The 57,671-nt window shown below is 52.9% G+C and carries 48 protein-coding genes and 1 pseudogene (1 of these 49 running past the window's edge); 44 read left to right on the forward strand and 5 right to left on the reverse strand.

Features of this window, described 5'->3' with window-relative positions; translation table 11 throughout:
• The 4 genes from ACFSX3_RS28800 to ACFSX3_RS28815 form a co-directional block, all read left to right on the forward strand.
• Positions 1-195: zinc ribbon domain-containing protein (locus tag ACFSX3_RS28800; RefSeq protein WP_379313585.1), on the forward strand; the 195-nt coding region annotated here is incomplete at its 5' end.
• 143 nt (positions 196-338) lie between these two features.
• The gene (locus tag ACFSX3_RS28805) at positions 339-1,928 is read left to right on the forward strand and encodes a peptide ABC transporter substrate-binding protein (RefSeq protein WP_379313588.1); all 1,590 of its coding nucleotides are present in this window, start codon (positions 339-341) and stop codon (positions 1,926-1,928) included.
• A gap of 200 nt (positions 1,929-2,128) precedes the next feature.
• Entirely contained in the window at positions 2,129-2,899 is a 771-nt protein-coding gene (locus ACFSX3_RS28810) for a flavodoxin family protein (RefSeq protein WP_209990368.1), read from the forward strand.
• Between the two features lie 156 nt (positions 2,900-3,055).
• On the forward strand, positions 3,056-3,877 hold the full coding sequence (locus ACFSX3_RS28815; protein WP_379313590.1) for an RCC1 domain-containing protein: 822 nt from the start codon (positions 3,056-3,058) through the stop codon (positions 3,875-3,877).
• Positions 3,878-3,932: 55 nt separating this feature from the next.
• Here ACFSX3_RS28815 and ACFSX3_RS28820 read toward each other — a convergent pair whose 3' ends face one another.
• Entirely contained in the window at positions 3,933-4,916 is a 984-nt protein-coding gene (locus ACFSX3_RS28820) for an SHOCT domain-containing protein (RefSeq protein ID WP_379313592.1), read from the reverse strand.
• A 231-nt stretch (positions 4,917-5,147) separates the two neighbouring features.
• On the opposite strand from ACFSX3_RS28820, the gene ACFSX3_RS28825 reads away from it, so the two are divergent.
• The 26 genes from ACFSX3_RS28825 to ACFSX3_RS28950 all read left to right on the forward strand — a co-directional run bounded on the left by ACFSX3_RS28825 (position 5,148) and on the right by ACFSX3_RS28950 (position 39,054).
• On the forward strand, positions 5,148-7,808 hold the full coding sequence (locus ACFSX3_RS28825; protein WP_379256605.1) for a DUF4118 domain-containing protein: 2,661 nt from the start codon (positions 5,148-5,150) through the stop codon (positions 7,806-7,808).
• The gene (locus ACFSX3_RS28830; protein WP_209990377.1) at positions 7,801-8,517 is read left to right on the forward strand and encodes a response regulator; all 717 of its coding nucleotides are present in this window, start codon (positions 7,801-7,803) and stop codon (positions 8,515-8,517) included. Before ACFSX3_RS28825 ends, ACFSX3_RS28830 begins: the two co-directional genes overlap by 8 nt.
• Positions 8,518-8,745: 228 nt before the next feature.
• A complete protein-coding gene (locus ACFSX3_RS28835) occupies positions 8,746-9,072 on the forward strand; it encodes a hypothetical protein (protein WP_209990379.1) in 327 nt (108 codons plus the stop codon).
• A 230-nt stretch (positions 9,073-9,302) separates the two neighbouring features.
• On the forward strand, positions 9,303-9,380 hold the full coding sequence (gene kdpF / locus ACFSX3_RS28840; protein WP_173127715.1) for a K(+)-transporting ATPase subunit F: 78 nt from the start codon (positions 9,303-9,305) through the stop codon (positions 9,378-9,380).
• Positions 9,381-9,399: 19 nt separating this feature from the next.
• The gene (gene kdpA, locus ACFSX3_RS28845) at positions 9,400-11,076 is read left to right on the forward strand and encodes a potassium-transporting ATPase subunit KdpA (RefSeq protein WP_209990383.1); all 1,677 of its coding nucleotides are present in this window, start codon (positions 9,400-9,402) and stop codon (positions 11,074-11,076) included.
• Between the two features lie 18 nt (positions 11,077-11,094).
• A complete protein-coding gene (gene kdpB / locus ACFSX3_RS28850) occupies positions 11,095-13,128 on the forward strand; it encodes a potassium-transporting ATPase subunit KdpB (RefSeq protein WP_209990388.1) in 2,034 nt (677 codons plus the stop codon).
• A gap of 16 nt (positions 13,129-13,144) precedes the next feature.
• A complete protein-coding gene (kdpC, locus tag ACFSX3_RS28855) occupies positions 13,145-13,774 on the forward strand; it encodes a potassium-transporting ATPase subunit KdpC (RefSeq protein WP_209990391.1) in 630 nt (209 codons plus the stop codon).
• A complete protein-coding gene (locus ACFSX3_RS28860; RefSeq protein WP_209990394.1) occupies positions 13,761-16,082 on the forward strand; it encodes a universal stress protein in 2,322 nt (773 codons plus the stop codon). The genes kdpC and ACFSX3_RS28860 overlap by 14 nt, the downstream gene beginning before the upstream one ends.
• Before the next feature lie 170 nt (positions 16,083-16,252).
• Positions 16,253-17,194, forward strand: coding sequence for a ketopantoate reductase family protein (locus ACFSX3_RS28865; RefSeq protein ID WP_209990397.1), 942 nt, complete (start codon positions 16,253-16,255; stop codon positions 17,192-17,194).
• Between the two features lie 433 nt (positions 17,195-17,627).
• Complete coding sequence (locus ACFSX3_RS28870; RefSeq protein ID WP_209990400.1) at positions 17,628-18,113, forward strand: nitroreductase family protein; 486 nt, start codon at positions 17,628-17,630, stop codon at positions 18,111-18,113.
• A 44-nt stretch (positions 18,114-18,157) separates the two neighbouring features.
• The gene (locus ACFSX3_RS28875) at positions 18,158-19,903 is read left to right on the forward strand and encodes an ABC transporter ATP-binding protein (RefSeq protein WP_209990403.1); all 1,746 of its coding nucleotides are present in this window, start codon (positions 18,158-18,160) and stop codon (positions 19,901-19,903) included.
• Complete coding sequence (locus ACFSX3_RS28880) at positions 19,887-21,728, forward strand: ABC transporter ATP-binding protein (RefSeq protein ID WP_209990406.1); 1,842 nt, start codon at positions 19,887-19,889, stop codon at positions 21,726-21,728. The genes ACFSX3_RS28875 and ACFSX3_RS28880 overlap by 17 nt, the downstream gene beginning before the upstream one ends.
• A 710-nt stretch (positions 21,729-22,438) precedes the next feature.
• The gene (locus tag ACFSX3_RS28885) at positions 22,439-23,119 is read left to right on the forward strand and encodes a response regulator transcription factor (protein ID WP_209990409.1); all 681 of its coding nucleotides are present in this window, start codon (positions 22,439-22,441) and stop codon (positions 23,117-23,119) included.
• Positions 23,116-24,870 (forward strand): sensor histidine kinase, encoded by a 1,755-nt coding sequence (locus ACFSX3_RS28890; RefSeq protein WP_209990412.1) that lies wholly within the window; start codon positions 23,116-23,118, stop codon positions 24,868-24,870. Before ACFSX3_RS28885 ends, ACFSX3_RS28890 begins: the two co-directional genes overlap by 4 nt.
• A 40-nt stretch (positions 24,871-24,910) precedes the next feature.
• Complete coding sequence (gene pssA, locus ACFSX3_RS28895; RefSeq protein WP_209990414.1) at positions 24,911-25,435, forward strand: CDP-diacylglycerol--serine O-phosphatidyltransferase; 525 nt, start codon at positions 24,911-24,913, stop codon at positions 25,433-25,435.
• A gap of 6 nt (positions 25,436-25,441) precedes the next feature.
• A complete protein-coding gene (locus ACFSX3_RS28900; RefSeq protein WP_209990417.1) occupies positions 25,442-25,936 on the forward strand; it encodes a DedA family protein in 495 nt (164 codons plus the stop codon).
• Between the two features lie 125 nt (positions 25,937-26,061).
• Positions 26,062-29,181, forward strand: coding sequence for a GNAT family N-acetyltransferase (locus tag ACFSX3_RS28905; RefSeq protein WP_209990420.1), 3,120 nt, complete (start codon positions 26,062-26,064; stop codon positions 29,179-29,181).
• Between the two features lie 20 nt (positions 29,182-29,201).
• On the forward strand, positions 29,202-30,074 hold the full coding sequence (locus tag ACFSX3_RS28910; RefSeq protein WP_209990425.1) for an amidohydrolase family protein: 873 nt from the start codon (positions 29,202-29,204) through the stop codon (positions 30,072-30,074).
• A 495-nt stretch (positions 30,075-30,569) separates the two neighbouring features.
• On the forward strand, positions 30,570-31,697 hold the full coding sequence (locus ACFSX3_RS28915; protein ID WP_209990427.1) for an NAD(P)/FAD-dependent oxidoreductase: 1,128 nt from the start codon (positions 30,570-30,572) through the stop codon (positions 31,695-31,697).
• Positions 31,698-31,837: 140 nt separating this feature from the next.
• A complete protein-coding gene (locus ACFSX3_RS28920) occupies positions 31,838-33,457 on the forward strand; it encodes an ABC transporter substrate-binding protein (RefSeq protein ID WP_209990430.1) in 1,620 nt (539 codons plus the stop codon).
• Entirely contained in the window at positions 33,454-34,443 is a 990-nt protein-coding gene (locus ACFSX3_RS28925) for an ABC transporter permease (RefSeq protein WP_379313595.1), read from the forward strand. The genes ACFSX3_RS28920 and ACFSX3_RS28925 overlap by 4 nt, the downstream gene beginning before the upstream one ends.
• Complete coding sequence (locus ACFSX3_RS28930; protein WP_209990433.1) at positions 34,440-35,309, forward strand: ABC transporter permease; 870 nt, start codon at positions 34,440-34,442, stop codon at positions 35,307-35,309. Before ACFSX3_RS28925 ends, ACFSX3_RS28930 begins: the two co-directional genes overlap by 4 nt.
• Positions 35,306-36,070 carry an ABC transporter ATP-binding protein gene (locus tag ACFSX3_RS28935; protein ID WP_209990436.1) on the forward strand — a complete coding sequence of 255 codons (765 nt, stop codon included), beginning with the start codon at positions 35,306-35,308 and terminating at the stop codon, positions 36,068-36,070. Before ACFSX3_RS28930 ends, ACFSX3_RS28935 begins: the two co-directional genes overlap by 4 nt.
• Positions 36,061-36,813, forward strand: coding sequence for an ABC transporter ATP-binding protein (locus ACFSX3_RS28940; protein ID WP_209990440.1), 753 nt, complete (start codon positions 36,061-36,063; stop codon positions 36,811-36,813). The genes ACFSX3_RS28935 and ACFSX3_RS28940 overlap by 10 nt, the downstream gene beginning before the upstream one ends.
• A gap of 25 nt (positions 36,814-36,838) precedes the next feature.
• Positions 36,839-37,903 carry a pyridoxal-phosphate-dependent aminotransferase family protein gene (locus ACFSX3_RS28945; RefSeq protein ID WP_209990443.1) on the forward strand — a complete coding sequence of 355 codons (1,065 nt, stop codon included), beginning with the start codon at positions 36,839-36,841 and terminating at the stop codon, positions 37,901-37,903.
• A complete protein-coding gene (locus ACFSX3_RS28950) occupies positions 37,900-39,054 on the forward strand; it encodes an amidohydrolase family protein (protein ID WP_209990446.1) in 1,155 nt (384 codons plus the stop codon). The genes ACFSX3_RS28945 and ACFSX3_RS28950 overlap by 4 nt, the downstream gene beginning before the upstream one ends.
• A gap of 215 nt (positions 39,055-39,269) precedes the next feature.
• On the opposite strand, the gene ACFSX3_RS28955 is transcribed toward ACFSX3_RS28950, so the two are convergent.
• The gene (locus ACFSX3_RS28955; protein ID WP_209990448.1) at positions 39,270-40,202 is read right to left on the reverse strand and encodes a hypothetical protein; all 933 of its coding nucleotides are present in this window, start codon (positions 40,200-40,202) and stop codon (positions 39,270-39,272) included.
• A 377-nt stretch (positions 40,203-40,579) separates the two neighbouring features.
• On the opposite strand from ACFSX3_RS28955, the gene ACFSX3_RS28960 reads away from it, so the two are divergent.
• Positions 40,580-41,431: an HAD family hydrolase gene (locus tag ACFSX3_RS28960; RefSeq protein WP_209990450.1), complete on the forward strand. Its 852-nt coding sequence runs from the start codon at positions 40,580-40,582 to the stop codon at positions 41,429-41,431.
• Positions 41,432-41,731: 300 nt separating this feature from the next.
• Positions 41,732-43,213 (forward strand): Lsa family ABC-F type ribosomal protection protein, encoded by a 1,482-nt coding sequence (locus ACFSX3_RS28965; protein WP_209990452.1) that lies wholly within the window; start codon positions 41,732-41,734, stop codon positions 43,211-43,213.
• Positions 43,214-43,220: 7 nt separating this feature from the next.
• Here ACFSX3_RS28965 and ACFSX3_RS28970 read toward each other — a convergent pair whose 3' ends face one another.
• Entirely contained in the window at positions 43,221-44,138 is a 918-nt protein-coding gene (locus ACFSX3_RS28970) for an AraC family transcriptional regulator (RefSeq protein WP_209990455.1), read from the reverse strand.
• 179 nt (positions 44,139-44,317) lie between these two features.
• On the opposite strand from ACFSX3_RS28970, the gene ACFSX3_RS28975 reads away from it, so the two are divergent.
• From ACFSX3_RS28975 to ACFSX3_RS28985, 3 genes are all read left to right on the forward strand, one after another.
• Positions 44,318-45,298 carry an aldo/keto reductase gene (locus ACFSX3_RS28975; protein ID WP_209990458.1) on the forward strand — a complete coding sequence of 327 codons (981 nt, stop codon included), beginning with the start codon at positions 44,318-44,320 and terminating at the stop codon, positions 45,296-45,298.
• Between the two features lie 252 nt (positions 45,299-45,550).
• Positions 45,551-48,361, forward strand: a complete 2,811-nt coding sequence (locus ACFSX3_RS28980; RefSeq protein ID WP_209990462.1) for a glycoside hydrolase family 2 TIM barrel-domain containing protein — start codon at positions 45,551-45,553, stop codon at positions 48,359-48,361.
• Positions 48,362-48,541: 180 nt separating this feature from the next.
• The gene (locus ACFSX3_RS28985) at positions 48,542-48,862 is read left to right on the forward strand and encodes a MazG nucleotide pyrophosphohydrolase domain-containing protein (RefSeq protein WP_209990465.1); all 321 of its coding nucleotides are present in this window, start codon (positions 48,542-48,544) and stop codon (positions 48,860-48,862) included.
• Positions 48,863-48,930: 68 nt separating this feature from the next.
• Here ACFSX3_RS28985 and ACFSX3_RS28990 read toward each other — a convergent pair whose 3' ends face one another.
• Together ACFSX3_RS28990 and ACFSX3_RS28995 are read right to left on the reverse strand one after the other, a co-directional pair.
• The gene (locus tag ACFSX3_RS28990) at positions 48,931-49,353 is read right to left on the reverse strand and encodes a GNAT family N-acetyltransferase (RefSeq protein WP_379256601.1); all 423 of its coding nucleotides are present in this window, start codon (positions 49,351-49,353) and stop codon (positions 48,931-48,933) included.
• A gap of 52 nt (positions 49,354-49,405) precedes the next feature.
• The gene (locus ACFSX3_RS28995) at positions 49,406-50,299 is read right to left on the reverse strand and encodes a LysR family transcriptional regulator (protein ID WP_209990471.1); all 894 of its coding nucleotides are present in this window, start codon (positions 50,297-50,299) and stop codon (positions 49,406-49,408) included.
• Positions 50,300-50,458: 159 nt separating this feature from the next.
• Between ACFSX3_RS28995 and ACFSX3_RS29000 the strand changes: the two genes are divergently transcribed.
• The 9 genes and pseudogenes from ACFSX3_RS29000 to ACFSX3_RS29040 form a co-directional block, all read left to right on the forward strand.
• Positions 50,459-51,253: an SDR family oxidoreductase gene (locus ACFSX3_RS29000; protein WP_209990474.1), complete on the forward strand. Its 795-nt coding sequence runs from the start codon at positions 50,459-50,461 to the stop codon at positions 51,251-51,253.
• A 469-nt stretch (positions 51,254-51,722) separates the two neighbouring features.
• Positions 51,723-52,430 (forward strand): response regulator transcription factor, encoded by a 708-nt coding sequence (locus ACFSX3_RS29005; RefSeq protein ID WP_209990477.1) that lies wholly within the window; start codon positions 51,723-51,725, stop codon positions 52,428-52,430.
• Positions 52,408-53,832, forward strand: a complete 1,425-nt coding sequence (locus tag ACFSX3_RS29010) for a sensor histidine kinase (protein WP_209990480.1) — start codon at positions 52,408-52,410, stop codon at positions 53,830-53,832. Before ACFSX3_RS29005 ends, ACFSX3_RS29010 begins: the two co-directional genes overlap by 23 nt.
• Before the next feature lie 24 nt (positions 53,833-53,856).
• Positions 53,857-54,444, forward strand: a complete 588-nt coding sequence (locus ACFSX3_RS29015; RefSeq protein WP_209990483.1) for an AAA family ATPase — start codon at positions 53,857-53,859, stop codon at positions 54,442-54,444.
• Positions 54,445-54,573: 129 nt separating this feature from the next.
• Positions 54,574-55,644, forward strand: coding sequence for a hypothetical protein (locus ACFSX3_RS29020; RefSeq protein ID WP_209990486.1), 1,071 nt, complete (start codon positions 54,574-54,576; stop codon positions 55,642-55,644).
• A gap of 117 nt (positions 55,645-55,761) precedes the next feature.
• Positions 55,762-56,106, forward strand: a complete 345-nt coding sequence (locus ACFSX3_RS29025) for a YojF family protein (protein ID WP_209990489.1) — start codon at positions 55,762-55,764, stop codon at positions 56,104-56,106.
• Between the two features lie 23 nt (positions 56,107-56,129).
• Positions 56,130-56,843 carry a bacillithiol biosynthesis deacetylase BshB2 gene (bshB2, locus tag ACFSX3_RS29030; RefSeq protein WP_379256597.1) on the forward strand — a complete coding sequence of 238 codons (714 nt, stop codon included), beginning with the start codon at positions 56,130-56,132 and terminating at the stop codon, positions 56,841-56,843.
• A gap of 16 nt (positions 56,844-56,859) precedes the next feature.
• Positions 56,860-57,402, forward strand: a pseudogene (locus ACFSX3_RS29035) (GNAT family N-acetyltransferase).
• 56 nt (positions 57,403-57,458) lie between these two features.
• Positions 57,459-57,671, forward strand: partial view of a hypothetical protein gene (locus tag ACFSX3_RS29040; RefSeq protein WP_209990495.1) — the 5' portion only. 96 nt of this gene lie beyond the right edge of the window; only the first 213 of its 309 coding nucleotides appear in the window; its start codon is at positions 57,459-57,461; its stop codon lies beyond the right edge, outside the window.

A 57,671-nucleotide genomic window follows, 5' to 3' on the forward strand; every position in this document is an offset into this window, starting at 1 on the left:
GCACTTGCTGGAATCCAAGTGGTTGAAGTGAATCCGGCATACACCTCGCAAGCCTGTCCCTCTTGTGGAGAGCGGAACAAAGCAAAGGATCGAACGTATCAGTGCAACTGCGGTTATACAGCACATCGGGATCGGGTCGGTGCCATCAACATCATGCGTCAACCTGTGGCAGATGGTAACAGTCTGCCAGCCTAGGTAGCTATAAGCTCTGATCTAGGATGGGCGAATGAACTCGCCCTTAACTTAGCAGTAGGGCAAAGCGGAAACGTATGCGCCCGCTAACTAGCTAAGAATCCCACCCTTTTAAGGGTGTGGAGGTTCAAAAAGGGGAAACGTTGATGAAAAGGTTGCTTTATATCATTTTGGCAGTAGGTTTAATGATGAGTGTAACGCTCACGGGAGGGACGGGCAGTTCATCTGCTGCACAAGCAAATAAGATATTGCGTATCGGTATGGGAAGTCTTCCTGATCAGCTTGACCCGGCAGCAGCTGCGGATGACAGCACAGTGACGGTTGTCAAAGGGTTATTTGAAGGACTGGTGCGGTTGAATGCGGCTGGTCAGGCCGTTCCGGCAATTGCAAAATCATGGACCCTCTCGAAGGATGGCAGAACATATACCTTTGCACTCCGTGGAGATGCGAAATGGAGCAACGGGCAGCAGGTACTGGCCTCGGACTTCGAGTATGCCTGGAAGCGGGCGCTGGCTCCGGAAGCCAAGAATGTCTATGCTTTTAATATGTACATGATTAATAATGCGCAGAACTACAACGAGGGACTTCTGAAGGATACCTCCAAAATCGGCGTAAAGGCTCTGAATAACACCACACTTCAGGTCACATTAAAGGAGAAAACCTCCTATTTCATCCAACTGCTCGCAGAGAGTATCTATCTGCCGGTGTACGCTAAGACCGCGAAGGCCAACAACCAATGGGCAACCGACCTTAAGTCTATGGTAACTAATGGTCCCTTCAAGCTCAAGACATGGAAGAGTAATGAGATTTCTATAGTTAAAAATCCTGCTTATTATGCGGCCCAAGAAATTAAGCTGCCGGAGGTACGTCTGCTGCTGCCTGGGAATCCGACCGCCGCTTATATGAATAAGGAGGTTGACTGGGTTGGAGGCGGAGGGGAGGAATCGGTGGATTATACATCTTTAGATAGCGCATCTTCCCGCGACCTGCATGAAGGACCGTATGCTTCCACCTATTTTTATCAATTCAATCTGACGAAGCCGCCGTTTGACAATCTGAAGATCCGCCAGGCATTGGCGATGGCGATTGACCGCGAAGCCTTGCGTTACGGCAATCCGGCGTTTGGATTGGTGCCGCCAAGTATTCATGGGACCCAGTTGAATTTCCGCACAGAGATGTCGGACAAGATGTACTTTCATGAGGATGTGGCGGCGGCCAAGCAATTACTGAAGGAAGGCATGAGAGAAGCGGGACTCACCAAGTTCCCCAGCTTCACTATTATCGTGAATGAATATATCAACCATGACGTTATCGCAAGTAAAGTGATTAAGGACTGGCAAAAGAACTTAGGTATTGAAGCAAGTGTAGAAGTCCAAAGCTTCGAGGAACTGCTGGATAATCGTATACATCAGAACTATGCTATTGCAAGAGCGGGATGGAGCGCTGATTTCAATGATCCGGCCTCAATGCTGGAGCTATTCAGTTCACAGAATGTCTCCAATGATACGGGGTGGAGCAATGCAGGGTATGACCGTTATATGCAGCAAGCCCGGCAGGCGGCCAACCCCGGCACACGTATGCAGATTTATGCCACAGCCGAAAAGCTGCTTATGGATCAAATGGCGGTTATTCCGCTGTTTTACAGTGTGACTGATTACTTGAGTCATCCTAATATCAAAAATGTATATGTTGACTATGACGGGGCCATAGCTTTCACAAGAGGGTCGTGGCGGTGAAAAACGTATAGAATACAAGGATCAGGAGGCCATGAGCAGATTGCTGCTTGTGGCTTCTTTGCGTTGTCTTGAAGTCCTTCACCAATTGTTCAAGAACAGGCAGTATCCGAACTGAAAACTAAGAATATCTATGTTAGTATGAAATGAATGAATTATATTATATTCATTCATATTCAGTATTCTATTCTGGAGGGACAATCATGAAGAAGGTCATCGCAATTATCGGCAATCAGCAAAAGAACAATACGTACAGAGCGGTCCGTGAGTTTGAAGCGCAGCTCAGAACCTATGAGGAGATCGAGTTTGAGTATATTTTCCTCAAGGACTATAGGCTAGAGTTCTGCCGGGGCTGCAAGACCTGTTTCAGTAAGGGCGAAGAATATTGTCCGCTGAGGGACGACCGGGATGTGCTGGTGGAGAAAATGGAGGGCGCAGACGGTGTGATTATGGCGACCCCCAATTATGCATTCCATGTATCGGCAGCGATGAAGAATCTGCTGGACCGGCTGGCATATGTGTTCCACCGGCCGCAGTTCTTCGGCAAGACGTATGCAGCGATCGTCAATCAGGGAATTCATGGCGGCAATGCGATTGTCAAATATCTTAGCAGCATGGGAGAGAACTTCGGGTTCCAGGTTACCAAAGGGTGTGTGCTTAGTACGATGGAGCCAGTTACCACGGCAGCCGCGCAGAAGAATGCTGTGAGAATCCGCAAGTCTGCGGCCCGCTTCTACAAAGGACTGATGCGGCCGGCACCGCCGACTCCCACATTGTTCCGCTTGCTGATGTTCCGGCTGTCCCGGACCAGTATTCATCATATGCTGGATGAGCGGTCGAAAGATTACCGGCATTACCAGGCTAACGGCTGGTTTGAAGCGGCGTATTATTATCCGGTCTCTCTGGGTCCTGTCAGGAGCTTAGCAGGACATCTGTTTGACAGAATCGGTAAAAGAATGGCTAAACGCGCTTAATAATGAATGAAATTAAATATATTCATTCACGACCAGGAGGGTCAACATGAGAGAATGCCCTTCGCAAGGGCGTTGAAAAGTAACGAATATTTTGCAATACTAGCTATACCAATTATGAGAACCTTATACGAAAAAGAAACCAAAGGAGCAATGAATATGCCTACCGCTTCATTATCCGCCATCGCGGCGGGATACCGCCATTCAGTTCTGCTCCTGCCGGACGGAACCGTGCGGGCTTGCGGCGAAAATACATACGGGCAATGCGAGGTAAGCGGCTGGCGTGATATTGTTGCGGTTGCAGCAGGCAATGCTCATACAGGGAATTCGCATACAGTAGGCCTAAGGCCGGACGGAACGGTGATTGCGGCCGGCTGGAATAAGCATGATCAATGTAATGTGGGAGATTGGCACGATATCATTGCGATTGCAGCGGGCTGGCGCCGTACTGTCGGGTTGAAGGCAGACGGAACAATAGTTGCGGCGGGAAGAAACAACGAAGGTCAATGTGAGGTTAGCGGTTGGGCGGATATTGTTGCGGTTACCGCAGGAGACTGGCACACGGTTGGACTCAAGGCTGATGGTACGGCCATTACAGCGGGGAACAACCGCTATGGGCAGCGGAATGTGAATGGCTGGCAGGAGCTGACGATGATCGCGGCGGGTTATCTTCATACGGCCGGACTCAGAGCTGACGGCACAGTAGTAGCTGCAGGGCTGAACAAGCGTGGACAAGGTGAAGTAGGCGGCTGGTGCAACATTAAGTCCATTGCGGCAGGCAGTCATCATACGATTGGCCTTGCATGGGACGGCACGGTTATGGCTGCGGGCTGGAATGATTACGGGCAATGTGAAGTAAGCAACTGGCAGAATATCGTTGCGGTCGCAGCGGGCTGCACCCATACGCTAGGTCTTCAAGCGGATGGCGTGGTAGTTGCGGCAGGGAGCAATGCATACAGGCAATGTGATGTTGAAAAATAGCTATGAACGCTACCTAAAACAGGGCTCATAGCTATTCATGAACAATTACACGGAATCAGCCGTTCAACAATTCCGACTTTTTACGGTCAAATTCCTCTTGTGTGATCGCGCCCATATCCAGCAGCTGTTTGAATTTCAGCAGTTCATCAGCCACACTGAAGTTCTCTTTGCCCGCAGCAGATGAGGTTACCGGTTCTTGCTTCGAGTCAAAGCCCAAGTCAAAGAATTCTCCTTCGATTACGTTAATCTCTTCATCTTCTGCCGAACGCTTCACTTTCTCGTAATCCTGCTCGAACTGTGCCTCTGAGTAGTCGCTGCTGGCAGCCGATAGGGCCTCGCGCAGACGGTTACCCATTGGTTTCATCGAGAAATAAGTCATTCCGCCCGAGAGGAGCCCGCCGAGGACCGGTACGAACTTTGATGCACCTTGAGCGAAGGTTTTTTTAGTGATTTTGATTCCAATATAAGCTGAGATTTTCTTAAGAATCGGATAGTACATGGTTTGGGTCAAAGCTTGCTGCGGAAGCTTCTTCAATAGCTGCTGAGAGATTCTTGCCGTCAACATCCTCATCATGGAAGCTGAACCTGCAACTCCAAACATTACTCCCAAATACAAAGTTAGTTCCCGGGTAACATGCTCTGAATCTGCGGGGTCTTCTTCCCACAGGTCGGTGCGGCCATACAGATAAGCGAGTTCTTGAGACATTCGCAGCACTACGCCAAAAAACTGCAAAGTATCTGCCGGAATGGTCGCCGCCATGGCTAATCCGCCCGGAAGTCCAACGGCGGTGGAGGCTGCTGTGCTCAGAAGAGTTCTTTTTTCAATAAGTGTCTTCGCCATTTTGTCGATCACAGATAGGTTGATTCCGGCTTCAAGCGGCCCTTTATCCAGTATCGTGTGCATGTTTCCATAAGAATCATATTTGGCAAACTGCTGGGCGAGGAATTCACGCCGGTCTACCCGTACCCCGGGAATTTTGATGGCATTCGTCAAAATCACTTCCATTGTACCTTGTGTGCTGTGCTGTTCGTTTGTCATCTCAGATCTCCTTAGAATCGGTATGTAAGAATTAGGCCTCTGAGCATATATTCGGGAAGCATGTTGATTTACCCTCTATTGACTTACACTAATCTTAATGCAATCTTAATCCCACAGCAGAATCCGTAATACTATGCTGATTATGCACATGCTATACTGACGCTAGAGTGTATAATGGCTGGGAGAAATCCATGGAACAATGAGGTTCATAAGAGGAAAGGAAACATTCGGATGACAGGGCAGATTACGGCAGAGAAACGGCGGGGCCGGCTGAAAATATTCTTCGGATATGTACCGGGAGCAGGGAAGACCTGTGCAATGCTGGATGCCGCCCGTGCAGAGCAAAAGGAAGGGACTCAGGTAGTGGCCGGCTATATTGAGACCCATGACAGAGCAGAAACAGCAGATCGGCTTAGAGGATTGGATCTTCTTCCACTGATGGAAATATCTATTAACGGGGCAATCGTCCGGGAATTTGACCTTGACCAGGCGATCCGCAGGAGACCGGAGCTGATTCTGCTGGACGAACTGGCCCACATCAACGCTCCGGGAGTACGCCACAAAAGGCGGTATCAGGATGTGGAGGAGCTGCTGCGGGCTGGAATTAATGTGTACACTACCATCAATATTGAGCATATTGAAAGTGTGACCGATGTGGTAGCCTCCATTACAGGGATTCCTGTACCCGAGCGTATTCCGGATAGTGTGTTCGATCGTGCAGATCAGATTGAGTTCGTTGATATCGCACCCGGAGACTTCATAGAACGTCTGCAAAAAGGGCGGATCTGTCCCGATGAGCAGCTGCAACAGAAATACGGGGAGATCTATCAACCGCAGAAGCTGATTGCCCTGCGGGAAATCGCCTTGCGTTATACAGCGGATCAGTTAAACCGGATTGCTCTGCAGTTCGGGGAGGGAGCAGGCGCGGCTGGCTTTTATACCAAGGAACATATCCTGGTCTGTCTGTCGTCGGCAATGTCCAGCAAGAAGGTCATCCGTACAGCGGCCAGAATGGCCGAAGCCCTACATGGAGAGTTCACCGCACTCTATGTGGAGACCTCCAGGACGAAAGAATTGACACTGAGGAACAAGTCGGAGCTGAGGGAGAACCTGAGACTGGCCGAACAGCTGGGGGCCCAGATTGCGACAGTGTACGGTGAGGATGTTCCGGGACATATCGCCGAATATGCCAAAACCAGCCGGGTCTCCAAGATCGTCCTGGGTCGTTCACAGCATAAAAGCCGCTTACCGACCAGCTCTAATTTTGTCGATAAGCTGACGGCGGCCGCTCCAAATATTGATATCTATATCATCCCGGACCATGAGACTGCCGCGCACCCGAGAATTCCGCTGTATGCCAGACCTCCGCTGCTGTCACTGGCTGATACCGCCAAAACGCTGGGCATTCTGCTGGTCTGCACGCTGATCGGATTATGGTTCAAGGTTCTGGGCTTCAGCGAAGCGAACATCATCACCGTCTATATTCTGGGTGTTCTGCTGGACGCGATGGTTACGAAGGGACGGCTGTATAGCGCGGCGACTTCGATTTTGAGCGTGCTGGTGTTTAACTATTTTTTCACAGAGCCTTATTTCTCGCTGAAAGCCTATGATTCCGGTTACCCGGTGACGTTCGTCGTCATGCTTGCCGCCTCGTTCATCACCAGTACGCTGACGCTGCGGGTCAAGGAACAGGCGCGGGAATCGGCACAAAAGGCTTACCGGACGGAGGTGCTGCTGGAGACCAGCCGGAAGCTGCAGCAGGCCAAAGACACCCCGGCCATTATCAACGAGACGGCACTGCAAATGCTGAAGCTGCTGGACCGGAGCATTATCATCTATGAGGTTGAGGGAGATGAACTCTCGGAGCCGCTCGTCTATCCCAAGGCTGGAAGTGCTGTGGAGGCGGAGAGGGATACACTGGAAGCTGAACGCGAGGTTGCGGAGTGGGTGCTGCGGAATAATAAACGTGCCGGAGCCTCTACCGATACGTTCTCGATGGCCCGTTGTCTGTATCATGCGGTACGCAGCGGGGATGCCGTATTTGCCGTGGCAGGAATCGTGATGGAGCAGGAAGAACCGCTGGAGGTATTTGAGAAAAGCCTGATGATCGCCATGCTTGGCGAATGCGCGCTGGCCCTGGAGAAAGACAAGCTGAGTGAGCAGCAAAAAGAAAGCACGCTGCAAATTCGTCAGGAGCAGCTGCGTGCCAATCTGCTGCGCGGCATTTCGCATGATCTGCGCACGCCGCTTACCAGCATCTCCGGCAATGCAGGAATTCTGATCGGCAACTCGATGGTCCTTAGTGAGGACCAGAAGCAGGAGCTGTACAGCGATATCTATGATGATTCGATGTGGCTGATTAATCTGGTGGAGAATTTGCTGTCCATTACCCGGATCGACAATGGTGCGGTTCACCTGAACTTCCAGGCGGAGCTGCTGGAGGAAGTCATTGCGGAAGCGCTGCTGCATGTGAACCGCAACAAGGAGGATCATGTGATCCGGGTCCTGCTCGAAGATGAGCTGCTGATGGCCCGAATGGATTCACGGCTGATTATTCAGGTGATCATCAACCTGGTAGATAATGCGATTAAATACACCGGTTCCGGGTCACATATTACATTAACCGCCAGACAAGAGGCGGGCTTCGTTGTGGTAGAAGTCGCTGATGACGGACCGGGAATATCCGCCGAAGCCAAGGCCAAGGTGTTCGAGATGTTCTATACGGCGGACAATGTCCGGGGAGACGGCAGGCGCGGGCTGGGTCTGGGACTTGCGCTCTGCAAATCTATTATTCATGCCCATGGCGGGCATTTTGAAGTACAAGATCATGCTCCGCAGGGGACGGTATTCCGCTTCACCCTGCTGGCAGAGGAGGTGAACGTCCATGAATAAACCAATGATTCTGGTCGTCGAAGATGACAAGCCTATCCGTAAGCTGATTACCACAACACTGGAGACTCAGGGCTATAAATACCATACGGCGGAGACGGGGGAGGCTTCCATCCTGGAGGCGGTATCCAGTCAGCCGGATCTGATGATTCTGGATCTCGGTCTGCCCGATATGGACGGCGTTGATATTATTAAGAAGGTCCGGGCCTGGTCCAACCTTCCGATCATCGTGGTCAGCGCCCGCAGTGAGGACCGGGACAAGATCGAGGCGCTGGATGCCGGGGCGGATGATTATCTGACCAAGCCCTTCAGCGTGGAGGAGCTGCTCGCCCGACTGCGGGTCAGCCTGCGGCGAATCCGGGGGGACAGCGAGAAGCTGATGAAGGATTCGTCTGTCTTCACCAACGGGAATCTGCGGATCGACTATTCGGCGGGCTGTGTCTGGCTGGGCCAGGATGAGATCCATTTGACACCCATTGAGTATAAGCTGCTGGGTCTGCTGGCCAAGAATGTGGGCAAAGTTCTGACCCATAATTATATCCTGCATGAAATCTGGGGCAGCCCTACGTATGACATTCCGGCGCTCCGTGTATTCATGGCGACGCTCCGCAAGAAGATTGAGCGCAACCCTTCACAGCCTAAGGTGATCCAGACGCATATCGGTGTCGGTTACCGGATGCTCCAGATCGGGGACGACAGCAGGGTGATTTGAACAAGCAAGCGGAATCCCCATAGCGGTGAAAAGATAAAGGATTCGTAACCATGCCTGCACGGGCATGGTTTTTTGCCGTTCCTGCTGACAGAGAGCAACGGGGGTTACAGCACGCTGGCGATTTTTTTACGTAATCTTAATCCGCTGAAGCAAACCCTAATCCTGAACTAATGGCGGGAGTGGTACGCTAAGTCCTGAAGTGAACCACATTAGAGAGAAGGCATGGAGATGGATGTGTGGCTAAGAAATATCGGACTGATGACAGTGCTGACTGCGGTGCTTGTGCTGATCAAACGGAAATATGACCGGGTCTATCTGCTGCAGGGCTGCTCCTACGAGAATAGCCTGGTATACGCTGCTGCGGGTAAGTTTGCCGGGGGCGCAGAGGCCGGGGAGGTCAGGGAGATGCTGATCAACAGCTTCGAGTTCGATCCGAAGGAGGCAGAGCTGATTCTGGCCAGGGCGCTGCCGCACAGAATGGAGCCGGATGGAGGGTATGGCGCTTTTATCAAGGAGGTTAATCAGCTGCTGGGTGAAAACATTTACCGCTCTTAATTCAGTCTTAACGGGATCTTAATGCGCCGGAGGAAACCCTAACCCTGAACTTATGGCAGAAATGATACGCTAGACCGGAGTTACAAGAGAGAGATTACATTAGGATGAGGAGTGGCAAAGACGATGATGGATGTGTATATGACAGTGGTTATGGCAGCTCTGTTCACTTTGTTCTACGCGTTTGCACAATGGTGCGGCCGTGTGGTAGATGAACAAGGGGGGAATGAGTGATGGCGGTTGTGCTTGCAGCGACTGCGCTGCTGTTTCTTTACCTGGTCTATGCTTTGATTCATCCCGAGAAATTTTAAATATTAAGGAGGGTCATCCGTGGGGATTGTACAAATGCTAATAGTGATCTTAATACTCGTACTGCTGGTGAAGCCGGTGGGAACTTATCTATATCATGTCTTCTCGAATGAACCGAACCGGACAGACCGGATATTCGGCAGAGCGGAGAAGGGGATTTATCGTCTGATCGGGCTGAAGCAGCGGGGCGGGATGTCCTGGAAGAAGTATGCGGTCAGCTTCATTGTAACGAATATAACACTGGTCGTATTCAGCTATATTTTTCTGCGGTTACAGAAGGGGCTTCCGCTCAACCCGAACGGGATCGGCAACATGGAAGAGACGCTCACCTTCAATACGGTAATCAGCTTCATGACCAATACGAACCTCCAGCATTACAGCGGGGAGAGCGGGGTATCTTACTTCTCGCAGATGGCGGTAATGACGATGCTGATGTTCACCTCGGCAGCCAGCGGCTTCTCGGTTGCGGTTGCTTTTGTCAGAGGGATTACAGGACGCAGCACGGTGGGGAACTTCTTCGAAGACTTCGTCAAAGCGCATATTCGGATCTTCATTCCGCTTGCGCTGCTTGTAACAATGGCGCTTGTTGCGCTTCATGTGCCGCAGACTCTGAAACCGACACTTGAGGTGACCACGCTAGAAGGCCAGACACAGCAGATTGCCATTGGCCCTGTGGCCTCCCTGGAGTCCATCAAGCATATCGGCACGAACGGCGGCGGTTTCTTCGGAGCCAACTCGTCCCATCCTTTTGAGAACCCTAGTCCGCTAAGCAATGTGCTGGAGATTCTCTCCATGTGGCTGCTGCCGGCATCTCTGCCGTATATGTACGGGAAGTTCGCTAAGAACAAACGTCAGGGCTGGATGATTTTTGGAGCGATGATGACGTTGTTCGTGCTGCTGCTGGGATTGAATTATGCGGCTGAACGTGCGGGTAATCCGGCGATTAACGCGATGGGCATTGATACGTCACAAGGCAGTATGGAAGGAAAAGAAGTCCGGTTCGGGATTGCTCAGTCGGCGCTCTTCACAACTGTCACCACAGCGGCAACAACCGGCAGTGTGAACAATATGCATGACACGCTGACGCCGCTTGGCAGCATTACGCCGCTAACCCTGATGATGCTGAACAATGTATTCGGCGGCAAAGGTGTCGGGCTGATCAATATGCTGATGTATGCGATACTCGGTGTTTTCCTCTGCGGGCTAATGGTCGGACGAACGCCGGAATTCCTGGGCCGCAAGATTGAAGCAAGGGAAATGAAGCTGATCGCCATCGCTATTCTGATCCATCCGCTGATTATTCTGGTGCCGACGGCGGCCGCTTTTCTGACGGATCTCGGTAAGGGCGGTATTACCAACCCCGGATTCCACGGGATGACTCAGGTACTGTATGAATATGTATCCGCTGCTGCCAATAACGGCTCGGGCTTTGAGGGATTGGCGGATAATACGTCCTTCTGGAATATAACGACGGGTATGGTTATGCTGCTGGGCCGGTATGTCTCGATGATTGCGATGCTGGCGGTCGCAGGTTCTCTGCTGCGCAAGAAGCCGGTGCCGGAGACAATTGGAACGTTCCGCACAGATAACGGGCTGTTCACAGGCATTCTGATTGGTACGGTGCTGATCATTGGCGCACTGACCTTCCTGCCGGTGATTGTCCTCGGTCCGGTTGCAGAATATTTGACTCTACGGTAGGGAGAGGGAGAGAAGAGAATGAGTACTGTACAACGCAAAAAATTGCTGACCGGCCCCATCCTGCTGAGTGCTGCCAAGGACAGTCTGGTGAAGCTTAATCCGGTGACTCTAATGAAGAATCCGGTTATGTTCGTGGTTGAGGTGGGTACGGTCATCGTACTGCTTATGGTGCTGGCGCCGGGGTATTTCAACGCTGAGCATGCCATAGGGTTCAATATTGCCGTATTCTTCATTCTGCTGTTCACCGTGCTGTTCGCCAACTTCGCGGAAGCACTGGCTGAAGGCCGGGGCAAGGCCCAAGCCGATTCGCTGAAAAAAACAAAGCAGGACATCACCGCCCGCAAGCTGGCGGGTTCAGCCATCAAGGAGGTGCCCGCCTCGGAGCTGCGCAAAGGCGATGTGGTGGTCGTAAGCCAGGGAGAATTCATCCCCGGTGACGGTGAAGTGATCGAAGGGCTGGCTTCTGTCGATGAATCGGCCATTACGGGGGAGTCGGCACCGGTCATTAAGGAGGCCGGGGGGGACTTCGGCTCCGTGACCGGCGGTACCCGTGTAGTCAGCGACCAGATCAAGGTGCGGATTACCAGTGATCCGGGAGAGTCCTTCCTGGACCGGATGATCTCACTGGTCGAAGGGGCCAAACGTCAAAAGACACCAAATGAAATTGCCCTGAACACCCTGCTGATCAGCTTGACGATTATCTTCCTCATTGTCGTGGTAACCCTGCGTCCCATCGCTGATTATATCGGCGTTAAGCTGGAGATTCCGGTCATGATCGCGCTGCTCGTCTGCTTGATTCCGACTACCATTGGCGGGCTGCTGTCAGCGATCGGGATTGCCGGGATGGACCGGGTGACGCAGTTCAATGTCCTGGCGATGTCCGGTAAAGCGGTGGAAGCCGCCGGGGATATCAACACGATGATTCTGGATAAAACCGGGACGATCACCTTCGGCAACCGGATGGCGAGTGAATTCGTCACGGTAGGCGAAGCGTCAGGAACAGAGCTTGCCGCCTGGGCGGCGGTCAGCTCGCTGAAGGATGAGACTCCGGAGGGGCGTTCCGTCCTGGAGCTGGCGAAGAAGCTGGAACTCCGGTATGACAGCAGCCTTGCAGACGGAGGGGAGTTCATAGAGTTCAAGGCAGAGAGCCGCATGAGTGGTATTGATCTGCGGGATGGACGGTCGGTGCGAAAGGGAGCTGTAGACTCCGTGAAGAAATGGGTGCTGGCGCAGGGCGGTGAAGTCCCGTCCGATCTGGACAATAACTCGGATGCCATTGCCAGATTAGGCGGCACTCCGCTTGCCGTTGCAGTAGACAGCCGGATCTATGGGCTGATCTATCTGAAGGATACCGTCAAACCCGGGATGAAGGAGCGCTTCGACGAGCTGCGCAGTATGGGGATCAAGACGATCATGTGTACCGGGGATAACCCGCTGACCGCCGCCACGATTGCCCGGGAAGCCGGGGTCGATGATTTCATTGCCGAGAGTACGCCGGAGGACAAGATTGCGGTCATCCGCCGGGAGCAGAATGAGGGCAAGCTTGTAGCCATGACCGGTGACGGCACCAATGATGCCCCCGCCCTGGCCCAGGCCGATGTGGGGCTGGCGATGAACAGCGGGACAACCGCAGCCAAGGAAGCGGCCAACATGGTGGATCTCGATTCTGATCCGTCCAAGATTATTGAGGTAGTAGCGATCGGGAAGCAGCTGCTCATGACACGCGGAGCGCTGACTACCTTCAGCATCGCCAATGATATTGCCAAGTATTTCGCCATCATTCCGGCCATGTTCACACTGGCCATTCCCGAGATGGAGGCCCTGAATGTGATGGGGCTGGGGTCTCCCAGCTCGGCGATTATCTCGGCGCTGATCTTCAACGCCATTATCATTCCGCTATTGATTCCGCTCGCCATGCGCGGGGTATCGTACAAGCCGATGAGCTCAACCCGGCTGCTGGCGCGCAATATTGTCATCTACGGGCTTGGCGGTGTGGTTGTTCCATTCGCAGGCATCAAGCTGATTGACCTGATTGTCAGGATCTGGATCTAGAGGAGGCATAATTATCATGGCACAATCCATTCATGAGACCAACGTAGAACAGGCATCGCCATCACCAGCTGCCTACTTCTTCACTATCGTAAGATTAAGCATAGTATTCATTATTCTCTGCGGAATGATCTATCCGCTGGCGTCTACGGCGCTTGCCCAGGTGCTGATGCCTGCCCAGGCGAACGGAAGCCTGCTGAAGAATTCAGACGGGAAGGTTGTCGGTTCTGCGCTGATCGGGCAGAAATTCAGTGATCAGGCGTGGTTCCAGAGCCGTGTGTCCAGTATTGAATACAAGGCGGAAGCTTCGGGATCGAATAACTACGGGCCGTCGAATCCTGATATGCTGCAGCGTACTAAGGACTCGATTGCCCAGTGGAAGCTGGACAATCCCGGTATCCCCGCCAGCCAGCTGCCTGTTGATCTGGTTACGAACTCAGGCTCCGGCCTTGATCCGCATATTACACCGGCTGCGGCACTCGTACAGATTCCCAGAATCAGCCAGCTGACCGGTATTCCGGCAGACACCCTTCAGGCCCTGGTGACCAAGCAGACCGAAGGCCGTGATCTGGGACTCTTCGGGGAGAAACGGGTAAATGTGCTGAAGCTGAATCTGGCATTATCGGAACTCACCCGTGGCACCCTATAAACGCAAGTCCCCTGAGGAAATCTTATATTCCATCTATCAGCTCCAGCGGGGGCGGCTGAAGATTATTATCGGCTCGGTCAGCGGGTCAGGCAAAACCTATCACATGCTGGAGGAAGGCAAGCTGCTGAAGCAGCAGGGCATTGATGTGGTGATCAGTGCCGTATCCACTATGGGCCGGGCGGAAACCGTCCAGCAGCTTGGCGATCTGGAGCGGGTCCCCAGCATTCACTGGTGGAAGGACGGCAAGGAAGAGAAGGATCTGCCGCTTGAGGCTCTGGTGGAACGTAACCCCGAGGTGCTGCTGGTGGATGGTCTGGCGCACCGCAACCGTGAAGAGGCCTGCTTCCAGACACGGCTGGAGGACATCCGGTATCTGATGGATCAGGGTATCAGTGTAATCACTACTATCAATGTCTATGAGCTGGCCGGTGTGGGTGAGCAGATCTATGAGATGACCGGCATCCGTTCAGAGGAGACTGTTCCGCTGAATACCTTGGAATTGGCTGACGAGGTGCGGCTGATTGACGTCTCTCCGGAGACGATCCTGAAGCGGCTGGAGGAGGGCGTGCTTGGTGAGGGGGCGCATCCGGCACTATCCCTCAGGGGTAACCTTGGCGTGCTCCGTGAGGTATCGCTGCGGCTGATGGCGGAAGGGGTCAATGACTCCTTGGAAAAGCACCGCGAGGCCGAGGGACTGATCGGTCCCTCCGGCGCAACCGAGCGGATTCTGGTCTCGGCGCAGTATCATTGGAATGGCTCTCTGTATATAAGAAGGGGACAGCAGATCGCCAAACGGCTGAACGGTGATCTGATTATCGTGACCTTCCTCTTGCGCGGCCGTCCGCTGACCAAGGATCAGCAGGTATTCAAGCGCTCCATCCGCAAGCTGACCGAGCGGATTCACGCCCGGTTCGAGGAGCTGGAGCTGCTGCGTCTACGGATGCTCCCGTCCATGCTTGTGCGCTATGCCATTCAGAACAATGTTACCCGAATTGTGATGGGGCATTCACAGAAAAGCGGCTGGCAGGAGAAGTGGCAGGGCTCCATTGCCAGCCGCGTCCTGCGGCGGACGCGCAATATAGATGTGTTCCTGATGGCAGACCGCGCGGAGCAGGATGGCGAACGGATTCTGCCGGTCCGGCCAGCCCCGAAGGAGACTGCGGAACCGTTCCACCGTCTAACCACCCAGGAGCTGGAGAAGAAGATTGAGCATATCCGCCGGGGAACCTTCAAGGTATATATCGGCTCAGCCCCCGGAGTTGGCAAAACGTACAAAATGCTTCAGGAAGGCAATCTGCTCCGCAGCAGGGGAATTGATGTGGTTATCGGGCTGCTGGAGACCCACGGAAGGGAGGAAACCAGGCAGCAGGTAGGCGGATTAACGCTGATCCCCAGAGCGCGGATTCCGTATCAGTCTACGGAGCTTACCGAGATGGATACCGAAGCGATCATCGCCCGGCATCCCGAGGTGGTGCTGGTGGATGAGCTTGCCCATACGAATGTTCCCGGAAGTATCACGAGGAAACGGTATGAGGATGTCATCCGGCTGCTGGAGAACGGAATCTCTGTCATAACCACCGTCAATGTGCAGCATCTGGAGAGCCTGAACGATGCAGTGGAGCAGTTAACCGGTGTGCGGGTCCGCGAGACGGTGCCGGATGCGATTCTGCGGATGGCGAGCGAGGTGGAGCTGATTGACGTTACGCCGCAGATGCTGCAGCAGCGGATGCGGGAAGGGAATATCTACGCGCAGGAGAAAGTCAATCAGGCCCTGGAGTCCTTCTTCCGAATCGGCAATCTGATCGCGCTGCGGGAGCTGGCCCTGCGCGAGATTGCCGATGATGTCGATGAGCGCCTGGAGGCCTGGGAACGGGAGCCTGCCCTGCGCGGCCCTTGGAGCAGACGGGAAGTCATCTTCGTCTGCGTGGATACGGGCCCGCAGGCCGAGCGGCTCATCCGGCGCGGGTTCCGGATCGCCCACCGCCTCAAAGCCGAATGGCATGTGCATTACGTACACTGCTCCCGCATACAGACACCGGAAGAACAGAAGCGGCTGAATACGCTGAGGCACCTGACGGAGCGGCTGGGCGGTGTGATGGACATCACCGAGGCGGGAAGCCGCAAGCATCTGCATAAGCATCTGCTCCAGCGGATGAATGATCGGCAGACTACACAGCTGATCATCGGACAGTCACGCAGGCATTGGGCGTATAGCCTGTTCTCGATGAGCTTCGTTCAATATCTGCTGCGGCATGCCCGGCATATGGATATGCTGATCGTGGCCGTTCATACGCAGATAATGGAATGAGGCAGCTTAGCGTCGTAGGAGCGGTACGGGTAATGTACAATTTACACGGGTTTGTTCAGTAATTGACATCCTTGGCACCATTGGCAATTGCGCGATAGAGTCCCCGCTGCTAACCTAATGAACAGATGTTCATTTCAATACAACTGTTTGAAGCGGAGAGGGGATTCGAGATGCGAGTATTAGTGATGGGTGCGGGGGTAATAGGCAGTTATTTGGCCCATGTGTTGGTGCGGGGCGGGAATGAGGTCACAGTGCTGGCCAGAACGAAGCGGGCGGGCCAATTGCAGAAGGACGGACTGGTCCTCCGGCATTATTTTCAGCGTAAAACGACTGTGGATCAGGTGAAGGTAATATCCGGGCTACGGAGGGACGACGTCTATGATCTGATCTTCGTAGTGATGAAATACAATGACTTCCCGGCGGTGCTGCCGGCGCTGGCGGACAATGGAAGTAAGAATATTGTGCTTGTCGGCAATAACGGGGATACCCGCGGGATGCAGCAGTTCTTCAAGGAGAACAGCCGGATTCCGCAGAATATTGCGTTTGGCTTCCAGATTAACGGGGGGACCCGTGAGGAAGACGGGCGTGTTATCGTTGTAAGCGGTGGCGGCAAGATGGTGCTGGGCAGTCTGGAAGGTGAGATTCCGTTCAAGATGGAGCTTACAGCGGCCTTCCATAAGACGAAGTATAAGCTGGATTATTCGCAGGATATTAACGCCTGGCTCCTGAGTCACATGGTTTCAATTATCCCGGTGATGTCGGTCATTTATCTCTATGATTTTGATTTGGCAAAAGCAAGCAGAGACTCCGCTCGCTGGAAACAGGCAGTTGTCTTAATGGATGAAGGGTTCCGCGTGCTCTCCGCGCTGGGCTTACCCGTTAATCCCGCCTCTCTTGTTAACGGGGCGAAGAAGCACCCGGCACTGCTCGCCCACGGGTTGAGATTGATACAAAAGCTGCCATTCATGAAGCTGATCGATGGCTCCTTTAGCGAGATTGCAGCGCTCTATCAAGCCTTTGAACCTCTGATGCAGCAAGCCCGTCTGTCCACACCGGCGTGGGATGATTTCAAGCAGCAGACGATGAGGAAATATGCTTTGGAGCAGGGCTAGGATGAACGGATGCACAGAGAACAGATGAACTAATGAACATATGATCAGATCAGCTCCTCCAAAAGAACAGCTCAGGAAGCTCCGCTTAGGCGGAGTTTGCTGGGCTGTTTTTGCTAATTAAGTAAATCACTATGGTTTTCTTATGTGGATGCCAAAAACCACATACAATGAGCAGTTGCGAGGGCACCGGGGCCAATGTATGCTAAAAACCGCATATAATGGTCGGCGTGAAGTTGTGTGAGCATGCTGCCGCTCAAAAGGAGTAAATGAGCGGCAGCCATTGCAGCAACATTCCCATGAATTCGCCGGATGCAGCCATTAACACCATATACATAATGTTCCAATCTACTTATATAGTCTTGTAATTCACCGTGTTAAAGAGATATGCTTATTACCATGTGGATACCAATACAACAGAAGGAGTGGACTAACTATGACTATTATCGATACTATTCAAACGAGAAGAACGATCAAAGCCTTCCGGCCAGACCCGATTAAAAAGGAAGAGCTGAATACTTGGCTGGAGGCCGCCAGCTATGCTCCGAACCACCGGATGAATGAGCCGTGGGAGCTGCTGTTCATTGGGCCGCAGACGCGGACAGCGCTGAACCATAAGACTGATTTCGGCGGTGCTCCGGTGCTGATTGGAGTCTTATCCAAGTCTGCCGCTACCTCAATGGAGCGCGAAGAGAACATCATGGCTGTGTCCTGTTATATCCAGAATTTCATGCTGGCAGCTCATGAGGCAGGAGCAGGCGTGTTCTGGTCGTCACTCGGCGGTACAGCCAAGGGCCGTGAGGTGCTAGGCGTTCCTGAAGAACAGGATGTTATTGCAGTACTTGCCGTAGGGTATCCCTCGGAAGTGCCTGCTGCCAAGCAGAGAACGCCAATGACTGACAAAATCACATATTTACCCTAAAGGGACGAACGGATGCAACGACTGATGAGATGAAGGTGAACTGAATGTGGAAGCTAAGGGGCTTCATGAAGCCGTACGCGCTCTGGAGCGTGCTTGCCCCACTGTTAATGGTAGTTGAAGTAGTGATGGACCTGCTTCAGCCTGCACTTATGGCGAGCATTGTAGATAAAGGCCTGATGAAGAATGATTTATCGCATATCCTCTCCACAGGCGGCATTATGATTGGAATCGCTATCATCGGGATGATCGGCGGTGTGGGCTGTGCGATATGTGCAAGTATCGCTTCACAGAATTTCGGGAATGATCTACGCCTCAAGCTGTTTGAGCATATCCAGACCTTCTCGAACCGCAATCTGGACCGGCTGAAGACCGGCTCGCTGATCACCCGGCTGACAAACGATGTGGTGCAGCTTCAGACCTTCGTACAGATGATTCTGCGGAGCTTCGTGCGGTCGCCGCTGCTGCTGATCGGCAGTCTGGTCATGGCGGTCCGGATCAGCCCGTCCCTGGCGATGATCCTGCTGGCTGCGGTTCCGCTGCTGTTCATCCTGCTGTTTGTGCTGATCCGGCTTTCTTTTCCGTTATTTGCCCGGATGCAGGAGAAGCTGGATGGGGTGAGCAATGTGCTGCAGGAGAATCTCACCGGCATTCGCGTAATCAAAGCCTTCGTCCGTGGAGACCATGAGCAGAAGCGCTTCGATACCGCCAATACCGGCTATACGGATACCGGAATCCGGGCGATCCGCCTGATGGCGCTGAATATGCCGCTTATGATGCTGATTCTAAATGCCAGCATTATCGCCGTCCTCTGGTTCGGGGGCTTACAGAACTGGAACGGGGCGCTCCCTCTGGGTGAACTGATTGCCTTCATTAATTATGTTACCCAACTGCTCATGTCGATGATGATGCTGAGCATGATGCTTGCCTTCGTATCACGGGCCAAGGTGTCGGGGGACCGTGTGAATGAAGTGTTCGCCACCACAAGTGAAATTACCGAAGCGCCTGCGGCGGATCATGCAGCTATTACGCTCGGACGCATAGAATTCAGCAATGTCTCTTTCGCCTATAATCGTGCAGATGAGAATCTTGTGCTGGAGGATATCAGCTTTGCAGCCAGCCCCGGGGAGACGATCGCTATTCTGGGGGCAACCGGAGCAGGCAAGTCTACCCTGGTAAGCCTGATTCCAAGATTCTATGAGGTCTTGTCCGGTGCCGTTCTGATCGATGGAACAGACATTCGGGAGATTAGCCTGGAGCATCTGCGGAGCCGGATCGGCTTCGTCATGCAGCAGTCCCTGCTGTTCAGCGGCAGTATCCGGGATAATATCCGTTACGGACGGCCGGAAGCAACAGATGAAGAAGTGGAGCAGGCGGCTGTTGCCGCAGAAGCACATGGATTCATCACAGCGATGCCGCAAGACTATGATACACAGCTCGGACAACGCGGGGTGAACCTGTCAGGCGGACAAAAGCAGCGTCTGTCCATTGCACGCGCGCTGTTAATTAAGCCGGCCATTCTGATCCTGGATGACAGCACCAGCGCTCTGGATGCGGTTACCGAAGCGAGCATCCGCCTGCTGCTGAAGACGGAGCTTCAGAATTGTACTGTCGTTATGATTGCCCAGCGGGTGTCTTCTATTATAGATGCCGACCGGATCTTGATTCTGGAGAACGGCCGGATCGCCGCGCAGGGTACGCATACCGAGCTAATGGCAGGCAGCGAGATCTACCGGGATATCCGCCATTCCCAGCTGAAGGAAGAGGAGGAGCCCTATGTCCAGTCAACGTAAAAGGGAACAGGCTCCCGGCGGACCTGGAGCGTTAGGCGGAGGGCCTCCAGGCCGGGTTGGCGTTACACCCAAGGTACGCCCGAAGAACAGCAAGGCAACGATCCTACGCATTTGGTCCTATCTGAACCGTCAGCGGACCGGGCTGATTATGGTTTATGTATTCACGATTTTGAATGCTGTTCTTGCCCTAATCGGACCCTACCTGCTAGGAAAAGCCATTGATACCGCGATCCTCCCGCAGGATTACAGTCTCCTGATCCGGTTCTGTCTCCTCTTGGGCGGCATTTATCTGCTGGGCAGCGCCGTCTCTTGGGTGCAGGCTTATGTGATGACCTCCGTATCCCAGCGAACGGTATATGAGCTGCGGCGGGACCTGTTCGCCAAATACCAGGAGCTGCCGGTCAGCTTCTTCGATACCCATGCTAACGGTGAGCTGATGAGCCGTGCAACCAATGATATCGACAACGTCGCGAACTCGCTGAATCAGAGTGTAACCCAGCTCCTGAACAGTCTGATTACACTTAGCGGCTCCCTGGTCATTATGCTGATGCTGAATGTGCCGTTGACGGGAGTTGCTCTGGTAACGATTCCGCTGGTCGTGTTGGCGAGCCGCCGGATTACCGGCTTAAGCCGGATCTATTTCAAGGATCAGCAGCAGTATCTGGGTGAGCTGAACGGCTTCATTGAAGAAGCGGTGAGCGGCCAAAAGGTGATTAAGCAATACCGCAGAGAACAGGCGGAGGTCACCAGATTCCGTGGAATAAGCGGGGAGCTTAACAAAGCAAGTATTAAGGCGCAGATTGTATCCGGCCTGGTAGGACCAGTAATGAACCTGATTAACAATCTGAACTTTGCGCTGATTGCCGGAATTGGCGGCTGGATGGCCTATCGTGAGCTGCTTACTGTGGGGGTTATCGTTAGTATGCTGAATTATGCCAAGCAGTTCGGCCGGCCTATCTCCGACCTTGCGAACCAGTATAACCTGATCCAATCCGCAATCGCCGGAGCAGAGCGCGTATTTGAAGTGATGGATATGCCCTCCGAGTACAGCGGGGAGCAGCCGCAGGAGCTGGAGCGGATAGGCGGGGAAGTTATTTTCCGGGATGTGGTGTTCGGCTATAAGCCGGGCGAGCCTATTCTGAACGGTGTAAGCTTCACTGCGCAGCCGGGTGAGACCATCGCCCTGGTCGGGCCGACCGGAGCGGGGAAGACGACCATTGTCAACCTGCTGACGCGCTTCTATGAAGTGAGCGGCGGTGAAGTGCTGATCGACGGCAGGGATATCCGGGAGTTCAATAAAAACGGGCTGCGCCGCCAGCTCGGAATGGTGCTTCAGGACGCCCATGTCTTCTCGGGAACCATCCGTGAGAATATCCGGTTCGGCCGACTAGGGGCCACGGACCGTGAGGTGGAAGAGGCGGCCAATCTCGCCAATGTCAGCGGCTTCATTGCACGGATGCCTCAGGGGTACGACACGCTGCTGGGCACGGACGGAACTACCTTGAGTCACGGCCAGCGTCAGTTGTTGACCATCGCCCGCGCCATCCTGGCCGATCCGGCCATCCTCATTCTTGACGAGGCAACGAGCAGCGTGGATACCCGGACAGAGATGCATATCCAGCAGGCCATGCGGACACTGATGAAGGGCCGCACCAGCTTCGTGATCGCCCACCGGCTCAGCACCATTCAGGATGCTGACCAGATTCTGGTCATCCAAGGCGGCCAGATCGCCGAGCAGGGAAGCCACAGCCAGCTCCTTGCGCTGCAAGGGATATATTCCGAACTGTATAACAGCCAGTTCAAGCAAGCCTTTGAAGCCGGGTAACTGAGGCGCCGAATAATGTATCATATTAACGTAACAGCGATCCTCCGGTTATTCGAGAATCGCTGTTTTGCGTTTATGCTTGAGGGGATTCCTACACAGAATACAACAATGTGCATTATCCAGCACCGTGCTCATGGAATTCCTGCACTAATTACAACAATGCGTGTTCCTCAGCTGTGAATCTAACCGAATTCCTGCAATAAATACAACAATGTGCATGATCTGAGCTCAAACGAACGGAGTTCCTGCAAAAACTACAACATTTGTGTTCAGTGCGGTATTCAGTGCGGTATTCAGTGCGGTATTCAGTGAGGTTTTTAGTAGGGCGTTCGGTGAGGCAACTTTCTCTTTCAGATTTGTGCACAGTGGGACCACGTTCTCTTTCAGTATCAGTATGTTTTAGGTCCACTCACACCCAACACTCAAACAGCGGAGCGGGCGGAACGATTGTGGAAAAGCGGAGCGTTCGCCTTTGTGTCCGGATTTTCACCGATTAGGTAAAAATAATAAAAATCTGGACACAACAGCGATTGTAACAACGTTCCGTTTGCGTAGCGTTCACCCGAGCGCTAACTAATCGCCTACTCCAGCATGTGGTTTTCAGAACACACTTTCCACTTAATTATCAGCTAATTTCACACCAGGACACATAAAGGACATAACACTCGACTATGCTGAGAGGTATAAACGGGTTGAAAGCAGGGAGTATATTGAAGAAAAAGCTACTGCTTGTCGAAGACGAGCTGCGTATCCGTGAGCTGGTGTCGGATTACTTCATACAGGACGGCTGGGAGGTGCGCGAAGCCGCTAATGGGCAGGACGCGCTCCTGTGGTTCGATTCGCTTGGGCCAGATCTGTTGATTCTGGATATTATGATGCCCAAAATGGACGGATTTCAGGTATGCCAGGAGATCCGCAAGAAATCGGCAACCCCGATTATCCTGCTGACCGCCAAATCCGCCGATGACGACAAAATACACGGCTTCGAGCTGGGCGCCGATGATTATGTGACCAAGCCCTTCAGTCCCAAGGTGCTGGTAGCCCGGGCTGCGGCCCTGATGAAACGGGTCGAAGGTGCACATCAGCCTGAATCCAGCGTGGTCAGGTTCGGCTCGGCTATCTTTAATACCATGGCACACCGTCTAGAGGTGGAAGGCGCCGATGTCGAGCTGACCCCGAAGGAATATGATCTCCTGTGGCTGCTGATCCGCAACAAGGGCCATGTGATCTCGCGGGACACCATCCTCAGCCGGGTCTGGGGAATTGAATTCGAGGGGGACTCCCGGGTCGTGGACAGCCACATCAAGAAACTGCGCAGTAAGCTGGGATATGAATCCCGCCACATCCGTACGGTCATTGGAACCGGCTACAGATTCGAGGACGAAGAATGAAAAGATGGGGAATTACCTTCAAGCTGTTCGTGATGACCGTGATCTTCTTCGTCTGTTTCTACGGGATGGTAATCCTCAGCCAGTTCCTGCTGTTCGACCGCTTCTACCAGACGCAGAAGGAGACCCGTGTGGAGAAGCATCTTAAGAGCTTCGGGACAAGCTACACCAAAGAAGCCTGGGGCAGAACCCGGACTTCCCGCGAGCTGGTGCGGTTCATGCTGCGCAATAAGACACAATTGGTGATTCTGAAGCTGGATGGCCGGATGAAGTCCGAAGATCCGTTCCGCATGAAGCTGATCGACGAGAAAGGCCAGACGCAGGTGATCCCCATGTCCCTGTTCATGAATCAGTTCGGGGATATGCTCCGCTCGGCCCATTTGCAAGAAAATGATCAGGTTACTATCCAGGGAGAGCTTGTCACTGGCGAGAATGACCTCAGCAATCAGTTCTTCCCGCTCACGATTACCAAACAGGGGTTACCTCCAGTAGGCGAGGAGGGGGAACTGGACAACACAAGCATTACCGGAACGATCACAGAGCTGGTCCTGCCGGATCTGAAAATATGGAATCCGCGCCAGGGTATTCTTTTCGAGGCCATAGAGGACTGGTTTCCTTTAAATTCGGGTCAGCTGGAGAGCCTGGGTAATCTGAATTTGGTCAAGGAAGAGTGGACGGCGCCCTGGAGCGGTATCCGCAACTCCGTGATGATTCTGCCCGTTAAGCAGGCAAGCGGGGAGATAGAGCTGTTGTTCTCGGTCACCTCATTGCAGGACGTTAAGGATTCCAATGAAGCGCTGCGCTGGTTCTTTTTATACCTGGGGCTTGGCGGGTTCGTGCTGATTCTGGTCCTGTCGCTGTTCTATTCCAAGATGGTGACCCGGCCCTTAATCAAGCTCAATAATACAGCCAAACGGATGGTGGCGCTCGATTTCACCGGCCATGCCTCCATCCGCCAGAAGGATGAGCTGGGCAACCTGTCCAGAAGTATGTTCACCTTGTCCCAAAGTCTGGACACTGCACTGGGTGAGCTTCGGGAGACGAATCAGCAGCTGGTGGAGGAGATGGAACAGAAGAAGAAGCTGGAGCAGATGCAGCAGGACTTTTTTGCCAGTGCCTCCCATGAGCTGAAGACGCCGCTTAGTATTATCAAGGGCTTCGCCGAAGGGCTGGAGGACGGGGTGAGCGCCGGCAAGCAGGATCATTACATCAAGGTCATTATCGAAGAGGCCGACAAGATGGAGTTCCTGGTAAAAGATATGCTGGACCTGGCCCGGCTGGAGTCCGGTACGATCAAGCTGCGCAAAAGCTCCTTCATGCTGAGCGAAATGACGGAGAAGGTTACGGGCAAACTGGTGCATTCCCTCCAGAATAAGCAGCTGGATGTGGTCATTATTCCGGCGAATGAATTGCCTGTATATGCGGATGCTACATGGATTGAACAGGTGCTCAGCAATCTGCTGACCAACGCGATCCGTCATGCTGAAGAGGGCAGTACCATAACCGTTAGGCTGGAGAGCCAGCCCAAGAAGCTTTTGTTCACCATACACAACAAAGGGGAGCGAATCCCCGAGGATCAGCTGGCGCATATCTGGGAGCGGTTCTACCGGATCGAGGCTTCACGCAGCCGTCTGACGGGCGGGACCGGACTCGGATTATCCATTGCGAAGCAGATTTTAGATATGCATGGCTGCCGGTATGCAGTGATGAACACCACGGACGGCGTCTGTTTTAGTGTAACCTTTGGAGGCTGAGCCGTCCCATTACTAACTTGTAAGGAAAGGAGTGAACAGCATGAAATGGAGCTGGCTGCCTTCAATGTGCACACTGGGAAACCTGGGCTTCGGATCAATTTCCCTGCTATTCACGATTGAAGAACGTTATGATCTTGCTTTATTAATGATACTGCTGGCTGCGATATGCGATGTCATGGACGGACTGCTCGCCCGGATGCTGCATTGCACCAGTGATTTCGGCAAACAATTGGACTCTTTGGCGGATATTATTTCTTTTGGCATCGCTCCCGTCTTTCTTATTCTGTTATACCGGCTGGAGAACGTGCAGTGGGTCGGACCTGTGGCTGCGGTCGCATTCCTGATCTGCGGGGCGCTGCGGCTGGCCAGATTCAATATCTCGGCTCCCTCCAAGGGCTTTGTGGGCATGCCGATTACGGCAGCCGGATTGCTTCTGTCGATGACCACACTTATAGGTGAACGGCTGAAGCCGGAAATGCTCATTTTAATTATGGGACTGTTGTCTATACTGATGATAAGCAGGGTTCCGTTCCCTTCGTTCAAAAAATTCGTTAACAGGAAGTGATTGTTCATGCCATGGGTCATCGAGATGATCTCACAATACGGTTATATAGCTATATTCGCGCTGCTGGCGCTGGGGCTTGTCGGACTTCCCGTTCCCGATGAGCTGCTGACGCTGTTCGTTGGCTATCTATCCTCTACCATGGTACTGGATTTCTCGCTTTCGGTTCTGGTCTGTTTCATAGGTTCGATTACAGGCATGCTGATCAGCTATACCATCGGTCTCAGAGTGGGGCAGCCTGTCGTGGACCGGTACGGGAAATGGGTAGGCCTGACGCCCAAACGGTTCGCCTATGTCAAACGCTGGTTTTTCCGGTTCGGCAACTGGACGATATTCATCGCTTATTTCGTTCCGGGCATCCGGCATGTGACCAGCTACATCTCAGGCATTAGCGCCATGTCCTTCCGAAAATACTTAATGGTCACCCTTGCCGGTGCCTTTATCTGGTCACTCCTGTTTGTCTCAATCGGTTATCTGATCGGTTCGAGGCTAAGCTTCGCTTAAGTTAAGTAATATTCTTTTATAATCAAACAGGATCTTACAGTGGCTATTCGTTCTGTTATATACTGCAAGTAGTATTTAAGGCTATGAAGCTAGGAATTATAGCGATACGAGGAGGTATGACTGTAATGCCAGAGTTACAAGATATAGTAATTGAAGAATACGTGCCGGCTAGGCACGCCGCTTCCATTGCCGAGATGTGGAACAGAAGCGCAGAGAGCTGGGGCGGAGAAGGAACGTACCGGACAGAGGAAAGCGTGCTGCGGGAACATGAGAACAGCCCGATGCTCAAGTTGTTCCTGGCGGTAAGCGGCTCAGAGGTCATCGGATACTGCAGCTTCTCTCACTATAAAGAGGATACCGGGGCGCTATATATCGCTCTGCTCAACGTGAGACCGGATTACCATGGACGCAAGGTGGGCAAGGCGCTGGTAAGGCGTTCGATTGAAGAGACGATTAAGCTGGGCTGGCCGCGGCTGGATCTCTATACTTGGCCCGGTAATGTCAAGGCGGTGCCTACGTATAAGAAAAGCGGTTTTTTCTGGGAGAACCGGGATGATACGACTCACCTGATGAACTTCATTCCCTCGGTGCTTCAGACCGGAGCGGTGAAGTCTTATTTCGAGAAGATAGACTGGTATAACGACAGCATCCGTGAGATCAAGGTGGAGCCTGACGGTCATGGGGAAAACGGCTTTGACTATTTTACATATGAATGGCTGAAGGATGGCCTGTCGCTGAAAATGGAATATGAGCGGACCGGCCGTGGCCTGCGCCTCATTGAGACGGAGGATTACCGGATACAGGTAACGATTCCTGCGCAGCATGAGCTGCCGTTTGGAGCGGAATACCCTGTCATTTATGAAGCCGTTAATAAAAGCGGGAAGCCCTTGTCGCTCCAGATTAGCGGTAAAAGCAATGCGCAAATCCGCTTGGAGCTGGAGGCTGCTCAGGATATCGAATCCGAGGCACGGATCGAAGGCTGCTTCTTCATCTATCCGGTGAAGGAGGAGCAGAATCTCTATCAGACCCACCCTGTGGTCGAGGCAGAACTGCTCATTAACGGCCTGCCTGCTGTATTCAAGCTGGGCATTAAGCCGAAGTTCCCGGTCAAGGTGAAGCTCCAGGTACCGGACAGAACGCTTTTCGCGGGTGAAGAGGTGGAGCTGGATGTAACGGTGGAGAATGAGTACAGCACAGACACCGTGTTCAGCTTTGAGCTGCCGGAGGACGAGATTCTGTCGTTCAGTCAAAAGCGTTACACCGTAGAGGTTCCGGCCAAGAGCCGGCGAACCGTCACCGCAGCGGCCCGGCTGCTCGGGTACGGGATTTGGCACCATACAGTGAGCATCCGCAGTGCAGAAGAAGGAGACGATTCAGCTATACTGGAACAGGAGCTGAGCCTGGTCTTCACCGGAGCAGAGACGGTCTTCGGCGGCCCGACCGACAAGGACTGGATTATCAGCAATGGCCGCTATTCCGCCGTTCTGAACAAAACGAACCATTGGCTTACTTTTTTCCAGAACCGAAAATATCTGATGAACCTGCCTTATCCGAAGCTTGGACTGCCGTATACGAATGAATTCAATAAATTCTCGGCGCTGGATGTGAAGATCTCGAGGGATCAAGAGGCTATCGTGCTTGAGGCTACTTATGAGGTTGGTATCCGGGAAGGCTTGCTGCTGACGATGGTTGTGAAGCTGTTCAGCAACGGTATAGTCTCCCGTTATTTCAGAATCGACAACCCGCTGGCTACCGTTCAGGAGGAAGAACTGTTCCTGAGGGACGGCTTCCGCTTCAACCTGCATGGAGGCGTCATCCCTTACCGCGGCAAATATATAGATCTGAGCGCAGGGGCTGAAGCCACCGGCATGGATTACTGGGAAGCGCAGGAATTCACGGAGAACTGGATGTTCGCTGCGGATGAAGGCTTCTCCAGAGGGATTAGCTGGCCGTCAGAGCTTAAGCTGATTCAGGACTCGTGGATGCATGCCGTAGAGCATTCCCTGGGGCGGATTCCCGCCGGCGGGCGGAAGGAGACGCCGCCGCTGCGGATCGCTCTGGGTACCTGGAACAATTGGCAGGATTTCCGGGCCTATGCGCTGCAAAGCGGCAACAAGAATGCTGACGAACTGGCTACTACAGAACAGCTGGAGCTGAGCCTGAATAACGGAAATCCGTTCATAAGCGGTGAGGCTAAGCTTCTCCTTCAGGAGCAGAAGAAGAGCTATCTGGCGGGTGAAATTCGGATCTCTTCCGAAGCAGGCAGCATGGAGGAAGCCCGGCTAACGGTGCAAGAGGAAGAGAAGCTCAGAGAAGCAGCTCTGCCGCTGACAGTACCAGCAGGCGCTGCGCCGGATGTGCTGACCCTGCATCTGGATATGGACAGTTATGTGCAGGATCACTCCTTCCTGGTCTTGCCGGTCGCGGATGAACGTGTCCGGCAGGAGAGACTCACAGCAGAAGGGGCACAGGTACTGGCTGTGGACAACGGCATTCTGCGGATACAGGCCAGCCCTGACTTCGCGCCGGGATTGTTCTCACTTGCCCATCAGGGCGAGGAATGGCTTGAATCTTCTTTTCCGCAGCCGATTGCAAAGTCCTGGTGGAATCCTTGGGTAGGCGGAATCGTAACCAGTGTGGGCGACATTGCCTTGCGCAGCTTCATGGAGGAGCCGCTAACGGCTGATTTCGCCGAATTGACCGATAACAAGGGGAACCGCTGGTCGGGGATACGAATGAGTGTAACCATTCAGAAGAATGATAAATACAAAGGACTCGTACTACATCAGTATTTCATGCTGTTGCCGGGCGTTCCGGTGCTTGTCTCTACGGTACATGTGGAGCAGAATACAGGCGGCCCGCTATGCCCGTTGAAGCTTGAGACCTCAACCTTCTATACTGCCGCCTCCGACATGAAGGATGGCAGAGCGTACCTTAAGAACAGCAGAGGTCAAGAGCTTACCTACAAGTCAGGCCGTGGACAGGCAGAGGATGCCAGCCATAACGGGATTCTGCAAGTCGGTTCCATGGAACGCGAGCAGCGTCTATCACTAGTTACATCATTTAAGCATCCGTCACCTTCTCTGATGGTCAATTCCGTCGCGTTGACGTCTTATGCGGAGGAGTACCTGCATCTGCAGGATTGCAAGGAGCAGTTCAGCAAGCCGCAATTCTATCTGATCTCGGATCTCCAGGTACCTGAGCAGGCCTATGGCGATCTGCTGTCGATCCGGTTCAAGAAGTGAGCCAGAGAAAGGAAGCTTCTATGAAAATCATTGACGCACATGTGCATTATTCCAATATTGCAGCCTTCCACGAAACGGCGCAGACCTTGGCGCATATCGATTATACCGGCGAGGGACTCCTGGAGGAGTTCCGCCGCAGCGGTGTCATTGCCGGAGTTGGCATGGGAGTGACCGAGACGGTTGCCGGAGCTTTTCCCGATTCCGCTGCCCTCAATCCTATGCTGCTTGACCTGAGCGAGACACTGCCGGACAATCTGTTCACCTGCGTGGGCATTAACCCGCTCACCCTTCATCTGGAGGGGCAGCTCGAAGCACTGGAGCAATCGCTGCAGCGCTCCGATGTCGTTGGCATCAAGCTGTACGCCGGGTATTACCACTTCAATGTGGGGGATGAGATCTATGATCCGGTCTACAAGCTGGCTGCGGCCTACGGTCTGCCGGTAGTCATTCATGGCGGACTGACTTACGCGGACCAGGGATTGTTGAAGTATTCCCACCCGCTGTCCATGGAGGAGACCTTCCTGAAGCACCGGGAGATTACCTTTATGCTCTGCCACCTGGGCGATCCTTGGGTTATGGACACCGCAGCTCTGCTGGAAAAGAATCCTAACCTCTACACGGATTTGTCCGGCTGGATTGTCGGCGATCAGGCCAAGGTGGACCGGCTGCTGACCGAGCAGACCTATACCGATCATTTCCGCCGGGCGCTGGTGTTCGCCGAGAAATACGACCGGCTGGTTTTCGGCACAGACTGGCCGCTGGTCCCGCTGGACGCTTATATTACCTTCGTGAAGCACCTGGTGCCGGAAGACTATCATGAGGATGTCTTTTATAACAACGCACTCCGCGTGTTCCCTAAGCTTGCGGAGCGGATCAGAGAACTGAATCTGTAAGGTTTGTGTGCTTCCCCCCGGAATGGTGTTCCGGGGGTTTTTGCATTATTGCGCTGGGAAGCGGGGCGGGCTACTTCTTCTAAGGAACGACCTGTGGTAAGCTGAGATTTGTACAGCATCAGCTTTAACACTGTAAGTGATTGTATTTCCTGCAATAGAAAAGGCATAGCTGACCCTAAAATGAGATTCTATTGTATTTCATACAGTGGAATGTTGTGTTTTGGGTGAAAAATGGCTTTTTTTCAATATTCAATTGTACGGAATACAATAGATGCTATTTCGAAGCCTTTTTTACAGCAATCTATTGTACAAAATGCAGTTACTATCGTTCAAGTGCCTACAGCATCCGACTGCCTGCTGTGCGAATGAGACGCTGGCGCGATAAGGTCCGGTAATGGTCATATTCACAAAGGGAATGACACCATTCTTGAATTCCTTGCACAGAACCCTATCCACTAACACAACGGGGTATACACATCCAGAAAGGACGTACAGATGAAGAAAGTTATTGTGATCGGAGCAGGTATTCTCGGGGCATCGGCTGCCTACCAGCTGGCAGTGATGGGCGCAGAGGTGCTGATTATAGACCGTCAAGACCCTGGACAAGCTACGGATGCAGCCGCAGGCATTATCTGTCCCTGGCTGTCGCAGCGGCGCAATCAGGCCTGGTACCGGCTGGCGAAGTCGGGGGCGCGGTTCTATCCCGAGTTGATTAGCCAGCTTAAGGAAGGGGGCGAAGCGCATACCGGTTATGCCAGGGTTGGAGCGCTTAGTATACATACGGATGAAGGTAAGCTCGACAAAATAGAAGAGCGGGCACGAATGCGGCTGGCAGATGCCCCGGAGATCGGAGTCATCACGCGGCTTAGCGCACAGCAGACCCGTGAACGTTTCCCGCTGCTGGCAGAAGGATACGCCTCGGTTCATATCAGCGGTGCTGCCAGAGTGGATGGCCGTGCCTTGCGGGACGCTCTCCTTCATTCTGCACAGCAGCAGGGCGCGGTCATGGTTACCGGAGACGCTACGCTTGCCTTTGAACCGGGCCGGGTAACGGGAGTCCACGCAGGGGGACACTATTATCCGGCGGATGAAGTGATTATCTGTGCAGGCGCATGGGCGAACCCGGTGCTCCGGCCGCTTGGTATTGACTTCAAGGTGAGCTACCAAAAGGGGCAGATCATGCATTTGCAGGTATCTGACCACAAGGATACGGAAGTCTGGCCGGTGGTGATTCCGCCAAGCGATCAATACCTGCTCGCTTTTGCCCGGCAGCAGATTGTTATCGGAGCTACTCATGAGAATGACATAGAAGGATATAATACCAGAGTGACCGTCGGCGGAATGCAGGAGATTCTGGCTAAGGGACTGGAAGTAGCGCCTGGACTGGCGGACGGTACCTATAGTGAAGTGAGGGTCGGCTTCCGTCCGTTCACTCCGGGATTTCTGCCGGTCATAGGGGCTGTTCCCGGGTGGAGCGGAGTCCTTGCGGCCAATGGTCTGGGAGCTTCAGGACTTACGATGGGGCCGTATATCGGTTATCAGCTGGCGAAGCTGGCACTCGGCAGAGAGCCTGATCTGGAGCTGGACGATTATAGCCTTCAGAGAGCCATTATGGGCGGATGATAACGAATACATTTCCTTCATTGGAACATTATGATTCAATTCGGATTGCCGGATGAATTTTTGTTTGACAGAAGTGAAGGTCTGATCCATAATACAATCCATACTAAACATATATGATTTATAGGAAGGGTGGATCACACGTGATTAATTTAAAAGCTTCTATGAGAAAAACAGCAGGGCTGGGCACACTTGCGGTATTGTTCGTATCGCTGCTTGCCGGCTGCTCCGGGTCTGCTAATCCTGCGGATTCGAGTAATGGGGCTAAGGCAAGTACGGCTCCAGCCGCAACGGAAAGTGTAAGCACAGCAGAGCCTGCAACTGGAGGCACCTTCGTGTATGGCCGCCCGGCTTCCGTAACGTCGTTTGATCTGCATAACCAGATAACATCGAATAACGCATTTGCGATTGATAAAGTGTTTGAGTCACTGGTTGCTTTTGACAGCAAGGGTGAAATTACGGATCAGCTTGCAGCCTCGCATACGATCAGCGAAGACGGCTTAACTTATACGTTTGTGCTGCGTGACGGCCTGAAGTTCTCGAACGGCACGCCGGTGACACCAGAGGATGCGGTATTCTCCCTGCAGCGGCATCTGAAGGTTGGCGGTCCGCTGGCTATCTCGGCCAAGGTGGATGCGGTGAAGGCACAGGATGAGAAGACACTCGTAATCACGCTAAAAGAACCCTATACCCCGTTCATCTCGGAGCTGTCGAACTTCTCGAACGGCATACTCCCGAATAACTTCGGCGGAGTAACCGAAGAGGAATTCTTCAAGAAGCCGGTAGGCACCGGGCCGTTCGTGATCGAGACATGGGACCCGGCAGGTGATGTGACCTTCACCAAGAATACCAACTACTGGAAGGAAGGCCAGCCTTATATCGACAAGCTTGTCTATAAGCTGATCCAGGATGACAGTCAGGCGATCAACCAGCTTAAAGCCGGAGCGGTGAATGCAGTTGAAGCCCTGTCGCTACAGAATGCGGGCGAGATCAAGGATGGTGCAGACACAACAGTGGTAACGAACGGCAGCTGGGTGACTGAACAGCTCTTCTTCAACACACTGGATAAGCACTTCTCCGATGTGCATGTCCGCCGGGCACTGGCACTGGCGCTTGACCGTGACGGCCTGACCAAGGCCTTGACCTTCGGCTATGCGCAGACGGCGACTTCCCTGCTGCCGTCAACGATCCCTTACAATGCCAATGACAAGATCAAGGCACTGAGCTTCGATCCGGCGGCTGCCAAGGCAGAGCTGGCCAAATCGGCCTTCCCTGACGGATTCTCCACCAAGCTGCTGGTTGCTTCCGGCAACAGCACCCGGGCTCAGGAAGCCCAGATTATCCAGGCCGCCGGCCAGGCGATCGGGATCAAGATTGAGATTGAATCGGTGGAGCTGGCTACCTTCCGCGAACGCTTTTTCGCTTATGATTTCGCGGCGATGCTGAACAGCGGTCAGGCGGATTCCCCGGAAGCGAACTCGATCTTGGCGTTCCAGACCGACCCGGAAGGCTTCAGCAAATCGTACTGGACGCATTACACGAATGAGAAGGTAACCAAGCTGCTGTATGAAGGCCAGAAAACAGCTGATGGTGAAGGACGGGCTACGATCTACACCGAGCTTTTACAGACGCTTGCCGATGAAGTTCCTTACATTCCGCTGTACTATCCGGATATCCTGATCGGCGCGCGGTCTTCTGTAGACGGACTTGTGGTTCTGCCTAACGGCAGCATCCGTCTGGAAGATGTCCGACTAGCTAAATGATGAAATCCAAGCTGACCCTGAGCGGTGCAGCTGGAAACAACGGTTCTTACAAGTGGCTGGCCTTAGCCCTTGTAAGAGCCTTACTTGTTATCCTCTGCGTAATGACGGCGGTCTTTTTCCTGATCCGAATTGTACCCGGCGACCCCGCCAAAATGATTCTCGGTGAATACAGCACACCTGAAGCGCTTAAGAATATGCACCACACACTGGGACTGGATCTCTCCTTATGGGATCAGTTCACCCGGTTCGTGAAGCTGCTTTTCACTCAGGGAGATACCGGAAACTCTATTATTGCCGGCACCTCGTCGAGAGAGCTGATTGCAGAGCGTGCTCCGGTCACACTACTGCTGATTATAATCGCCTCGGGGCTTGCGATCATTACAGCACTCCTGCTGGCAACGGTTGCTGCCACCCACAAGGACAAGCTGCTCGACCATCTGATCCGCATTATTCCAGCGGTCACCCTCGGGATGCCGGTCTTCTGGGTTGGGATTCTGTTCATTTTGTTCTTCAGCGTGCGGCTGGGCTGGTTCCCCGTAGGGGGAATTGGCGAGGGCTGGTCGGGTACGCTCCATAGTCTGGTGCTACCGGCGGTCACGATTGCTTTTTCACAGATTCCTACGCTGGTCCGCTCGCTGCGTGCGCAAATGCTGGAGGTGCTTGAATCCGAATTCGTTGTCACTCTACGGGCAGCTGGAATCCCGTCCAGAGTGATCCTGTTCAAGCATGTGCTGCGCAATTCGGCATTGCCTACCTTGATGCTGCTGGGAGTGAATGTGTCCTACCTGATCGGGGGAACGCTCGTTGTGGAGCAGGTTTTCGGCATCAAGGGCATCGGCAGCCTGCTGTTCACCTCCATCTCGAATAGGGATTTTCCGGTGATTCAGGGGATTGCGCTCTATTGTGCACTGGCTGTTGTGATCATCAGTGTGCTGATCGAAATTATCTCCGGGTGGCTTGATCCCAGAACGAAGGGCAAATCATGAATACTACACAGATAGACACAACCCTCCCGGACACCCTGAAGCCCGCAAGCGGACTCCGAAGAGTACTTAACACCCCGTCACTACTGATCGGGATCATTATGTTCGCTATACTTATACTGCTTGCTATATTCATTCCTTACTTAAGTCCCTATAATCCGACGGAGCAGAATCTGAGCGCCTTCCTGCAGCCGCCTTCCGCAGCCCACTGGCTCGGTACCGACCAGCTTGGCCGTGATTTGTTCACCAGATTGGTCTATGCCGCCCGGACAGATCTGACGATCATGGTGCTGGCTGAGATTATTCCGTTCTGCACGGGCGTCATGCTGGGCATGATCTCGGGGTACTATGGCAAATGGACCGACAGAATCATATCGCTGATCACGGACACTTTTATCGCCTTCCCGTTCTATCTGATCGTCATTATCGTGGCCTTCGCCAGCGGGGCAGGGGAGCGCGGAATCTACATCACCTTCATTCTCGTAGGCTGGATTGTCTTCGCCCGTGTGGTCAGAGGACTCAGCGCTTCCTTCCGTAAGCAGGAATGGATTGCCTCGGCGCAGACGCTTGGTCTGCCCGGACACCGCATCCTTCTGCGCCATCTTCTGCCGAATGTATTGCCGCAAGCCGTTGTCGTGCTGATGACGGATATGATCGGACTCCTGGTAGCCATTGTTACGCTGGGTTATCTGGGCATCGGGATTGCCCCGCCTACGCCGGACTGGGGAACGATGATCGCAGACGGACAACCCTTCATTACCACAGCCTGGTGGCTGTCGGCGGTTCCCGGCTTCGCAGTCGTGTATACAGGAATTGCGTTGTCTCTCCTGGGAGACGGACTGGCCGATATCTGGAGGAGAAAAGGATGACCACACAACCTGTACTTGAACTCGAAAAATTGACACTCGCAGCCTCTTCCACAGAAATCCTGGTCAACAGCGTCAGCTTCTCCCTTGAACGCGGCGAAAGCCTGGGACTAGTCGGCGAGTCCGGCTCCGGCAAATCGCTGACGCTGCGGGCCATTCTCGGCCTGCTTCCGCGCGGTGTGGAGCAGACCGGAGGAACGGTCCGCAGCAAGGTAAGCAGTGCAATGGTGTTTCAGGACCCCAGAGGAGCGCTGGACCCGCTCTGCCCGGTAGTGAAGCAGCTGACCGAGGTTGTTTATTACAGACAGAGAACCAGCCATAAGGCTGCACGGCGCATTGCCCTGGAGCTGCTTGAACGGCTCGGTCTTCCAGCTTCGCTGAAGACAACAGACCGCTACCCGGGCCAGCTCTCCGGCGGCCAGTGTCAGCGTGTGGTCATTGCTCTGGCGCTGGCCTGCAAGCCGGGCATTCTGCTCTGCGATGAGCCGACCACCGCGCTGGATGTGACGGTTCAGCGCCAGATTATAGATACGATTACGAGTCTGCAGCAGGAGCTGGGCTTTGCCATGGTCTTTGTGACCCACAACCTGGCGATTGCCGCCAATCTCTGCTCCAGACTGGTTGTAATGAAGCAGGGCCGGATCATTGAGCAAGGCGAGACACATAGCCTGCTGCGGCATCCGGCTGAGGCTTACACACAGATGCTAATGGATTCGGTGCTCCCTCTGCCGGAGCTGGAAGGAGGCGGGGGCTCATGGAAATAGCATTACAGGTGCAGGATATAACCGTCCGTTATGGCGGATTCACCGCCCTCGATCAGATCCGGCTGGAGCTTGCGCGGCATACCACGCTGGGGCTTGTCGGTGAGTCCGGCTCCGGGAAGTCTACGCTGGCCCGGGTCATTGCGGGACTGATCACCCCGGATGAAGGACAGCTTCTGCTGGGTGCGGAGCCGTTAGGGAAGAAGCGGAGCAAGGCACAGCATAAGCAGATTCAGATGATTTTTCAGAACCCGGATTCTTCGCTGAATCCCCGGCATACCGTCCGGCAGATTCTGGCTGAAGCCTTGCTGTTCCACCGGATTGTAGAACGTTCGCAGGTGGAGCGCAGAAGTAAGGAGCTGCTTAGCCGGGTGCAGCTGGATGCCAAGTCTCTGGACAGATATCCGCATGAATTCTCCGGCGGCCAGCGCCAGCGGATCGCCATTGCCCGTGCGCTTAGCGTGGAGCCTAGCCTGCTGATCGCCGATGAGCCTACCAGCGCACTGGATGTCTCGGTGCAGCGCAGCGTGCTGGAGCTATTCCATACGCTGCAGGCCGAGCTTAATCTTACGATGCTGTTCATCTCCCATGATCTGGGAGTTATTCATGCCGTCAGTGATACCGTCGCTGTGATGCGTCAAGGGCAGCTGGTCGAGGTAAATTCTAAGGATGAATTCTTCGTCCGGCCCCAGCATGAATACAGCCGTGAGCTATTGTCTGCGGTACCCAAGATGCCGCAATATTGAACATTCAACACATCAGGAGGAATATATGAACCGTCAAACTACAGGATTCGTACCACTCACGCTATCTGAGCTGGACACATTAACACAGCAGCTGTCACGGCTATTAGGGACACAGCATCCTCCGGTAATTATTCCGGGGGAGGCGATTCTAGGCATTGAGGCGGTAGCGGCAGGAATTGCAGCGCCGGGACGTACGATTCTGAACATAGTGACCGGACCTTACGGCAGCTTGTTCGGCGAGTGGCTTACGCGCGGCGGGGCCACAGTGGCGGAAGTGAAGGTTCCCTTCGACCAGGTGGTTACGGTAGAGGAGGTGGCCGCAGCGATTGAGCTGCATCAGCCGGTTGCGATTTCTTTGGTGCAGGCTGAGGTGGTTACAGGCGGCTCGAACCCTGCGGAGGAGATCTTCAAGCTGGCCCGCAGGCATGACCTGATTACGGTAACGGATTCCGTGTCGGCTGTCGGGGGAGAGGCGCTGTCCGTGGATGAGTGGGCAGTAGATTTCGCAGTGATGGGTGCGCAAAAAGCACTCGCCGGTCCTAACGGAATCAGCGCGGTCAGTATTTCTCCCCGCGGCTGGGCCTTCCTGGAGTCGAACGAACGGGCTCCGCGCAATTCCATTCTGTCCTTGCTGGATCTGCAGCGGTCCCCGGATGGCGCAGCGCAGCTCCGCGTCCCGCCGAATATCCCGGTCCTGGAAGCCAGAGCTCTAATCGAAGCACTGGAGGCTGTTGCCGAAGAGGGACTGTCACAGGTAATCCAGCGGCATGAACGCGCGGCGGCTTCTGCTGTCGCCGGAATCTCGGAGCTTGGGCTTGCGCCTTGGCAGAAGGACAGCAGACATTATTCTACGCTGACTACGACTATTCGGGTTGACGAGCAGCCGCTTCTGCTGATCAAGCAGCCTATCGGTATCGTAGCTCCCGGGGACGGCGAGTTATTCGGTCAATTGCTGCGGATGAACCATTTCGGAACGAACGCCAGCCGCGAGAGTGTGGAGGCGGCGGTACAGACGCTGGCCAGACTGCTGAAGCTGGATGCTGAACCGGCAGTGCAGGCCGTCCGCCAGGTCTGGGGGGAAGCGGAATGATCCTCAAGCAGCCGCAATTTCAGGCATACACGGGAATTCATATTGCAGGTACCCAGGGGAAACGCTTCGATATCGAGATTACGAACGGAAGGTTCACCGCAGTGGCTGAAGCGGTGCCGCAGCCGGAACAGGCGGAAGGCTCCCGGCAGCAGCAGCTATGGATCAGTCCGGGCATTCTGGATCTGCATACCCATCTGGCCTGGACCGACTTCGACCATGAGGATCAGCTCCGCCGGGACCCCCGAGAGATTGAGGTGATGCAGGCGGAGGCCTTCGCCGCTACCTTGCGGACGGGGGTAACAACAGCCCGCGACGCCGGCGGTATTCTGCCTGCCACGATCCGGCATCTCGTGAAGTATTACCAGCAGCCGCTGCGGGTAGAGACCAGCAGTGAAATGCTGGGAGCTGCCGATGCCAAGGGGATCAAGCATCTGGAGAACCGCCTGACGGAGATCTACGCGACCGGGGCAGGCTGGGTCAAAATCATGGCGACCGGCGGCCTTGGCGCTGAGACCGAGAAGGTCACGGAGCCAAACTTCTCCGAGGAGGAGTTCGGCTTCATCGTCCGACATGCCCATGCGAACGGGAAGAAGGTTCTGGTGCATACCTGGGGCGGGGTAACGATTGACTGGTCCATTCAGGCCGGTGTGGAATCTATTGAGCACGGGATGTTCATGACCTGGGATCAGGCCGGAAGACTGGCCGAATCCGGCGTGGCTTATGTGCCGACCACTTCTATCTACCGGATCGCTGCTGATCCGAAGGGAGTGCTGGCGCTAAGTCCGCTCATCTGTGAACGGGCAGCCCGGGCAGCTGATGCTCACGCTATAGCGCTTGGATATGCCAGAGAGGCGGGGGTGCGGCTGGGCTTCGGCACCGATTACGCTACGCCTGCGCTGCATGGCTACAACCTGCAGGAATTCGACACCCTGCTGGACTACGGGCTGAGCCGGGCGGAAGTATGGCGGTCAGCCACCGAAGACGCGGCCGGGATTCTCGGAAGCGGCCATGAGCTGGGCCGGATAGCGGAAGGCTATATATCTGATGCCGTCATCTACGCCGCCGATCCGTATCAGGCCAAGAATGCAGATCAGCTACGCACAAGTATTGTTACGGTTATTACCGGCGCGCAGGAAGAGGATTTACTGTAACGGATGTGCAAAGAGGCTGTCCTTTCTGATGAAGGACAGCCTTCTTGCGGTCTGATGGCCGAGGCCAAATGTAATCGAAAAACCGATCACATTAGGGCACCACGGAGGTGAGTGGCCCAATGTAATCGAAAAACCGATCACAATTGGACCCGGTGCGCATCTATCAAGCTAATTTCCTTTCCCCGTCAGGGTCGATATTGTTCCAATTGTACTAATCAAAGCTCAGTATACTGCTTAACCACTTGATCCAGATAGGCTTCCACCTCAGGCGTCTTTTGATTACCAAAAGTATTCAGAAGCGTTACCAGCTTAACCAAGATGTTCAGCACTTTGTTATCGCCTGTTCCCTTCGTTTGGGCATGGTCGTAGGCCCGGCGCAGTTCAGGGTCGAGTGCATTAGTGTCGTAATCGTAGGCTGGGGTGTTATCCGAGCCAAGTAGTACTAGGGGAACCGTATAGGATAATTCATTGCGGATGGCCGCCGTCCGGTTCGACTTCGGATAATCCTGGACGAAATCACTCATGTTGGCCGCTCTGCCGATCAGCTCATCCCAGGTAATTACAATGCCGGCGTCGAAGGTAGACGGCTTGTTGCTCTCCGTTGCCATGATATCAATATAAGCGGCGATATCCTTGCTGACATAAGGCTTGAATGCCTTGAAGCCCTCATAATGCATGACCGGATAATACATGCCTTCGCTGGTCTCCAGCTTGTAACCTTTATCCCAGATTTCCTCCATCAACTTGCGGACCGCAGGCGCTTTAACCCGCTTCAGGATCTCCGTATAGGTCATATCGTTGTTAATTTGGGCATCCCACAGCGCCTTTTGTACAGAATCACTATACAACTTCTCGGAGAACCGTTCTAAGCCGGCCTTTTGGACATTCTCAAGTTGAAGGGTCATTACTGTGCCGTACCAGGAGCCAGCTTTGGAGATATGATTCATAAGATATTTGCGTGCCTGGGCCTGGCTTGCGGGATTGCTGACATATTTGCGGAACTGGTTATAGACCGCCTGAGCATCCGCTGTGGATGCCGCAGCCACTGGCTGTGCACCTGCAAACACTGTGCCGCCTGCCAGAGTCAGCGATGTACCGAGCAGCACCGCTCTTGCTGTTTTTGCTAAGGAATCTGGTAATGTTCTCATTATGTACCTCCTAATGGGATAAGATGCTTTCTGCAACGCCTATATAAATTGAACTTAAGGATTTAAGTTAAGGGAAAAGTGGCGGAGGGGAATTTTGGAACTGGAGGAGCGGTAGCGACCGCCTTTGTCTGCGGATTTCTACCGTTAAAAACGGGATAAATCATGAAATCTGCTGACAACAGCGGCCGGAAGTCCAAAACTTCTCTGGAGTCACGGCACATCCCAAAACATAAAAGCCATTAGTTCAATCTATCCTATCTATTTGGACAAATCTGGGCTCGATGAATCGGGCGGCCTTTCCGGAAATAACGCTTGACTTGGAACGCATTTCATAACCTATAGTTCAGTGGAAGACTAGACAAAGGGGAGAAGAGGACATGAATCAGACCAGCAGCAAGATTATTTTCATCGATATTGACGGAACGCTTCTCATGGAGAATGGAATGGTCCCGGAATCGGCAGTGCAGGCGTGCAAGCAGGCAAGGGAGAATGGACATTTGCTGTACCTGTGCACCGGACGCTCCAAGGCTGAAATCTATGATTATATCTGGGAGATCGGGTTCGACGGGTTGATTGGAGCCGCAGGCGGATATGTGGAGAGCGGTGGTGAAATGCTTTATCATAAAAAAGTGACCCCGGAGGATGCAAAGCATTTGATCGATTATTTTAACGCGAATGGGGTCGATTTCATTCTGGAATCCAATACGGCGCTTCACGGCAGCCGCCATTTACAGCCGCATCTGGAACGCAGAATCTATGGCGACTTGCTGAATGAACCAGAGGCGCAGGAGAGAAAACGGCAGTCGCCCCACCCTTATATCGCAACGCTTACTTATGGGGACGAGGAATTATATCTGGATGACGTTAATAAGGTATGCTTCTTGGAGAGCAGTCTGCCCTTTGATCAGATTCAGGAGGAATTACAGGACCGGTTCACGGCGATTCAGTGCTCCATCCCGATCTTCGGGGAGAACAGCGGGGAGCTGATGATGCCTGGCGTTCATAAGGCTGCGGCTATTGCTGATGTCCTGCATCATTTGAATATCCCGCTTGAGGACAGTATGGCGATTGGCGATGGACTTAACGATCTGGAGATGCTGGAATATGTCCAGGTGGGGGTTGCTATGGGCAATGCCCGCGAGCCGCTCAAAGCAATTGCTGACGATATCACCGATTCGATTGAGAACGATGGACTATATAATTGCTTCCTGAAGTACGGACTGATCTGACTAACGGGTTGATCTCCGGGAAGACTCGTGTTAGAATGCACTTAATTAAGCGATTGGAGTTGAAGAGTATCGTGCGGACATTTCTTGCGTAATGTAACCAATAAACAAGCGTTATTTGTGGCGCGCAATTTATGGTTTATATGCAGGAAGGGTCTGCCTCTTTTCACTCTGGTCCAAATATCCTTATTCAAGTCTGCCTGGAGGTAAGTGTCCGGGGAACAGATTTGCTGTGTTTATTTGAGCTGCGGGAGGAGAACCTTCTTGCAGCTTTTATTTTTTTGAATACAGGAGGATAAGTGTATGTCTTTGATTAATGTGAGCAAGCTGACTTTTGCCTATGAGGGCACTTACGATAATATTTTTGAGAATGTGAGCTTTCAGCTGGATACAGATTGGAAATTGGGGTTCACCGGACGCAACGGCCGCGGCAAAACAACCTTCCTGAACCTGCTGCTCGGCAAATATGAATACAGCGGGACGATATCCGCACAGGTGGGCTTCGAGTATTTCCCGTTTGCGGTGGCTGACCCTGCGGCTCTGACCGTGGATGTGATGCAGGAGATTGACCCGGAGATGGAGCAATGGAAGCTGATGCGCGAGCTGTCGCTGCTGCGGGTGTCCGAGGATACGCTGTACCGGCCGTTTGAATCGCTATCGAACGGGGAGCAGACGAAGGTGCTGCTGGCCGCTCTGTTCGTGCGCGAGAACCAGTTCCTGCTCATTGACGAGCCGACGAACCATCTGGATGCGAAGGGCCGGAAGCTGGTCAGTGACTATCTGCGTACGAAGAGCGGGTATATTCTGGTGTCGCATGACCGTGCTTTTCTCGATAACTGTGTGGACCATATCTTGTCGATTAACAAGACCAATATTGAGATCCAGAAGGGCAACTTCAGCAGCTGGTGGGAGAACAAGTCCAGGCAGGATCAGTTCGAGCTGGCGGAGGATGAGAAGCTGCGGAAGGACATCAAGCGCTTATCGGACTCTGCCAAAAGAACGGGCGGCTGGGCGCATGAAGTCGAGAAATCCAAGAATGGCACCCGGAGCTCCGGCAACAAATTGGATAAGGGCTATGTCGGCCACAAGGCCGCCAAGATGATGAAGCGTTCCAAGTCGATTCAGCAGCGGCAGGAATCCGCCATCGCCGAGAAGTCGAAGCTGCTGCGGAATCTGGAGAGCGCAGACAGTCTGAAGATCGCACAGCTTCCTTATCATAAGCAGCAATTGGTGGAGCTGGAGGAGCTGTCGATCCGCTATGAGGACACAATAGTATGCTCCGGCGTTAGCTTCGCTCTGGAACAGGGGGACCGGATCTCCCTCTCCGGGAGTAACGGCTCAGGCAAATCAAGCATTCTGAAGCTGATCTGCGGCGAGGACATAAGCTATACCGGCCACTTCGCGCGGGACAGCCAGTTGTCTATCTCTTATGTATCCCAGGATACTTCGCAGCTCAAGGGAGACTTAAGTGAATATGCGCGAGAGCAGGGGATCGACGAGAGCCTGTTCAAGTCGATTCTGCGGAAGCTCGATTTCTCACGGCTGCAATTCGAGAAGGATATGTCCACGTACAGCGGCGGGCAGAAGAAAAAGGTGCTGATTGCCGCCAGCCTCAGCGAGCAGGTGCATCTGCACATCTGGGATGAACCGCTCAACTTCATCGATGTCATCTCCCGGATGCAGATCGAGGAGCTGCTGCTGGAATATACACCGACGATCCTGTTCGTGGAGCATGACCGCGAATTCTGCGCGAATATCGCGACTAAGCAGGTTGTACTCGACTAAGCAGGTATCAAATCTGTACCGGAAGCTCAAATTGTTCCTTCAACCGCTTGATGTCGGCCCGCGGGGGAGCGCCAAACATACGGGAATATTCCCGGCTGAACTGTGAGGCGCTCTCGTAGCCGACCCGGAAGGCAACATCGGCTGCATCTGCAGACTCGGCTAATAACAGGCGGCGAGCCTCCTGCAGGCGCAGCTGCTTCTGGAACTGGATCGGGCTCATAGCCGTAACTTCCTTGAAGTTGCGGTGGAATGCGGAGACGCTCATATTGGCGATATCGGCCAGCTCGTCAATCCGCAGAGCCTGTTCGCTATGGCTGACAATCTGTTCAATTGCTTCCCTGATCCGGTAAGTGCTGCTGCCTTCCATGGCAATCTGGGCCAGCGTTACTCCATACGGTCCCTGCAGCAGTTTATACAGAATTTCCTTAGTATATAGAGGGGCAAGGAACGGGATGTCTTTGGGAGTATCGAGCAACCGCGCCAGACGGAGAAGCGCATCCAGCAGATCCGTGTCGATGTGTCCGACGAATAAGGCAAGCCGGGCATTCTCCCGGGGGAGAATCTGCAGCTGCGATTCATGGAGGACCTCCAGAATCTGGTTTTGAGTGAATTCCATTTTGAAGCTTAAATAGGGAACCTCCGGGGACGCCTTAATCACTTGTCCCACTACCGGCAGGTTCATTGAAGCCACCAGAAAATCAGAAGAGGTATACACAAAATGCTCCTGAGCCAGCATAATCTCCTTCACGCCTTGGGTAATGAAGCAGAAACACGGGTTATAGACTCGGTAAGCAGGCTCACTCGCCTGGGAGTAACGGATGAATTGCAGTGCGGGCACGGCCGTTTCATGAGCGCCGTCCCGGCCGGTATGCCGCTCAATCAGCCGGCACAGCTCAAGCTTTTGCGTTACGATTGCTTCGGTCACTTGAGAGCCTCCTTAGGTTCATATGGTTTCATTATAGGGCATATCCGGCGGGAGTGTTAATGAGAACGGTAGTATTAGGCAATCATTCGCGACTATTGTGATAACGCCAATCCATTATCTGTTGCACAATAAGAGAGACTGATATATACACTATTCTCAGGAAAGCAGGGTACAAGCGAATGGAATATACAAAAATGGGCAATACCGGCCTTGATGTCTCCAGACTGTGCCTGGGCTGTATGAGCTTTGGCGATGCCAAGCGCTGGGTGCACCCTTGGGTGCTGGATGAAGAGCAAAGCCGGACGATGATTCGTACCGCACTGGACCTGGGTATTAATTTCTTCGATACGGCCAATGTCTATTCGGATGGCACGAGTGAAGAAATGCTCGGACGGGCTTTGAAGGACATGACTACTAGGGATGAGGTGGTGATTGCCACCAAAGTATTCTTCCCTATGCGAACCGGACCGAATGGCGGGGGCTTGTCCCGCAAGGCGATTATGAGCGAGATCGACCACAGCCTGCAGCGGCTGGGCACCGATTATGTCGATCTGTACCAGATTCACCGCTGGGATTATACTACGCCGATTGAAGAAACGATGGAAGCCCTGCATGATGTGGTGAAGGCGGGAAAAGCCCGCTACATTGGCGCTTCCGCCATGTATGCCTGGCAGTTCCAGAAGGCGCTGCATGTTGCTGATATGAACGGCTGGACCCGGTTCGTCTCCATGCAGAACCATCTGAATCTCATCTATCGTGAAGAGGAACGTGAGATGCTGCCGCTCTGCAAGGAAGAGGGCATCGCGGTCATCCCCTACAGTCCGCTGGCCTCCGGCCGGTTGACCCGGGACTGGACGGAATCTACGCTGCGCTCGGAAACGGATCAGGTACAGAGATCCAAATATGACGCTACAGCCGATAAGGACCGCCTGATTGTTGAGCAGGTGGCTGCCATTGCGACGGAGCGCGGAGTTCCACGCATCCATGTTGCACTGGCCTGGCTGCTGCAGAAACAGCCGGTAACTGCGCCGATTATCGGGGCGACGAAGCTGTCGCATATTACCGATGCGGTGGGTGCGTTATCCCTTCAGCTGACAGCTGAAGAGATTACCCGGCTGGAAGAGCATTACGTCCCGCATGCCATCGTTGGAGCGCTTTAAAAGTTTCTATTCAGCAGACAACGGAATCAGTTTCATCCATTGAGCGCGTGCCGGTATCCTTCCGGCATGCGCTTTTTGCTGGAGCAGGAAACAGCCCTGCCTAGGGAGAAACTAACAGGGAGCCGGGAAGTGCTGGCGGAGCGTTTGATTAAGGATTAGACCGGAGGCTGGATGCGCAGTGATGAACTGCTGGATTCATGCTGGCATCTGGCCGCAAGAGTATAGAGATTACCATGATTAGGAGTGATAATTGTGCTGTCAAAGATCAGTCTTGAAGGCGAGTGGAAGCTGCAACTGGAAGAGAAGGGGAAGGGACTGGTATTACCTTTTACCGATGCACTCATGCTGCCGGGAACTACGTCCCATGCCCGTAAAGGGCCGAAGAACAACGAGATTCTCGTAGGTGCACTAACGGATGAATATCTGTTCGAAGGACCGGTCTGGTACTCCAGAGAAGTTGTGATTCCAGTAGAGCTGGCGGGTAAGCGCTGCTGCTTATATCTGGAACGTACAAGGCTTACCACCCTCTGGCTGGACGGTCACGAGATCGGCAGCCGCGACAGCTTGAATACTCCGCATGTATATGAGCTGCCGCAGCTGCAGCGCGGGAGTCATACGCTTACTATCCGGGTGGACAACACCGGCTATCCGACCAAAGGCGGACATATGACCTCGCCGGATACTCAGACCAACTGGAACGGGATTACCGGCCGGATTGAGCTACAGTTCTATGGGGAAGCCCGGATTAGCAGCATCCGGCTGAAGTCTGATCTGCCTGCACGTTCGGTGCGGATCTCGGCAATGCTGGAGAGCATGCAAGGTGCTACACTCGCGGTATCTGCTAGTAGCTTCAATAGTGAGATAACACATTCCGCAGAGGAAGAGGAATATGTCATCGCACCGGGTCCGTTCACTATAGACTATGCACTGGGTCCCGATGCGCTGCTGTGGAGTGAATTCGCTCCCAATCTGTATACCGTCACCCTTGTTCTCAAGGGCAGCGATGGAATTCCCGTTGACCGGCAGGAGCTGTTCTTTGGGCTCAAGTCATTCCGGGCTGAGGGGGACAAGTTCACCATCAACGGGGAAAAGACTTTTCTGCGCGGCAAGCATGACGGCCTGATCTTCCCGCTCACAGGCTATGCTCCGACCGATGTGGAGGAATGGGTACGAATTCTGGGGATCTCCAAGTCTTATGGGATCAATCATTACCGCTTCCACACCTGCTGCCCGCCGGAAGCTGCGTTCACCGCTGCCGATCTGCTCGGAATCTACATGCAGCCGGAGCTGCCGTTCTGGGGAACCATTACAGTAGAGACGGACGAAGGGCATAACCAGGCGGAGCAGGATTATCTGATCAGCGAAGGATATGCCATCCTGCGGGAGTTCGGCAATCATCCATCCTTCGTGATGATGTCGCTGGGCAACGAGCTGTGGGGCAGCAAGGAGCGGATTGATTCATTCCTGAAGGACTACAAAGCCTTCGATGACCGGCCGTTATACACCCAAGGCTCCAATAACCATCAGTGGGTGCCGGAGGTGCTGGAGCATGACGATTTCTTCAGCGGCGTGCGCTTCACCCGGGACAGATTGTTCAGAGGCTCCTATGCGATGTGCGACGCTCCGCTCGGCCATGTCCAGACTTCGTTGCCAAGTACAATGAAGGATTACGACGACCAGATTATTCCGCCGGGCTTCGGGAGCGGTGAAGGAGTATCCGCTGAGGCAGGCGGCGAGATCCTGATCCAGTACGGTACCGAAGCCAAGGCCGTACAATCCGGCTGCGAATCCGGTGAATGGATACCGCAGGTTCCGGTAATCTCGCATGAGATTGGCCAGTATGCTACGTTTCCGGATTTCGAGGAAATCGGGAAGTACACAGGCCCGCTGAAGGCCGGGAACTTCGCCATTTTCCGCGAACGTCTGGAGAGTAAGGGGCTTGGCCATCTGGCCGATGCATACTTTAAAAGCTCAGGCCAGCTCGCTGTCGCTTGCTACAAGGAAGAACTAGAGGCTGCCTTCCGTTCCCGCCGGCTAGCGGGGTTCCAGCTTCTGGATCTTCAGGACTTCAGCGGCCAGGGTACAGCATTGGTAGGTGTTCTGGATGCCTTCATGGATTCCAAGGGGCTGATTAGCCCGGAAGAGTGGCGGACCTTCTGTAATGATGCCGTGCTGCTGGCAAGATTCCCTAAATATAACTACGGCGCCGGGGAGACCTTCGAGGCCCATGTGGAGCTGAGCTGCTTCCGCAGCGGTATGCCGGATGCCATCGAGCTTCACTGGGAGCTTGCGGTTGAAGGGGGAGTTCGGACAACGGGCTCAGCCGGAGCCTTTATTCCTGCCGGAACCCACTACATTGACATTTGTGATCTGGCGATTGAGCTTCCGGCGGTTGAGCATATGAGCCGGGCGGAGCTGACGCTCCGGGTCCAAGGAACTGATATCCGCAAGAGCTACGACTTGTGGATATATCCTGAGCAGAGTGATAACCCGCTTGAAGCTGAGGGCATCCATGTGTTCACAGAACTGTCTGAGGAGGCAGTCTCCCTGCTGGAGCAAGGCGGTAACGTGCTGCTGATGCCGGAGCCGGAATCGGTTCAGAACGGAATCGAAGGCTATTATTGCACGGATTTCTGGTGCTACCCGATGTTCCGCTCGATCTCGGAGAGCATGAACCGACCGGTTCCAATTGGTACCATGGGCCTGTTGATCGATAACGGGCATCCGGTACTGCGCGATTTCCCGAGTGAAGCGCATTCCACCTACCCGTGGTGGACCATCGCCCAGCATTCCAAATCGCTTATCATGGATGAGGCGGACCGCAGCTGGAATCCTATTGTACAGACCATCGATAATTTCGAGCGTAATCACAAGCTAAGTTTCCTCACAGAGTGCCGTGTAGGTAACGGTAACCTGCTGCTGTGTGCACTGGATGCCGCTAAGGTTAGCGGAACCCCTGAAGGCAGACAATTCTTGACCAGCATAGCAGGTTATATGAATTCTGCTGATTTCAAGCCGCAGTACCAGGCAACCATTGAAGAGATTCAGACATTGATTCGTTAAAAAGACTTGATAGAGCTGTCCCAAAGCCGTGAAGCGGCTAGTGGGACAGCTCTTTATTTGAATATTGCGCCAGAATTTATATGCTTCACGCTATAAACTAAATAGATTGTTAAGCTTCAATATGGTATTATTATTTTCGAGTTTTTGAGATTGAGCAATCTTGTTATACCGGAGGGAAACATGGATATTATTGAATTTCAGCAATGGGTTAAGGAATATTATAAGAATCGCAACTGGTCAGACTTAGATATCTTTGTCCGTATTGGATTTCTTGCTGAGGAAACCGGGGAGGTAGCTCGTGCAATTCGTGCATTAGAGATTGGTAGGGATCGTCCAGATGAGGTTACAGGTACATTTCAAGAGAAAAAGTCTGAATTAACAGAAGAACTTGGAGATGTTTTAGGAAATCTCATTGTGATCGCAAATAAATATGATATTTCGCTTGAAGATATCCTAATATCACATAAACAAAAGCTGCAGGCACGTTACGCAGAAAATTAGAACAAACGATGGTAGATGGCTGAATTGGCAGATGGATTTATTGCTCTTCCTGGTAGTGGTGTGGTTCGCTAAATCTCTTTATCGAGCACAAGCTGCGATTTTTTAATTGTAAAACCAATTCGATTATAGAATTGGACGGCATCTGATCTAGTTTGATTGGTGCGCACTCTAATTTTTGTGAATCCGGATTGTGCTGCCCATTGTTCACATGCTTGTACTAATTGTTTGCCAATCCCATTTCCTCGGTAGGCACTATCGACGACAAGTCCAGCTATTTCAACAAACGGTGGCGATTCGATTAAAAAACGTACATTAGCATGAATCCATCCGAACAAAACGTGGTTTGATTCCATCACATAAACAATATGGTCGTTGTGGTTAGAGATACATTTGAGTCTCTCTTCAAGTTGGGAGACATCCACTGGATAGCCCAATTGGCTTGAAAGCCTTGCGATCTCTTGGCAATCTCTCAGAAACGCTTTTCTAATCAAAATAACAACACCCTTTCGATGCAAGATATCAAATAATGGTTTAAGGTATTACTCAAAAATTTAAATCGGATACTTCACTACTCTGCCGAATATACTCCATGAATCTTCTGGAGGCGGGGGACAGGTAATGGTCCCGGCGCCATTGCAGGCCCACCTCCCATTCCCAGCCCGGTTCCTGAATGGGAATCCAGACCAGACCGTCAAGCATCAGTCCGAGCGTCTGTGGAAGCACGGAGACGCCGAGCCCGGCTTTGATGAAGCCGGCCACAGTAATCAGATCCTCCGCATAATAGGTAGAGGCCAGCTCGAAATTAGTATTTTGGAAGAGGGAGGTGATTGTGTTCTTGAGTCCGCAATTCGTCTTCAGTCCTACAAACGGCTCACCCGACAGCTCGAACAGACTCAGCGAGGAACGCGAGGCGAACCGGTGGGAACTGGAGACCACAATATAAATCGGCAATCTGCGAATCACCATCCATTCCTTATTCTCCGCCGTAGTCTCTCTGGACGTAATCAGCATATCCGAGGTCCCGTTATCCAGCGCTTCGTCGATATCCCCGTGATTCCCCTGATACAGATCAAACCGTACCTTCGGATGGTCAGCCTGATAGTCTCTGATAAGCGATGGGATCAGGTCCACGCCAAGAATATTCAGATAAGACAGATGAACGGTTCCACTCTCCGCATTGGACGACTCCTCAATCTCCCGCACCCCATTCCCGATATTGCGCAGCGCTTCTTCGACCCGCGAACTGAACATAACCCCATAGCGGTTCAACTGGACATTGCGGCCCTTACGCTCGAATAAAGGAACCCCCAGCTCACTTTCCAGTTTGGAAATCGCATGGCTCAAGGCAGGCTGCGTAATTCGCAGCGCTTTGGACGCAGAGGTCATATGCTCAAGCCGGGCTACGGTCAGAAAATACTCCAGTTGTGTAAGCTCCATACAGACAGCCACCTTTATATATTAATATTATTAATGAATTTAATGAAAATAATAAATTAGACGCTCATATTAATCAAGTCTAAGATATACATATAGACCTTAGGGCGGCTGGACTTCCAGCCTAACCTGAGGAATCCCCAACGAAATGAGGCTGTAACGATGGCTATAACTTATGCTAGCCCGCTGACAGAATACGAAGGTAAAAGAATCCTGGTAACAGGCGGTACCAAGGGGATGGGACAGGCTATCGCACACAGATTCACTGCGGCAGGCGCTGAAGTTATGACTACCGCCCGGACACTTCCGACGGAAGGGCCTCAATCGGATTTGTTCGTCCAGGCCGATCTGTCCAAGCAAGAAGGAGTGGACCGGGTAATTGCTGCGGTTAAGGAGCGTTTCGGCCGCATTGATATCTTGGTGAATAACATTGGAGGAAGCTCGACACCTGCCGGAGGATTCCTTGCGACGAGCGATGAACACTGGATGGATGCGCTGAATCTGAACCTGCTGGCAGCTGTGCGGCTGGACCGGGGATTGATTCCGCTCATGCTGGAGCAGGGCAAGGGAGTCATCATCCACATCTCTTCCATTCAAAGAGTGCTGCCGCTGATCGAATCGACCATCCCCTATGCAGCCGCCAAAGCTGCGTTGAGCAATTACAGCAAAAGCCTATCCAAGGAATTCTCTCCGCAGGGCATCCGGGTGAACCGGGTCGCACCGGGCTTCATTCAAACCACAGCAGCCGATGCCTTCTTGAAGAGTATCTCGGAGGTGACAGGCAGTGTGGAAAGTGCGCTGCAGTCGGTAATGGACGCGCTAGGCGGCATTCCCATCGGCCGTCCCGGCTTCCCTGAAGAGGTGGGTGAGCTGGTAGCCTTCCTCGCTTCCGACCGGGCAGCATCCATTACGGGTGCCGAGTATGTGATTGATGGGGGAACGGTGCCTACGGTGTAAGCTGATTCTGCATCCTCACCGTTAAAGCTGCATAAGCCAGCATATACCTCATACGACAGTCCGTTAAGCCATTCATTGGCTGTGCGGGCTGTTCTTTATGTCTGTTTCGGGCTATTATTTCTTTTTAGCAGCAAAGCTGAGCTAAATTACTGTCCAGTAAGGAAGCACTAAAGAAAAAAACAAAAAGCAAAAGAAGCGGAGGGGAAATTTGGAACTGGAGGAGCGGTAGCGACCGCCTTTGACTCCGGATTTCAACCGCGCACAGCGGTCCAATAGAAGAAATCTGGAGTCAACAGCGGCCGGAAGTCCAAATGTTCACCGCAGTGACGATGAAGCTTCAAGTTCAAATCTTGTGTGCGCCTTATATATTCTTTATCTTTTCTTTAGATTTGGTTTAGACTGGATTAAGAATGGCAGGCTATAGTTACAAAGAGCGCGGCTTGCATGACAAGATAGAGGGGGATTCACCATGTATACCATTCTCATAGCCGATGATGAATCGGAGATTGTTGAGCTTCTGCAGCTGTATCTGGAGAAGGAATATAATATTTTGACGGCAGAGAACGGAATTGAAGCCTTGAAGCTCATGCAGAATAACAAGATTGACCTGGCGCTTCTGGATATTATGATGCCGGGGATGGACGGGCTGCAGCTGCTGAAGCGGATTCGGGAGCACGAGCATTTCCCGGTACTATTCCTGTCTGCCAAGAGCCAGTATCATGACAAAATCCTGGGGCTGGAGCTTGGAGCGGACGACTATATCGCTAAGCCTTTTAATCCGCTGGAGATTGTGGCGCGTGCCGGGGCCATGCTGCGGCGGGTGCATCAGTTCGATGCCAAGGCAGCGGAGGAGGAGAAGCCGAATGAGCAGATCGTGCTCGGCAGGCTGACGCTGGACCGGAGTACCTGTCAGGTTGAGGTGGCCGGGGAGGCCGTCGCTCTGACTTCTACCGAATACAAAATCCTGGAGCTGCTGATGCAGCAGCCGGGCCGTGTGTTTACACGCAAGAAAATATATGAGACCGTCTGGGAAGATTTCTACGTCTACGAGGACAACAGCATCATGGTGCACATCAGCAATATCCGCGACAAGATCGAACGCGATTCCAAGAGACCGGAATACCTGAAGACGATCAGGGGATTGGGGTACAAAATTGAAGCACCCGTGGAAAAGTAGGGATAACCGCCCGCTGCAGACGTCGCTGACCATCGACTTCCTGCTGTTCAACTGTATGCTGCTCATGCTGGTGTTAGTGGTCTATCTGTTCGTACAAAAGGATATTGCCCAAGTCATCCGGGAGCGGATGACGCCTGACCCCAATTTGTCTGTGGAAGCCGGGACGTACCGGGAGGAGCTGGGCCAAGGGCCGGAGAGCGAGCGTCTGCTGAAGAGCGGAGGCTGGCTGGAGCTGCTCGATTCCGGCAAGCGGGTGATTCAGGTCATTGGTGAGAAGCAGGATGAGGTTCTGCTTTATGACGAGGACAGCCTCTATTTGGGACTGGAGAACCGCAGCGACCAGCCCTTTTATTATTCTATTACGAGCGTAACGGAGCAGGATACCGGGGCAGCCTGGATGTTGCTTAAGATTCCCCGCGATGTAATCAATATCTCCATTAACAACGAGTTTCTGGTCTCCTATCTGAATCATTCGGTGTTCTTTTATGTATTCCTGGTCAGCGGGTTGATTCTGCTGCTGATTTTTGTGTACAGCTATTGGGTCTCCAGGCGGATCAAGAAGCCGCTGCGGGTGCTGAATCTAGGCTTGAACCGTATGATGGAAGGGCATTATAACACGCGGATCGCTCTGTATGCAGAGACCGAGTTCCTGCGGATCGGCCACAGCTTCAACTACATGGCTGATGTGATTGAGAAGACCACTGAGGAGAAGCGCCTGGCCGAGAAAAGCAAGCAGCGGCTGATGGTCGATCTGTCGCATGACCTGAAGACCCCGATTACCAGCATCCAGGGGTACGCGCAGGCGCTTATCGAAGGACGCGTTACCGACCCGGAGCGGCAGACGAAATATTTGAATTACATCTACACCAAGTCCGTGCAGGTCACGAAGCTCATTCAGCATATGCTGGATCTGCTTAAGCTCGACTCACCGGATTTCATCCTGCGGATAGAGCGCCTTGAGCTGGGCGACCATCTGCGGGAGATCATTGCCGACACCTACGGCGAGATTGAGCAAAAAGACTTCGAGCTTCACCTTCAGGTGCCCGAAGAAGAGGTCTATGCCCGTTATGATCCCGAGCTGTTCGCCAGTGTCATTAATAATCTGATCTCTAATGCTCTGGCCTATAATCCCGAAGGGACGCGCATCCGGGTATCTGTGATTCCCGAGGACACGCAGATCAGGATCGAGATAGCGGACAATGGAGTCGGCATTCCGAAGGAGCTGTGGGCTACGATCTTTGATCCGTTTGTTCGCGGTGATGAAGCGCGGACAACGGCCAGCGGAGGAACCGGACTGGGCTTGTCCATTGCCAAGAAGAATGTGGAGAAGATGGAGGGCACGCTGCTGCTGGAGAGCAGGGAAGGGGAGCCGACGGTATTTGTGATTCACATTCCGAAGTAAGTATTTTTATGATGAGGTGCTAAAATGATCGTTTGGATAAATGGAGCCTACGGCTCCGGCAAATCGACTTGTACCTATGAATTAAACAAAAGACTGCCTAATTCATTTGTATATGATCCTGAGAACATAGGCTATTTTATCCGTAAAAATATACCTCTCGACTTACATGAACCCAATTTTCAAGATCATACCCAGTGGCGTATATTTAATTATGAGATGTTGAAATATTTGTCTTCAGCCTACCAGGGTACTATTCTTGTACCTATGACATTGATCAAGCGTCAATATTATGATGAAATAATTGGTCGCCTAATTATGGACGGAATACAGGTAAATCATTTCATTCTCTATGCTGAAAAGGAAACTATTGAGAGACGGCTCAAAAAACGGTTTGAACGGGGGACCTGGGCAAAGTCACAGATTGAACAATGCATATATGCTTTTAATCATATTATTACAGAAGAAAAAATAACAACTGACGATAAGGGCATTGATCAACTGGTTGAGGAAATAGCATATCAAAGTAATCTAGACTTAATTAAGGATAGCAGAGGTGCTTTTAAGAAAATAATTGATAGATATACAACAACCTTAAAGCAAATAAAATTCTAAGACATTCTCTGCCACTTAGTCTGTGTAATGAAGGAAATAATTAACTTCTTGTCGAATGTACTGATCTGGAAGATTCCGGCACCTTGCCGGGACACCTAACTTACATCGGGGGAAGGAATTAGAACATCTATGAAAAAACTTGCATTACTGCTCACCACTCTGCTGCTGACGATCGGACTGGTCTATCCGGGAGGCGCCGGACGGGCAGCGGCCGCAGCCGCACCAGCGTATACAGAGATTGCTACGTTTGTCGAAGGCAACCTGCTTATTTCGCCAGCCAAATCTGTACTAGTGAATGGCTCTGCCTATGTACCGGTTAAGCTTGCCGGGCAGATTCCTGGCTTCACTGTAGCGGCGGATGCTACTGGCGTAACGCTCACAGGCAGCAAAGGAAGCACCAAGCTGAACAAGGATAACTCCATCTTGTATAAGAACACCAACTATGTAGCCTTCAAAACCCTGCTGAAGCTCGGAGCGATCGACGGCAAATATGCCTCCAGCGCCATAGCGTTGTTCGTCTGGAGCACAGAGGATGGCAAGAATAAGAGCAATAGTATGCTCTATGCGATCAGCAAGCTGCCTGGAACCATGGGCATTGTATTAGGCAAAAAGGTCTATTTATATGGGCATCCGGGAAGCCATTGGGTGAAAAGTGTACAGTATGTTGATGACAACAACCAGAACTTTGTGATGCAAAATGAAGCCGGAACCGAGTGGGTTCTGGACTTGAACGATTTTGTGGACAATACTATGTACACCATGGAGAATATTGATTATTTGAAGTATTACTATAATGGACTAACGGTGTGGACCCGGAACGCCATGATTACCGATAGTCCGTTCAAGAACTTTGAGAAAGCAACCATCGCCAATTTCCGCCCGAACCCAGCCAATGGTAATTTAGAAATGATCATCCGCCGGGCCAACGGGCAGGAGGTTCCGCTCAAGATTGAACCTCGTGATGACCCTAGTGAGTATGTCGAAGAGGTACTGTTTTTCAAGAATCCGCAAACGAACTTCAAGATCAGCGATAAAATGTGGTCAGCCATCCGTGAAGAGCGGGCGGTCAGCGGCATGACGATCACAGAGCTTCTGCTCTCCTGGGGAGACCCGGACGAAGTTTATGACGGGTATGTAGTGTACGGCGACCAATACGTCTATTTCATCAATGATAAGGTCTTCTCTATAGTTAATCTTTAATTCTTAGCATCTCCAGGCTTGCTTAAGGAATTCTTAGAGTTCCTTGGGCAGGCTCTTTTTTTCATGTATAATGAATGCACTGGAACCAGCTATTCTTGTACACTATAGGAGGACATTATGCAGCTCATTCAACCCGAGGCCATTCAGACTCGAATCGACGATTTCGTCTCTGAGGATCTATATATCCATCTTGAACTTACAAACGGAGCATATGCCAGCCATTTCGACAGCTCCCGTGCTCCGGGCTCGGTGTTCATCAGCAATGCCGAGATCCGTTACACCCACGGCTCTATCTCAGGTGCCGGACCTTACCGGGTGGGCCTGAAGACAGAGAAGGGCTGGATCTACGCAGAAGGCCTGACCCATGTGGATGAGCAGGATACCGAGCGGCTGATTCTGGCCGGACATGACAGTCAGGGCAAGCTGATTGTGGCGTTGCAGCTTAGCCGCAGCCCTTTTTAACGATACTGGAGGATTAAGCAGCCATGAATAACAGATCTATGAAGAATAAAAGAATCCTGGTGGTACTTCCCCATCCCGATGATGAAGCGTACTTCGTATCCGGGACACTGGCGATGTATATCGCAGCAGGTGCAGAGGTGACCTATGCCTGTCTGACACTGGGAGAGATGGGCCGGAATATGGGCGTTCCGCTGATTGCGAACCGTATCTCCCTGCCGGCCATCCGCCAAGCGGAGCTCGAAGCTTCCTGTAAGGCCATTGGAATTCAAGACCTGAGGATGCTGGGCTTCCATGACAAAATGATTGAGTTCGAAGACCCGGCGCTGCTGGATCAGCGGATTGAATCGCTCGTGAAGGAGCTTACCCCGTCGCTGGTTATTACGTTCTACCCTGGCTACAGTGTACACCCGGATCATGATGCTACTGGTGCTGCGGTGATTCGTACCATTGCCCGGCTGCCCGCTGCGGAACGTCCGGTTGTACATAGTGTAGCCTTCTCGAACGGCCATCAGCAGCGGATTGGAGCAGCCGATGTAGTCATCGATGTTACGTCTTTTATCACTGTCAAAATCAACTCCATCCTCGCGCACCGCACCCAGTTCCAGCCGGAGAAAGTGCTTGGCGGCCTTAAGCCAACCGATGCAGCGATCTGCGGCAAGTACGGTACGGAACGCTTCTGGACCTACCGGTTCACAGAATGCAAGGAACAGCCGGAGGAAGCGGCATTGTGCAATTAAGAATGGAGGCGTAGAGATGACAGAACAACGGGTATACATCTGATACCCCGAGGCGGGAGATGCCGCTGAGCTGATGGGGATGTACTTGCGTAACCGTGATTTTTTTGAAGAGCATTCGCCGGAGATCAGCGAAGATTTCTATACGGAAGAATATCAGCGCGAGCGGATTGCGCAGTATGAAGAGGAGCGGGCAGCGGACGAGAGATACGACTTTCTGGTCATTCACAAGGCTGACCGCCGGATCATCGGCAGTGTCAGTCTGTCTTTTGTGGTGCGGGGACCGCTGCAGAGCTGTATGATCGGGTACAGTCTGGACAAGGATTATAACGGTAAAGGCTATATGACGGAGGCGGTGCAGCAGGTCGTGCGCTATGCCTTCGAGGAGCTGAAGTTCCACCGGATTACAGGGGAAGCTTCACCGGATAATCCCGGTTCTATCCGTGTACTGGAGAATGCAGGCTTCCACAAGGAAGGCATTGCCCGGCTGAATGTGAATATCCGCGGGGTGTGGAAAGACCATCAGATTCTCGCGATTATCAACCCGGCCGATATTAGTTAATGGAGTTAACACAAACGGATTATTAGCTTAACTATTAACCTTGTGGAGGATCATCAATGAGCCAGCGTTTACGAATTACCCGTTCCATGCAGGAAGAGAATGCAGAGCAGGCGCTAACCTTAGAGGAATGCAAGCAATACTTTGCCGCTAAATCCGGCTTCAGCTATTCACAGGTCTATACTGTGCAAGGTGCGGAGAGTGCGATGTCGATCGAGGGGGATTTTTTCATGTGGAGTCATGAGGGGGCAGAGTATCCGTTCCGGCTGTAC

Origin of the sequence: Paenibacillus rhizoplanae (assembly GCF_042684125.1) — a bacterium.
Lineage (GTDB): Bacteria > Bacillota > Bacilli > Paenibacillales > Paenibacillaceae > Paenibacillus_AQ > Paenibacillus_AQ rhizoplanae.

Excerpts from the sequence above, each read along its gene's own strand:
- ACFSX3_RS28805 (WP_379313588.1), top strand. The coding sequence starts at position 339 with ATGAAAAGGTTGCTTTATATCATTTTGGCAGTAGGTTTAATGATGAGT.
- ACFSX3_RS28810 (WP_209990368.1), top strand. The coding sequence starts at position 2,129 with ATGAAGAAGGTCATCGCAATTATCGGCAATCAGCAAAAGAACAATACG.
- ACFSX3_RS28815 (WP_379313590.1), top strand. The coding sequence starts at position 3,056 with ATGCCTACCGCTTCATTATCCGCCATCGCGGCGGGATACCGCCATTCA.
- ACFSX3_RS28820 (WP_379313592.1), bottom strand. The coding sequence starts at position 4,916 with ATGACAAACGAACAGCACAGCACACAAGGTACAATGGAAGTGATTTTG.
- ACFSX3_RS28825 (WP_379256605.1), top strand. The coding sequence starts at position 5,148 with ATGACAGGGCAGATTACGGCAGAGAAACGGCGGGGCCGGCTGAAAATA.
- ACFSX3_RS28830 (WP_209990377.1), top strand. The coding sequence starts at position 7,801 with ATGAATAAACCAATGATTCTGGTCGTCGAAGATGACAAGCCTATCCGT.
- ACFSX3_RS28835 (WP_209990379.1), top strand. The coding sequence starts at position 8,746 with ATGGATGTGTGGCTAAGAAATATCGGACTGATGACAGTGCTGACTGCG.
- kdpF (WP_173127715.1), top strand. The coding sequence starts at position 9,303 with ATGGCGGTTGTGCTTGCAGCGACTGCGCTGCTGTTTCTTTACCTGGTC.
- kdpB (WP_209990388.1), top strand. The coding sequence starts at position 11,095 with ATGAGTACTGTACAACGCAAAAAATTGCTGACCGGCCCCATCCTGCTG.
- kdpC (WP_209990391.1), top strand. The coding sequence starts at position 13,145 with ATGGCACAATCCATTCATGAGACCAACGTAGAACAGGCATCGCCATCA.
- ACFSX3_RS28865 (WP_209990397.1), top strand. The coding sequence starts at position 16,253 with ATGCGAGTATTAGTGATGGGTGCGGGGGTAATAGGCAGTTATTTGGCC.
- ACFSX3_RS28870 (WP_209990400.1), top strand. The coding sequence starts at position 17,628 with ATGACTATTATCGATACTATTCAAACGAGAAGAACGATCAAAGCCTTC.
- ACFSX3_RS28875 (WP_209990403.1), top strand. The coding sequence starts at position 18,158 with ATGTGGAAGCTAAGGGGCTTCATGAAGCCGTACGCGCTCTGGAGCGTG.
- ACFSX3_RS28880 (WP_209990406.1), top strand. The coding sequence starts at position 19,887 with ATGTCCAGTCAACGTAAAAGGGAACAGGCTCCCGGCGGACCTGGAGCG.
- ACFSX3_RS28890 (WP_209990412.1), top strand. The coding sequence starts at position 23,116 with ATGAAAAGATGGGGAATTACCTTCAAGCTGTTCGTGATGACCGTGATC.
- pssA (WP_209990414.1), top strand. The coding sequence starts at position 24,911 with ATGAAATGGAGCTGGCTGCCTTCAATGTGCACACTGGGAAACCTGGGC.
- ACFSX3_RS28900 (WP_209990417.1), top strand. The coding sequence starts at position 25,442 with ATGCCATGGGTCATCGAGATGATCTCACAATACGGTTATATAGCTATA.
- ACFSX3_RS28905 (WP_209990420.1), top strand. The coding sequence starts at position 26,062 with ATGCCAGAGTTACAAGATATAGTAATTGAAGAATACGTGCCGGCTAGG.
- ACFSX3_RS28910 (WP_209990425.1), top strand. The coding sequence starts at position 29,202 with ATGAAAATCATTGACGCACATGTGCATTATTCCAATATTGCAGCCTTC.
- ACFSX3_RS28915 (WP_209990427.1), top strand. The coding sequence starts at position 30,570 with ATGAAGAAAGTTATTGTGATCGGAGCAGGTATTCTCGGGGCATCGGCT.
- ACFSX3_RS28925 (WP_379313595.1), top strand. The coding sequence starts at position 33,454 with ATGATGAAATCCAAGCTGACCCTGAGCGGTGCAGCTGGAAACAACGGT.
- ACFSX3_RS28930 (WP_209990433.1), top strand. The coding sequence starts at position 34,440 with ATGAATACTACACAGATAGACACAACCCTCCCGGACACCCTGAAGCCC.
- ACFSX3_RS28935 (WP_209990436.1), top strand. The coding sequence starts at position 35,306 with ATGACCACACAACCTGTACTTGAACTCGAAAAATTGACACTCGCAGCC.
- ACFSX3_RS28940 (WP_209990440.1), top strand. The coding sequence starts at position 36,061 with ATGGAAATAGCATTACAGGTGCAGGATATAACCGTCCGTTATGGCGGA.
- ACFSX3_RS28945 (WP_209990443.1), top strand. The coding sequence starts at position 36,839 with ATGAACCGTCAAACTACAGGATTCGTACCACTCACGCTATCTGAGCTG.
- ACFSX3_RS28950 (WP_209990446.1), top strand. The coding sequence starts at position 37,900 with ATGATCCTCAAGCAGCCGCAATTTCAGGCATACACGGGAATTCATATT.
- ACFSX3_RS28955 (WP_209990448.1), bottom strand. The coding sequence starts at position 40,202 with ATGAGAACATTACCAGATTCCTTAGCAAAAACAGCAAGAGCGGTGCTG.
- ACFSX3_RS28960 (WP_209990450.1), top strand. The coding sequence starts at position 40,580 with ATGAATCAGACCAGCAGCAAGATTATTTTCATCGATATTGACGGAACG.
- ACFSX3_RS28965 (WP_209990452.1), top strand. The coding sequence starts at position 41,732 with ATGTCTTTGATTAATGTGAGCAAGCTGACTTTTGCCTATGAGGGCACT.
- ACFSX3_RS28975 (WP_209990458.1), top strand. The coding sequence starts at position 44,318 with ATGGAATATACAAAAATGGGCAATACCGGCCTTGATGTCTCCAGACTG.
- ACFSX3_RS28985 (WP_209990465.1), top strand. The coding sequence starts at position 48,542 with ATGGATATTATTGAATTTCAGCAATGGGTTAAGGAATATTATAAGAAT.
- ACFSX3_RS28995 (WP_209990471.1), bottom strand. The coding sequence starts at position 50,299 with ATGGAGCTTACACAACTGGAGTATTTTCTGACCGTAGCCCGGCTTGAG.
- ACFSX3_RS29000 (WP_209990474.1), top strand. The coding sequence starts at position 50,459 with ATGGCTATAACTTATGCTAGCCCGCTGACAGAATACGAAGGTAAAAGA.
- ACFSX3_RS29005 (WP_209990477.1), top strand. The coding sequence starts at position 51,723 with ATGTATACCATTCTCATAGCCGATGATGAATCGGAGATTGTTGAGCTT.
- ACFSX3_RS29015 (WP_209990483.1), top strand. The coding sequence starts at position 53,857 with ATGATCGTTTGGATAAATGGAGCCTACGGCTCCGGCAAATCGACTTGT.
- ACFSX3_RS29020 (WP_209990486.1), top strand. The coding sequence starts at position 54,574 with ATGAAAAAACTTGCATTACTGCTCACCACTCTGCTGCTGACGATCGGA.
- ACFSX3_RS29025 (WP_209990489.1), top strand. The coding sequence starts at position 55,762 with ATGCAGCTCATTCAACCCGAGGCCATTCAGACTCGAATCGACGATTTC.
- bshB2 (WP_379256597.1), top strand. The coding sequence starts at position 56,130 with ATGAATAACAGATCTATGAAGAATAAAAGAATCCTGGTGGTACTTCCC.